The following is a 44,602-nucleotide window of genomic DNA, read 5'->3' on the forward strand; positions in this document are numbered from 1 at the left end:
CCGTATGAGGGGAAACTCTCACGTACGGTTCTTAGGGGAGGGGCTGGCAGTAATGCCATCCTCTTACCCGATCAGACCCTTGAGAATAAGCAGAAGTTCATTTCTCAGATTATGACGAGCAAATCTCCCATGCGCTCCTGCGATGATATTGATGAACAGGCTCTGTCTTACGCAGAAATCAAGGCTCTGTGTGCAGGCGACCCTCGCATCCGGGAAAAGATGGACTTGGACGTGCAGGTGGCAAAATTGAAAGTTCTGCGCGGTGACTTCCAGAATCAGAAATATCGTCTGGAGGATAAGCTGCTCAAAACTTTCCCGGAGGAGATCCAGAAACAGAAAACCCGCATTGCTGCTTTACAACAGGATTCACAGATTGCAGCAACACACCCGCAGGACAAAGAAAACTTCTGCGGCATGACCATCAAGGGCATGGTGTACGATGACAAAAAGGCTGCAGGCGAACGGCTGCTGCTGGCTCGGCAGGAGATGCCCAATGCTGATATGATGCTGCTGGGCACCTACCGTGGCTTTGAACTGAACATTCGATTCGACAGCTTCAAGAATGAGCATCAGGCTGTACTTCGGGCAGAGCTGAGTTACCCGGTGTCGCTGGGCGATGATGCACGCGGCAATATCACTCGTCTGGACAATGCCATCGACAATTTCGCTGACCGTATTGCAGATGCCGAAAATGCTCTGCAAAACCTTGAGCAGCAGAAGCAGGCTGCAGAGATCGAAGTGGCAAAGCCGTTTGCACAGGAGGAAGAACTGGCCGAAAAGTCTGCCCGCCTTGCTGAATTGAACGCCTTGTTGAACATCGACCGTGACCGCAGTTCCTCGCAAGACGCTCCCAAGGAAACCGAGAAAACCGAATCACCTGCGCCTCGTCCGTCTGTGCTGGCTGCACTGGAGGAAAAAGTCAATCAGTCAGAGCCTGTCAAACCGTTCCGCAGCTACTATGACAAGGACGGTGATGCCCGGTGAGGGAAAAGCGGGATGAAATCATTATCCTGAGAACCACAAAGGCGGAGAAGAACCGCATTTATGAAAAGATGCTTGGCATGGGCATCCGCAGCCTGAGTGCCTATATCCGAAAGATGGCACTGGACGGTTACTGCCTGCACCTCGACCTGAAGGAGCTGCGCCGCATGGCGTATCTGCTTCAAATGTGCAGCAACAACCTCAACCAGTACGCCAAACGTGCCAACGAGTGCGGCAAAGTCTACGCCGCTGACATGGAGGACTTGCGGCAGAGGCTGGATGAGCTGATCGACATTGGCAGAAAAATTCTCGCTCGGCTGGCAGAACTCTAAAATTTTCCCCGCAGATGGAGGGCTGCGGGGGTACATAAGGGGTGACATCCTTGCAAAGCAATCGTTGACACCTTTATAATAGGGACGAAAGGCAGGTGCTGGATATGAGGTTCGTTTTTAAGATGATCGTTTTCCCGTTTTGGCTGCTTACGGCTTTCCTTGCGCTGATGCTGAAATGGACGCTGAACCTGTCAGCGTTCGTGCTGGCGTTGCCCATGCTGTATATCTTCGGCTGCGGTCTTTATACGCTGTACTGCCGGGAGTGGCTGCAATTTTTGATCTTGCTGGTGGCAGAGTTTGGCTGCTTTGTGTTGATCTTCATGGGCGCTTTGATCGCAGATGCAGCAGAGCGTTTTAGTGGCTGGGTTGCCGGATTGTGAGGGATGCTATGGAAAACCAGAAATTGGAGGCTTGTTATTCTGAGCACAGCAGCACGCTCTTTTTTGAAATGCTGGGTGAGGACGAAAACTATCAGCGGCTGAAAAACGCCAAAATAGCGGCTGAAAAAGCCCTGCGGGATACCATCAGCAAAGAAGCGTGGAAGCAATACCTCGCTTTGGATGAGATCTGCAACGAGTTGGAATGCGCCCGATATAAGGCGATGTATCTGGCGGGTGCTGCCGATTACGAAAAAATATCCAAATGATCTTGATGCCGCCGATGTGCGGCATTTTCTTTTTTTAGGGGGGTGATGGCACTGGCGGCAACACGGTTGATCCCTATGCGGAAAAACAAGGGCAAGTCCATCGGGGCGTGTCTGCACAATCACACCAGCTATATCCAGAACCCGGACAAGACCGAACAGGGTGAACTTGTCAGCAGCTATCAGTGCAGTCCCTTGACAGTAGACGAAGAATTTATGCTGACAAAGCGACTTTACGAACAGACCACCGGGCGCAGGCAAAAAAGCGATGTGATTGCCTATCAGGTACGGCAGTCTTTCAGGCCGGGAGAAGTGACACCCGAAGAAGCTAACAAGATTGGCTATGAATTTGCCGAGCGATTTTTGAAAGGAAAACACGCCTTTATCGTCGCCACCCATACTGACCGTGCGCATATCCACAATCATATTATTTATAATTCCACTGCGTTAGATGGTACACGGAAATTTCGGGATTTTTACTTTTCCGCGCTTGCTGTGCAACGGCTGAGCGACCTGATTTGCTTGGAACACCAGCTTTCCGTTATTCAGAAAAAGCCCTATCGGGAGCGGCAGAAACGCATCCTATACCCGCCCAAAGAAAGCAACCGTGACAAGCTCTGCACTGTGATCGACAACATTTTGTTGCACGATAAGCTCAAAGATTTTGCTGCATTTCTGGATGCGCTGGAACAGCAGGGCTATGAGGTGAAGCGTGGCAAGCATCCCTCGGTGAAAGGCAAAGGGCAGCGGCGATTTATCCGATTTCGCACATTGGGAGCCGGATACACCGAGGAAGAAATCAAAATGGTGTTGGATGGCAAGGCTGAACACCAGCCGCCCCCCAAACAGCCCTTGCCAGAAAAGAAGTTTGGCCTGCTGGTGGATATTCCCACGAAAATGGCCGAGAGCAAAACCAGTGGATATAAAAAATGGGCAACAAGGTTTAACCTGAAAGAAATGTCCAAGACACTGCTCTACTTGCAGGAAAAGAAAATTGACAGTGCGGACGAACTGCGGGAACGTGCAGCGGCGGCAACAGAACGGTATCACACGCTGGGCGATTCCATCAAAGCGGCAGAGAAGCGCATGGGAGAAATCGCTGTCCTGCGGGCGCACATAGTCAATTACGCAAAGACCCGCGATGCGTACGCCGCCTATCGCAAGGCCGGATACAGCAAAAAGTTTCTGGAAGCACACCGGGAAGAGATCGAACTGCACAAGGCTGCGAAAGCCGCCTTTGACGAAGCGGACTTAAAAAAGTTGCCCAAGGTAAAAGATTTGAACGTAGAATATTTCGAACTGCTCTCCCAAAAGAAAGCAGCGTATCCGGAGTATCGCAAAGCCAAAGAAGAAATGCAGGAACTGGTTCGCGCACAGAAAAATGTGGAACGGTTCTTTGCAGAAGAAAAGCAGACGCACGAAACAGAACAGGTGCGTTAATGCTGGACTGCCGGAGCTGACGATCGTGTCGGTTCCCGGCAGTCTTTTTTTGTCTTATAATCCCTATGGTGATGCACTGTTTCTTTCGATTGTGTATACGAGGAACGGCAACAGGTATTCTAAAGAGTGTAAACAACTCGATAGGATGAGGTTGCTCTATGAAAGAATTATTTGGACAGCGATTACGGGAACAGCGTTTGAAACATCATTTGACGTTGGAGCAAGTAGCAGAAAAAGCAGACCTTTCTGCCAACTATATCGGGATGGTGGAGCGCGGACTAAAGGAACCGGGGCTTGCAACCATTGTCAAAATCTTGAATGCCCTGAATATTTCAGCAGACGAACTTTTGTGCGATCTGGTTCCAAGTGCATCTCATGTGACCGATGATGAAATCAGCAAGCGGCTTGAAGGACTGACCCCTATGCAGAAGAAAGTGGCACTTGACCTTCTGGACACCTATATCACCAATCTGCCTTACCTCACCAAAGAAGAATAATCCTGCGGCAACTCTGGCGCACCAGCTTAATTTTGGCTGGTGCGCTTTTCTTTTGCAATTCTTTAGGCTATAATATTTCTTATAGGATGTATTCATTCCCAAAGAATTGATTTCGAGGTGAACAAGATGCGAGAACCGCGATACAGTATCCTTTCCGACATCAACGATGGAATCGACCGTGCCAAGCAAGGCAAGCTGGCTCTGTACTGGCAGCGGAACATTGAACACGAATACCGCTGCAAAAAAGTGACCCCGGCAGAGCAGCAAGCCTACACCGACTTGCAGGACATTCTTGCTGCCGTTCCGCAGTGGAGCGATGAGGAAGAACTGCGCTCCGGCATGGAGGGTATCGGTGGCCGCGTCTGGTTCTGTTACTTCTGGGAAGAACACGATTCGATGGTGCAGCTTACTGAAGATTGCAGCGGCAAGTTTACGGTTGCTTACGTTCTGGATTCGGATGTCACCCCAGAGGTGCGAAAGGCGGCTGCACTGCACGCACAACAGCAGCTTGCTGAATGTATGCAGGAGTGGGATGTTCCGCTTATGAAATCGGCTATTCCAGAAAAAGATAAATACGAATATTTAGATGAAGCGGCATCCCATCTGATGCAAGTCCTCACTGACCCGGAGAGCATCACCGGGTAAAAAGCGTTCCGCAGGAATGCGCAGCCTGCATCGGAACGGTGCAGAGTGAAAGGGTTTGGGGTGTCCCCAACAAGCATTTTGCAGCGCAAAATAGGCATTTGTATAGACGAATGCACTGCTTGCGTAAGCTATGCGTCCTTTCAGTCCGCAAATTAAAAGTTGAAGATATTGCAGGAACTGCAAACAAGAAAAAGAGTGGCAGCGTTTCGGTTTGAAATGCTGTCACTCTTTTTTGTTGTCTGTATCACAGATGAAATAGCCGTTTTATCTTGAAAGCAGCGTAAAGATTTATTATAATAAGATAAATAGTTGTTGTTTATTTTGCAAAGGAGCTGTGAAGAATGAATCGAAACTGCCGTCGCAAAACGGAAAAGGTCTATGTGAAAGTGACTTCTGATTTTGACGCAACCGGCTATATGCAGCCCCGGCAGATCACATGGGGCGATGGTCGGACGTATCCCATCGAACAGGTGCGGGACTTTCGCCCTGCAAATACCATTGCCGATATGCCCGGCGACTGTTATACTGTAATGATAAAGGGGCAGGAGCGGTGCTTATTTTTCGAGCGTTCCGACCCACGGTTTCCTTCCCGGTTCGGCAGATGGTTCGTGGAGGTGGAAACCAAATAACACAAAGGAGGGCTGAAGTATGGCAGCGCAGCGCACCTATCTGGCAATCGACCTGAAAAGTTTCTATGCCTCGGTGGAGTGTGTAGACCGCCATCTCGACCCCCTGACCACCAATCTGGTGGTGGCGGACGCCTCCCGCACCGAAAAGACCATTTGCCTTGCGGTGTCGCCCTCCTTAAAAGCCTACAAGATACCCGGCAGAGCGCGGCTGTTTGAAGCCGTCCAGCGTGTCCGGGAGGTCAACGCCCAGCGGCTGCAGACTGCCATCCGGCAGAATAAGGCAGTCCGGGGAGAGGACGGCAAGTACCACTTTGCCAGCACCTCTTTCGATGCCAACGCCCTGAACACAGACCCTGCACTGGGCTTGAGTTACATTGTTGCGCCGCCCCGGATGCAGCGGTATCTGGATGTGTCCACCCAAATCTACAAGACCTACCTCAAATATGTGTCCCCTGCAGATATCTACCCCTACTCCATCGACGAGGTTTTCATTGATGTGACGGGCTATCTGCCCTATTATCACATGAGCGCCCATGATCTTGCCATGACCATGGTGCGGGAGGTGCTGTACAACACCGGCATCACGGCAACGGCAGGCATCGGTACCAACCTCTACCTTGCAAAGCTGGCGATGGACATCGTAGCAAAGCACATTCCAGCGGACAAGGACGGCGTGCGCATTGCAGAGCTGGACGAGCAGTCCTATCGGTATCTGCTGTGGAACCACAGACCCCTGACGGATTTCTGGATGACCGGTCCCGGAACCGTCAAGCGGCTGGAAGCTCATGGCATCTACACCATGGGGGACTTGGCACGGTTTTCCATCCACGGAGAAGATCGTTTGTATGAGGTCTTTGGCGTAGACGCAGAAATCCTTATTGACCACGCATGGGGCTATGAACCCTGCGGTATGGAGCAGATCAAAAGCTACAAGCCCAGCACCAACAGTATCAGCGAGGGGCAGGTGCTGACCTGCCCATACCCCAACGATAAGGCAAAGCTCATCGTCCGGGAGATGGCGGAGATTCTGATGTTCCGGCTCACGGAAAAGAAACTGGTGACGGAATCCATCACCTTGGAGATAGGCTACGACCGGGAGAACGTGGACAAGGGCGGCTATCGTGGTCTGACCCAGACCGACCGCTACGGCAGAATCATCCCCAAAGCGGCGCACGGCACTATCCGGTTTGATGCCCCTACCAATCTGGGCAGCACCCTCATCAACGAAAGCGCAAAGCTGTTTGAGCGCATCACCGACCCGGCGCTGACCGTGCGGCGCATCACCCTTAACGCCAACAAGGTCACGCCGGACGAGGGCATCTATCAGGTGGACTTTTTCACCGACACCAAGAAGCTGGAAAAGGAGAAAAAACTCCAGCAAGCCATGCTGGGCATCAAGAACAAGTACGGCAAAAACGCCGTGCTGAAAGCCAGCAGCTACGAGGAAGGTGCCACCATGCGCCAGCGCAATGCGCAGATCGGCGGGCACAGCGCAGGAGGTTCGGATGGAAAACTACAAAAATAGCAAGATCGGACAAGAGACTGCCCAAAAGTATGGGGATATCATAGAGATGGAACGCCCCCAGACTGAAGAATCCCTTCGCAAGCATCCCCGCATGACCTTGCAGAACCGGGCGAAGATCTTCTCTCCCTTTGCAGCACTGCGAGGTTATGATGAGCAGCTTGCCGCAGAAAAGCAGCGCACCGAGCGTGTGCCCAAGCGCATTCTGACCGAGGAAGAAATGTCCGCTCTGTCCGATCGGCTGATGCAGGTCACCAAGGGCATGACCATTACGGTGCGGTACTTCAAGGAAGACACCGCCCACCCGGAGGTTCCAGCAGTGGGTAACTACATCACACTGACCGGAAAAGCAGACCGCATCGACCCGGTGTTCCGCACCTTGCAAGTGGGCGACACCGTGGTGCCCTTTGAAGATCTGGTGGAAATCAGCGGGGAGGGCATCATGGAGATCGACCAATATCTCGGTATTACAGAGGATTAAGCACAAAAAAGGCCACCAGTCGAAAAAACGGCTGGTGGTCTTGCTTACTTATGATGTATCGTCGGTAACTGCTTGACTTTGTTTCCGACTTTTTTGCGTTCCAGTGAGAACACCATATCTGGAGTACGTTCAAAAAATCCTATATCACGCCGCCAGCTTGTGCCGCATTTGCAGTGGAACAGACCAATGAACTGCTGTTTCATCTTGCGCCCGCAGTTTGGGCAGATATGTTTGCTGGCTCCCATAGCCCCTCCGTTTAATATCGAAATTCAGCTTGCAAGAAAGCTGATTCAAATTAAAACGTGCAAAGCCGCTTAACTGGCGTCAGCGGGAATCTTTTTTCCACGCCTGCCATGGTGCACATTTGCGTGCCGGGCAGTTCCAGAGAAGCGTGTGCACAGGAAACTGCCATTTTAAGCAGCTGATCTCCTTGGGTGTGCTGTTCGGCAATCGCATAGGCAAAGCCGGACACCATGGAATCGCCCGCACCCTGAACGCCTTTTACATCGACAGAAACAGGTTCCGAATACCATGCGGCTTCCGGTGTGACGAGCAGTGCGCCCTTTTCACCCAGAGAGACTGCACCGTAGGCGATGTTATGCTCCATGAGGATCTGACGATAGCTTGCGCAGAACTCCTGCGTTACACTGGGGTGAACGCCAAAGGTGGCGTAGTATTCTTCTTCATTGGGTTTGATCAGAACAGGAGATGCCTCCATTCCATTCAGAAGCAGCGGCCCCGATGCGTCCAAAATAAAGGGCACATCATATTCCTGTGCACTTTTGCCCAGTTCATAGTAGAAATCGTCAGGAAAGCCCGGAGGCACACTGCCGCCAAGGATCAGCACCGATGTTGTGGGCAGAACATTTTTGACAGCGCGAATAACATCCAAGGCGGTTTCACAATCAAGCGGGGTGCCTTTTTCGTTGAACTCTGTCATGCAGCCCGTAGATGTTTCAAACAGCTTGATGTTGATACGGACATTTCCGGGGACGGGGATAAGTTCTGCATCCATATCTTTTTGCTTGAAGAAATTGGCCGCTTCTCCATCCGAATGGCTCAGACAGACGCTTTTGACCGGCATTCCAAGCTGGGTAAGTGCCAGCGAAACATTGATGCCCTTGCCGGAAAAGTCGCATATCGTTTTTTGAATGCGATGGCTATGACCAAGGTTGACCGAATCCACCTGAATCGTGCGGTCAATGCAGGGGTTCGCAGTAACAGTTGTAAAGTGCATGGGTTCTCTTACCTCCTATCCGGGGAGCGTTGTTTCAGCATCCCGGAAACTGGATATGTTTATTCTTTTTCACCGGAAGGAATGTCGGCGTACAATTCGATCTTGCCGCAGGAAGGACAGAATGCCGCCTTTATCTTTTTCTGGTCACTGCCCTTTTTGATCGTGATCATGTTAAAGAGTAAATAGTTTTCGACCTTGATCTTGTAATCCATGACCATTTCAGCATGACAAATGGGACAGTTCATAAAACACCTACTTCCTGACATTTTGATACACCTAGTCTAGCATACAAAACGAACGCTGTCTATTGGCGGAACGAAAACGGCTATCATGAGAAAAATAATAAAGGACGCTCTTAAAATCCCGATAGAAAAACAAGATTTTTTACAGATGATATGTTATAATAAAAGAAATACAGCACCTGCTGAACGGACGGAAAGGACACCACGATTATGGAAGAAAACAAGAAACCGGAAACTACCTCGCATCAGGATTCGGCACCCGTGGATTACAGCCACTACATGGGAACGCTGAACCGCATCTACCGCCGCAACAATAACCCCAAAAAGAAGCGGTTGGGGGACGGTATCACCTCTTTGAAACAAGAGCAGAAGCCCACGGCACCTGCCAAACCGGAAAACGGAAAGAAAGACCACAGCTTCCTGATCACGCTTGCTGTGTCAATCGCCATTATCCTGATCCTGTGGGTCATCAAAATGTTCTGAATACTATAAAAACTGCCCGGAACGACCTTCTCCTATCGTTCCGGGCAGTTTTAGCAGGAGGAATCTGCTACCGTGGATGTCAAATCAGGTGAGACGATCAAACGTTCTCATTCAGGAATGCAGCAATTTCTTCTGCGGCGACGGTCTCATCCTCACCCTCAACCGTGACGGTGATGGTTTCGCCCTGCTTGATGCCAAGTCCCATGACTGCCATCAGCTTGCGCATATCACAGGTCTTGCCATCTTTTTCAATGGTGACCTTGCTGGCATACTTCTTTGCCAGCTTGACCAGCAGACCGGCGGGGCGGGCGTGGACACCAAGTTCGTCCTTGATGGTATAAGTAAACTGTTTCATGGGTTCTCCTTCATTTCCTTCTTCTTTGGTGTGCAAAAAGGGCAGATCAGACGGCGCTCTCGTAGTCCAGCATGAACTGCACAATGCCGTCCATAGCCAGCTCACGCGGGTCGAGCTTCAGCTGACCCTCACGGATCTTGGCATAGCTGATGGGCATATACTGGTGCAGCATATTCATGGGGATGGGGTACTCGCGCAGGTTGTCGAACAGTTTGTTCATGGCTGCAACGACTTCCGGCTGACCGATGTAGTAGCGGGCACGGTCGGAGTAGCTGTACTTGCGGCACTGTGCCAGATGCTTTTCGTCACCGTGGTAGTGCTTTTCCCAGTTTGCAGGGGAAGCCAGCATGACCTGATCCAGTGTTTCGATGAAGTTGGCGCGCTTTTCTTCCGGCACCAGTTCCTTTTCCATCATGCTCAGAGAGAACAGAGCCTCGCGCAGACCAAAGGTCAGAGCAGGACCGACCTTCAGGATAGCAATGCCGTCGGTGACCATGTTGTACAGGTCGGTTGCGGTCTGGTAGTCGGTAGAGTGACCCTCGAAGCAGATGTCGGGGAACTCCTTCAGAGCGGCGCACAGGTCAACGGCTGCGGCAGGGTTGTAGTCGAACACCTGCTCATCGCCAAATTCCACACCGGGCTGGACAACAACTGCGATAACGTCCTTCATGCCCTCGCCAACGCCTTCCTCAGTCCAGATGCGCTGATAGGTGGAAACGGTATCACGGAATGCTTCGGGCTTAGTGACAGCCAGCGTATCCTCTGCCTCGGTTGCACCACCGGGGATGGGCACTTCGCTGCCGATAACGAACACCGGGCGCATTGCATCCGGCTTCTCAGCTTTCAGTTCCTCGTAGCCCTTCATAGCAGCCTTGTACAGCTTTGCGCCACGGCGAGCGATCACCTCGGTCTGGAGCAGACCTTCCGGGTCGTCCGCAACCTTCATGCTGGTGTCCAGATGGATCTTGGTAAAGCCGGCGCGTGCATACTGGTAAACCAGCTCCACAGAGTTTTCCATTGCTTCGGACTCCGGCAGCTTCTGCCAAGTCAGGGGTCCGAGGTGGTCGCCTGCAAGGATCATCATGTTTTCGGGCAGACCGATGTCGCTTGCCATTTTCAGGACCATCTGATAGAAATCAGCGGGCTTCATGCCGGTGTAGCCGCCAAACTGGTTGACCTGATTGGCAGTTGCCTCGATCAGAACAGGGATGTTGCGCTCCTTTGCACGGCGCAGGGCGATCTCGATTACCAGTTCGTTGGCACTGCAATAAGAGGGGATGCCGCAGCGAATGCCCTCACGGCGCTTATCCATCATTTCCTGAAGGGGATGTTTCATTTCTATTCTCCTTTTTATTGAATCAAGATCTTACAGCTTTGCCTGACCCTTGCAATAGGTCTGGAGCACATCGTAGTTGTCCTCCAGCACCACAAGGTCGGCATCCTTGCCCACCTGAATGGAACCCTTGCGGTCATCCAGATGCAGGCAGCGCGCCGGGTTGATGGTGCAGGCGTTCAGCGCATAGTTGAACGGTACCATTGCATCCTCGACAAGGATCTTCAAACCCTTGTTGATGTTCAGGGTAGAGCCAGCCAGACCGCCGGTAGAGGTCAGGTGTGCGCTGCCGTCCGGGTAGATCACGATCTCGTTGCCGCCGAAGATGTACTTGCTGCCCACGGGGGTGCCCTTTGCCATCAGCGCATCGGAGATCATGATAGAATAGTCGGGACCCTTGCTCATAAAGTAGTTGTTCAGAGCAGCCGGGGTGGAATGGCAGCCGTCGCAGATGATCTCACCGTACATGGTGCGGATGCGGTATGCTGCACCCACCAGACCGTTTGCGCGGTGGTTGAAGGGTGTCATACCATTATAGACATGGGTCATGGAGCGTGCGCCATTGGCGTAAGCCATGACTGCCTGCTCGTAGGTGGCAGCACTGTGACCGATGCTGACAACGATACCCTGCGAAGTCAGGTAGCGGGTCAGTTCAAAGTTATCGTCCTGTTCGGTAGCCAGCGTAACATAGCGGATATGGCCGTGTGCGGCTTCCTGATAGTGCTTGAACTGCTCTACGCTGGGCTTTGCAATGAACTGCTCCGGCTGTGCGCCCTTGTACTTCATGTCCAGATAAGGACCCTCGAAGTGGATGCCAAGGATCTCGGCACCGTCGTAGCCGCCCTCCATGACACGGGCAACGTTGGCAACGGCATTGGTCAGGACCTCAACGCTCTGGGTGATGGTGGTAGCCAGAAAGCTGGTCACGCCCTCCGAAACGATATGTTCTGCCCAGTAACGCAGACCTTCCTCGTTTGCATCGTTGGTGTCAAACTCATAGGCACCGTGGCAGTGGATGTCCATAAAGCCGGGGACGATACGCTTGTCACCGTAATCGTCATCTACATCCTTTGTCCCATAGGGGAAAATGCCAACGATCTTACCCTCTTTGACCTCGATGGCAGCAGGCACAAACTGATCTGCGATCCATACTTTTTTACTTTGAATTATCATCTGAATTGTCCTCCTTCCGAGTGAATTACCCTTGTGCCATTATACCGCATACTTTCGGAAAAATATTTACAATTTTCAATCGACTTGTTACTTGTTTCGGCAAACTTAGCCAAAAACAGCCCGGTCGGCAGAGCAAACAGGGGCTCGGTTTGTCTTTTTCAAACAAAAAGTTATGGCTTTCAGTTACCCCCTTGTTTTCTGCTAGGGGGGTGTGATATAACAGGAAGGAAGGGATAGTGCGCTTTGGTAAGCCCTGTCTATGATTCGGATAAATACCAACCGATTAGGAGGTAGAAAACCATGAGCATTTTTAATTTGACTGATGAGAAGATGAAGGAAACTTCTTCCACTTTTACTGCACATGAGATCTATCAGCAGCCTGCAACTTGGCGCAAGACCTGTGCACAGCTGGCTGCCTGCAAGGATGAGCTGCAGGCTTTTATCGATCAGGTCGTCAAGCAGGATGACTTCGACATCGTTCTGGTCGGCGCAGGCACCAGCGAGTTCGTTGGCAACTCCCTGTTCCAGGCTCTGAACCCCAAGTACAACTACAAGGTCAAGTCCTACGCTTCCACCGATATCGTTCCCTCCCCGGAGAATTTCCTGTCCCGCACCAAGCCCACCCTGCTGGTGAACTTTGGTCGTTCCGGCAACTCTCCTGAGTCTCTGGGCAACGTGGAGGCAGCAGAGGTCGTCTGCCAGAACCTGTACCACCTGTTCGTGACCTGCAACCACGAGGGTACTCTGTCCAAGATGGCTGCAAGCCGCAAGAACTGCTTCGCTATCAACCTGACCCCGGAGACCCATGACCAGTCCTTCGCCATGACCTCCAGCTACAGCAATATGTATCTGGCAACCTATCTGGCACTGAATCTGGACAAGCTGGATGAGATCACTGCCGAGGTCGAGAAGCTGGCCGTTGCAGGTCAGCACTTCCTCGATGACCAGTTCGGTGAAGTCCAGAAGATCGTGGACGAGTTCGATTACAACCGTATCGTTTATCTGGGCAACATCGGCCTGAAGGGCGTTGCACAGGAGTCTGCACTGAAGACTCTGGAGCTGACTGCCGGCAAGGTCGCTACCATGTACGATTCCGAGCTGGGCTTCCGTCACGGTCCCAAGTCCATCATTGACGATAACACCCTGACCATCGCTTATCTGAGCGACGATGAGTACCGCCGCCGCTATGAGCTGGATCTGGTCAAGGAGATGGCACATCAGCGCAAGGGCAACAAGATCGTCGTTGTTTACAACCACGATTGCGAAGGCATTGAGGAGCTGGCAGATTACCCCATCCAGATCAAGATCGGTCAGGACATGGAGAACGTTCTGCTGGGTCTGGACTTCATCCTGTTTGCTCAGACCATCGCTCTGATGAAGTCTCTGTCTCTGGGCATTACCCCGGACAACCCCTGCCCCACTGGTGAGGTGAACCGTGTTGTCAAGGGTGTCACCCTGTATCCGTACGCGCTGAAGTAATTAAAAAATCAGGAGGGCAACGAACATGATCGGTTTGGTAGTTACCGGCCACGGCCATTTTGCTGATGGCATCCACACTTCCGCTCAGATGATCGCTGGCGAGAACGAGTATGTCCGCTACATCAACTTTGAAGAGGGTATGACCCCGGAGCAGCTGGCGCAGAAGTTCAACGCCGCATTCGATGAGTTCCGCACCTGCGATGGTGTCGTGGTTCTGTCCGATCTGCCGGGTGGCTCTCCTTTCAAGACGGCAGTTGAGTGCAAGTACGCACGGCCCGATCAGAAGATCGAGGTCATTTCCGGCACGAATCTGCCGATGATCGTTACTGCGGTTACGATGCTGGATATGGAAGATGATCCCCGCGCTCTTGCAGAAGAACTGGTTGACACCGGCAAGGATTGTATGGTAATCTTTGAGTTACAGGCTCCTGCCGAAGAAGCCGAATCTGATGAAAGCGACGGAATCTAAACAATGATCAATTGGGAAGTAATTATTTGGACCTGCATTACGCTGGCAGTCATTATGGGCGTGATCGGTCTCATCCTGTATGCGATCTCTGCCAAGAATATGCGCAATAAACGCAAGCAACTTGGCGAGGTCCATACGGACATGAAGGTCGGTTCCCGCATTATGTTTGCCGGTGGCATCTACGGCAAGATCGTAAGCATGGAGGATGAAGATACCCTCCGTGTGGAAGTTGCACCGAAGATCGTTATTACTATTTCCCGTTATGCCGTCCAGAGCATCGTAAAATGACTGCTTTGGTATTTTAATAGCGTTGATCTTGTGTGCCTTCCCTTCATTCGCACACAAGACTTCCATAAATATCTTCATTTGCCAAGAGACCCTCTATCCCATGCGTAAAAAGACAGGCAGTGAGTGCTGCGCGGCCTCCTGCCTGTCTTTTTACATTCTTAACAAGTCATCCAAGACCTCTTCTTTCCATGACAGAACCCCCACAGCGGTTTGCCATACCGCTGCGGGGGTTCTGTCTTTAAGTGAAAAAGAATTAGAGCCGATGCTCCGAAGAGCACCGGCTCCAATCCTTAAGGAAGAATGTCTTATATGGGTAAGACGGATGAATACAAAATTATGCCTTGCCGTTGCTGCCGCAAACAAGGATCTTGCTCATGACGTACTCCTTGACCTGCTCACGACCAACTGCGCTGTACTTCTTCGGGTCAAATGCTTCGGGATCGCCTGCAAGGTATTCTTTCAGACCCTTGCTGAATGCGATGCGGAGATCGGTGGCGTAGTTCACCTTGCACATACCGCGGGCAACGCACTCACGGACGGCATCATCCGGGACACCGGAGGTGCCATGCAGCACCAGAGGAACAGAAACGACCTTGCGGATCTCGCTCAGGCGGTCGATGTCCAGCTTCGGGGTTCCCTTGTAAACGCCGTGTGCGGTGCCGATAGCAACAGCCAGAGAATCCACACCAGTGCGCTCTACGAACTCAGCAGCTTCGGAAGGAACGGTGTAGCCATTGCCATTGCCGCCATCCAGATCATCTTCCTTGCCGCCGACCTTGCCCAGCTCAGCTTCCACAGGGATGCCGGCTGCATGGCAGGCACGAACAACTTCCTTGGTGATCTCGATGTTCTCCTCGAAAACATGGTGAGAACCATCGATCATCACAGAGGTGTAGCCTGCACGGAATGCTTTCATAGCCAGCTCGTAGCTGCTGCCGTGGTCAAGGTGCATCACAACAGGAACGGTAGCCTCGGAAGCGGCAGCTGCGACCATGGCATGGAACATAGCCGGAGAAGCGTACTTCAGAGTACCCGGAGTGGTCTGGACGATAACGGGTGCACGCAGTTCCTCTGCAGCAGCGATGATGGCCTGAACCATCTCCATGTTCTCTGCATTGAATGCGCCGATTGCGTAATGGTTCTTCTGAGCATCAAGCATCAGTTCTTTGGTAGTGACTAAAGCCATAATTACCCTCCTGAAACATTTACCTTCGTATCATTTACTCTGCCTTGTAAGAGCCGATTGTTCGTAACGGCAGATAGGATATACAAACATCCACCATTATTATAGATAGTCGTTACTAATTTATCAAGAGTAAAAAACGGTGAAAGATTTGTATTTTACGGTTAGAAGTCGAGGTGGGCGTCTTTCCGGGCGGCTTCCAGTACGGCTACCGCCGATCTCATTGCACGAATGCGCCGCTCTTTGACGGTATCCTGCGGAACAATCAGGAAGTTCGAGATGCCAAGAACTTCAAACCACCAAGGCGTATCGGAGATTTCACTGATGTAGGGTTCTTTTCCCTTCCGGGTGACAACAAGTTTCTGGCAGTTGTTGCTGCCCGGCTCAATCAGGATGCTGCCCTCGGTGCCAATGATCTGGGCACTGTTGTGCGCAGAGCTATCTTTTGCAGCCGTACACTGACAGACAAAATTCGGGTATTCCAGAATCAGGATGCCGCTGGTGTCGATGCCGTTGGCGTGGCGGTTCGGGTAATAGTGGACGGCTTTCGGGTCGCCAAAAAGCCCTACCACAAAATAGATGTTATAAATATTGAGGTCCATCAAGGCTCCGCCGCAGTATGCGGGGTCGAACACAGGGGGAGTCTGCCCATTCATAAAGGCATCGTACCGGCTGGAATACTGGCAGAAGGTGCAGGATACCGTCTTGATGTCACCGATCTCCTTTGCAAACAACTTTGCCAGACCATAGTTCGGGTGGTCGATGGTCGTAATAGCCTCCAGCAGGTGCAAATGGCGCTCTTCCGCAAGGCCGAGCAGTTCATCCAGCTGTGCCAAGGTGGGGACGATGGGCTTTTCGCAGAGAACGTGCTTTCCGGCAAGTAGTGCGGCCTTGGCCTGCTCAAAGTGCAGGCTGTTGGGAGTGGCGATATACACCAGTTCCACCTCCGAGTCCGCGAGCATTTCATCGTATTCGGTATAGACCTTGGAAATGGGAATATGAAACTCATGGGCCATTGCAATCCCAGTGTCTGCGTTGCGAGAATACACGGCAACAACAGGCATTGTTGTAGGACGCGCAAACTCCTTTGCCATCGTGTGGGCGATAGAGCCTGTTCCAACCATTCCAATATTCATAGAGGGATTCCTTTCACTTTTTGTTTTGAAGATTCTGCTTTACAAACTCACTGGGCGACATATGATACTTCATATTAAAGGACTTGGAAAAATAGTGGATGGAGGTGTAGCCCAGCCGCAGGGAAATCTCACTGATGGTATAGCGGTTTTCCAGCAGCATCTGACAGCTTCTCTCCAGCTTTTTATCATTGATGTACTTTTTCGGGGACTGGTCGATGGAATTCTTGAACATCAGCTGCAACGCCGTCCGCGACAGCGAAAAGTGTTCGCAGATTTCCGGGATCGTCAGAGGAAGGTAGATGTTTTCATCAATATAGGCAATGATCCGGTCAAACAGTTCATCCATTGCACTCTTGTGCACGGAATTGCTGGACTGGTTCATAGGGGAAGCATAGGTTCCCTGCAGCAGCCGGATGATGATCTCAGTCAACAGACAGAGCATCAGACTGTTCATATAAGGAATGCCGGTTGTGCTTTCCCGGACGAACGCTTTTATTAAGGAGTTGATCTTCTGGTCATAGTGGAACACCCGGTTGATCAGAGCATCGTACCAGACCTCCTGTTCCACAGGGGTCAGATTGCGCATATCGAACAGCACCGTCATATAGGATGCGTTGTGGCTGTCATCCGTATACTGGGTGTGGAACTGACCGGGACCGTAGATCATCAGTTCCTTGTCTTTCAGCTGGTACAGCGTTCCGTCCACCTCAGTTTCGAGTTCGCCCTCGTCTACATACGTCAACTCAAAAAAGTTATGCTGCTCACCCTTAAAGCAGTAATTCGGGGTGCGGATTCTATAATAATACCCCAAGATCTTCTGCATTTCAATACGGGGCAGAACCGCAAGGAACTCATACTGGGAAGGGAAATCGGTAACATGGAGAGAATAGTTGCTCTCGGCATACAGCTCGAATTCCAGTTTTTGTGTGGTAGAAACCACCGCAAAATAGACATTGGGCTTGATGTGAATCAGCCGGTTCATGGCAAACTCTTGTACATCTGCGGCATCTGCCGTATGGGAGACCAGCAAAACACCGATGCCGTCATGTACCTCTATATAGGTATCACAGTTAAAACAATAGAACTGTGATACATAGCGGCGGGTGATGGCGGTCTGATGCTGGTGAATCAGGTCAGGGTGCGTGAGCCTGATGGGTTCGTGGTAGGTCTGGCCGTACTCCAGAAAGCTGTCGTTGGAAGTTTCGCGTTGCATATCCAGAATCCTCCTTCTCTCAAACTTGTACTGAGTATAACATTTTTTGTTCAATATTACCAGCTTTTTCTGACGAGTTTTGGAAGTTTGTAATGAGAAGCCACGAAAATAACCGATTTTTAGAAACACTTTGTTAAAAAATATAAAGACATTTGTTCAAATATCGCCTATAATGTAGTTACTCTGAATTGGAAACTCAGACAAAAAATTTCAAGGAGGAATGAAAAAAATGCCGAACATTGTTCTAACTCGAATCGACAATCGTCTGGTTCATGGACAGGTTGCTACGCAGTGGTGCGGCGCAATCGGCGCAAACCTGATTCTGGTCGCAAATGACGAGGTGGCTGGCAACAGCCTGCGTCAGGGCCTGATGAACATGGCTGCTCCTTCATACGCAGCTATGCGCTACTGGACCATCCAGAAGACGATCGACACCATCCACAAGGCAAGTGCAAAGCAGCTGATCTTCATCGTTTGCGAGAATCCGCAGGATGTCGTGAAGCTGGTGGAGGGTGGCGTTCCCATCAAGAAGGTCAACATCGGTAATATGCACATGGCTGACGGTAAGCGTCAGGTGGCAGGTTCCGTTGCAGTTGACGATTCCGATGTGGCTGCTTTCAAGCGGCTGCAGGAACTCGGTGTGGAACTGGAGATTCGTCGTGTTCCTACCGAACATGCGGAAAGCACCGACAAGCTGTTCAAGTAAACAGACGGCTGCTCTCCTAAATACTTGAAAAGGAGTACTTATTATGGGCTTTAGTGCACTTCAGATCATTCTGGTCTTTGTGTGGGTCTTTATCGTGGCCATCGACCAGTTTGATTTCTTGGAATCCCTGTACCAGCCTATCGTTTCCGGTGCTGTCATCGGTGCGATCTTGGGCGATCTTCCCACCGGTCTGATCGTTGGCGGTACTTACCAGCTGATGACCATCGGTAACATGCCTGTTGGCGGCGCTCAGCCGCCAAACGCAGTCATCGGCGGCGTCATGGCTACCGTGTTTGCGATCTCTTCTCATCTGGATACCACCGCTGCTGTCGGTCTGGCAGTTCCCTTTGCTCTGATCGGCCAGTACATGGTCACCTTCCTGTTCACCCTCATGTCCCCCATGATGTCCAAGGCTGACCAGCTGGCAGCAAAGGGCGACACTAAGGGCATTGTCCGTCTGAACTATCTGGCAATGGCTCTTCTGGGCCTGCTGTTCGCCATCGTCTGCACCCTCGGTATGCTGGGCGGCTCTGCAATGGGTACTACCCTGAGCAACTTGGCCGCCAAGTATGCATGGGTCATGGCTGGTCTGGGCGCTGCCGGTGGTATGATGCGTTTCGTCGGTTTCGCAACCCTGCTGCGTATCATGCTGTCTAACGAGTTCTGGGGCATCTACTTTGCTGGTTTTGCTCTGGCAACCATCATCGGCTACATCCCCGAACTGTCCGGCTCTGCTCTGCTGCTGATCGCATTTGTGGGCATTGCTATTGCTCTGTACGACTACCAGACTCGCGTTGCTATCAAGCAGGCTGCTGGTTCTGGTTTTGCTGCGAATGGAGGCGACGACGAAGATGGCATCTAATGCAACTCATTACAACAATCTGACTCCCGCGAAGCCTTTGGATAAGGCTACGCTGAATAAGATGGTGTTCCGTTCCCTGAACCTGCAGGCATCTTTCAACTACGAGCGTATGCAGGCTGCCGGCTGGCTGTACTGCATCCTGCCCGGTCTGGAAAAGATCCACGGCGATAACAAGGAAGATCTGAAGCTCTCCATGGAGCATAACCTTGAGTTCTTCAATACTCACCCCTTCCTCGTTACCTTCGTTATGGGCATCATCCTCTCTCTGGAACAGCAGAAGGCTGACATCGAAACCATTCGTGCCGTGCGTGTTGCTGCTATGGGTCCTCTGGGCGGTATCGGCGACGCAATCTTCTGGTTCACTCTGGTTCCTATCACCGCAGGTATCACATCGAACATGGCAATAAACGGATCGCTTGCTGGTCCTATCATGTTCCTGCTGATCTTCAACATCGTGCAGTTTGCTTGCCGCTTCTTCCTGATGTACTGGTCTTATAATCTGGGTACTAAGGCAATCGACATCCTGACTGCTAACGCTAAGGAGTTCACTCGTGCCGCTTCCATGCTGGGCGTGTTCATCGTTGGTGCTCTGACCTCCAACTACGGCGGCACCACCGTTGCTACCGTTATCGAGAACGGCGACAGCCCCATCGTTATCCAGAGCATTCTGGATGGCGTTCTGCCCAAGCTGATTCCTCTGGCTCTGACCCTCGGCCTGTTCTTCCTGATGAAGAAGAAGAACTGGAAGCCCGTTACCTGCATCGCTCTGCTGCTGGTGATCGGTCTGGTCGGCGCATTCTTTGGTATCTTCGCTTAATTCAAAGCTGGAGCTACAATGCACGCTGTACTTCTTGATTTTAATGGGACGATGTTCTTTGATACCCGCTTCCACATGGAGGCGTGGTCAGAGATCTATCATGAATTGCATCCCGAAGATCCGAATCCCCTTGACCCTAAGTTGATCTGCGGACCGTGTAATGAGTCGATCATTCAGAACATGGCACCGTGGCTCAATGCCGATGAGCGAAAGCAATGTTCGGAGCGGAAAGAGGAATTGTATCGCAGGATGTGCAGGAGAAATCCTGACAGTTTACACCTCGTAGCAGGTGCTGAGAAGTTGATGCAAGGCTTGCATGAGCGCGGCATCCCTTTTATTCTGGCAAGTGCTTCTATCAAGGCAAACGTTGACTTTTACTTCGACAGCTTCCCTATTGGGAAATGGTTGAAGAAAGAAGATGTTGTCTACGACGATGGAACCTATGCGAATAAAGGCGAAATGCACTTGGAAGCTGCCAGACGACTGAACGTTCCGTTCGCGGAATGTATGGTTATCGAGGATAGTGTGGCTGCCATCACTCTGGCAAAACGAAATGGCGTAGGTCAGATCGTTGCCATCGGTGAAAAAGCAGACGGGTCGGATTTGATCCGGCTTGGTGCAGAGCATTACATCCACGACTTTACAGAATTTGATTACGCATGGTTGGAAAACTGAAATTCGTCCAGTGAGTTTCCATTTCCACAGTTGATAAAAGACGGCTTCGGTTATACGGAGCCGTCTTTTTTCGTTAAAAAACAGGTGAGGACAGTTTTATGGAGCGCTTAGCAAACTATCAGCAGATGGTCGATCCCACTATGGTATGGGGGGCAATCAAAAGTAACGATGCGGTCAGAATGGATGTATCGTTCACTTGGAAAAAGGAAGAATGGCTGATCCCTGCAGTCTTTCCGATTCCGGGCGGATTGGTAGTGGATGTGGCTCGTAAGCTGCCATATTATCACCTGAAGAACCGCCTGACGATCTATGAAAAGCACAGGAATGCCGGGTTCCATTCGCCGCTGGAACGGCTGATGATGGATCAATACGATCCTTTTCATTTTCATCCTATGGGACATCTTTTGACAGGAAACGACTGTATTGATGAATGGCGTTCGGAACGGTTCATCTGGAATCCGCTCCGAATGTCTCCCATTGCCTCAAAGGAACATTACTCGGCCAGAAAGCTGGTAGAACACTACGGATTCGATCTGAATACCGGGTGGGTCATCTTCCGGCTGTATTTCAAAAGTGAGCTTTTGTCAGTTCACGATCAGGAACTGACGCTGATGCTGGAAGCACCGGATGAACCTGTGCCGGGGCCGATCTTGAAGATCGAAGAAGCCGGGCAACATATCGTGTTTCAGAATCCGCTTACTAAAAAAGCGGAAATGATCACGGTCACTGTGCTGGAAAACGGTGTGATCGAACACCCTTTCAAAAAGCAGGGACCAGTCAAGTACCCCGCCAATTATGTGATCCTTCATTATCGCTTTCACCCGGAGAAAAAGGAACAACAATATTGTCTTATGGACACTTGGCTGACCGATGAACCGATCGAATTGGAACCGAGCGTAGAATCGGAGCAGCCGCACCCCGAAGAAGCGCAGCTCCATGACCCTCGGTTTTCCAAGGTGACCTTGCAGGACTATGTGGCGGAGAATAAAAATCATGCGGCATATTCCTCCCTGACGCATTATCCAAGACTTTCGACGGAATGGCAATTTGTGGCAATCCGCAAGGAAAGAAAGAATGTCCGTGTAAAGCTGAAAAGGGACTGGACAGAACAGAGATATTGTGTTAGGGTAAACAAAGAGCATTCGACAGTGTTTGCAGATGAGGACGCGCTGCGTCTTATCTGATTGTAAAAGGAGAAGTTTTATGAATTCATCAACATTACTTGTCATCCTTGCTGTTGTGGTCGTGTGTGCCGTTGTTTTTGTGCTTTTTTCCCGCTCCGGAAAAAACAAAGCGGCTGAGAAAAAGGCTGACCCTGCCGAAGCAAACAAATATGCACTGGTTGCACAGGACATTCTGAAAGGCATCGGCGGCAAAGACAACGTAGTATCTGCCAGCTACTGCACTACCCGCCTGCGCTTTGTGGTCAAGAACTACAATCAGGTCAATGAGCAGGCCGTAAAAGCGGCAGGCGCATCAGGCATCATCCGTCCGGGGAAAAACGCCTGTCAGGTCATTGTCGGCACGAAGGTCAAATCCGTTTATGATGAACTGGACAAGCTGCTGAAGTAAAGGAAAGGGTCTGTTGCACAAGGATAAAACCGGTGCAACAGACCCTTTTTTATTCGTGTCGCAATTTTTTCATTGTATCAAACGTATCTGAATTAAAGTGGCATATCATCTGCCTTTTCACACATCCTTGCCGTTTTCAGACAGGAGGTTGCTTTTATGAAAGTATCTGCCGATTATCGTATGCTTGCTCTCGATGCACTGCGCGGAAAATGGAAAACTGCAGTTCTGACAGGCATTGCCGCCAGTGCGCTCGGTGCTACCATTGTGAGCAGTTCCAACAGTATCGTATCCAATTCCGATCAGGCAAAGGACATCCATTTTGAACTGTTCTCCCAGCCTAACGGCGGTCGGCTGCTTGCTGTTCTGCTTGCCGGCATTGTTCTGTGGGCAATCCTCCAACTGATCGTGGGCGGTGCAGTTCAACTGGGATATGCACGTTTTAATCTGAACCTTGTAGATAGAAAGGATGCGGCTGTCTCGGACTTGTTCTCTCAGAAAGACCGTCTGTGGGATGGCTTCTGCATGAAATTCCTGCAGGGTCTGTACATCGCCCTCTGGTCGCTGCTGTTGGTGATTCCGGGAATCGTGAAATCACACAGCTATGCGATGACACCTTACATCATGTCCGAGCATCCTTCGCTGACCGCAAATGAAGCAATCACAGAATCCCGGCGAATCATGGACGGCAACAAATGGCGGCTGTTCTGTTTGGATTTCAGCTTCATTGGCTGGGAGCTGCTCTGTTCGCTGCCACTGTATGCCGGGGGCTTTCTGGTTCTCAAATATTTCACCGGTTCCGAAGCTATGGCGCTTTCTCTTGTTCTTCTTCTGACAATTCCATTGAGCATTGGCTTCTTCTTCGTGCGCCCCTATGAGGAAGCTGCATGGGCCACTTTCTACCGCGATATTACCGCAGCACCTACCGAACCGGATGAAGCATCTTGACTTTTATACTATTTCTCAGGCGTGACTGGATTTTTTGAGGTAATCTGCGTATGGAGAAGAAACCTGACCGTTCCGAAATAATTACAATGACCCTCTTGTTTGCTTTAACGCTGGTGCTTACGGTATTAAAAGTGACGAGAACGTTTTCACTGCCTTGGTTGTGGGTGCTGGGTCCGCTTTGGATTGGCACACGTCGGTACCGTGATTAGGGCTGCTTGCGCTGGGAGATTTCTCCCAGCGTTTTTTTTATTACTCGGAGATGCTAAGATGTCAGGATGAAACGCCAACTCCCGAACTCCGTACTTTTTATACGGTGAAAAGGATTATAATTATTTGCGTAGTACGGTATAATAAGCAAAAGTTTATTGTACGAAAGCGAGGAGTGGCGGTGGATAACATTCTGAACACTATAACCGCCTACCGTGAAGAACGCAAATGGTCGCTATACGATTTAGCGACTCACGCCGAGCTGAAAACTTCCACCATTTCTACATGGTACAATAACAATGCAATCCCGACCATTCCTTCGCTTGTAAAGATCTGCGATGCCTTTCAGATCACGCTTTCCGAGTTTTTTGCAAAGGCAGAGGGAAGTGAGTCTGTCCCGGTGGCACTTACGCCCCAGCAGATGCAGATCATTGAGAAGTGGTCGATACTTCGCCCTGACCAGCAGGAAGCTGTTTTGAATTTGCTGAATACGATTCCTTGATTCTACATGGATAGCAATAGAGTTGCGGCTCTTTTACTATTGTGAAGGATGTTCTGTACGTCCTTCATACTCCGCCCGCCTTGCCATCATCGACAAAGAAAGGACGAAGAAACATGAAAAGGAGATTGATTGAGTACCAACCGAGCCCCGGCAACCAGAACTTGGTTCGCCGCCGACTGCATCCCTGCACTCCGACCTTGTGGCGCAGCTTGCGACTGCGTTGTTCTGTGGTCGGAGGGCTGGCTTATGTACTTTGATTCTTACATCACAGGAAAACGCATCCAGCAGCTGCGCAAAACCAAAGGCTTAACGCAAGAGCAATTTGCCGTAAAGCTGAATATCAGTGACCGCCATTTGGGAAAGATCGAACGAGGGGAAGGCACTGCTTCTATAGATTTGTTGGTAGAAGTAGCCATTTCACTGAACACCACTCTGGACTTTTTGATTCTTGGCGTATTGGACACTCCACGGGAAAGGGAGCTTAATGCACAGATCAAAAAGCAGCACCAGAAAATCCAGATCTTCAAAAATAAGCTGAGTAATCTTATTGACGAGCTGGATACATCTGCATCTGTATAACCACCATAAAGAAGTCGAGAAGCGATTCTCGGCTTCTTTTTTTTTGTACCATTTTTTCTGACGCATCTACGAAAAACCGGAACTGGTAGTTCCGATTTTCGAGAAAAATCCGCTCAAAAAAGTTGCAAAACCGGAACTACCAGTTCCTTAAAAAGACAGTGTTTCTACGATAAACTATTGTCACAGCAAGGGCAACACCCCAGACGGGGAGAAGCCCAAAGCTGTAAAGCGTACCTTGAAAACTGAATATCATTCCCTCGGACAAAATAATGAAACTTCCGTAACTCGCGGCCCGGTCATAACGAAGACGGGGTGGCTGAAGAAGCCAATGTGGAGTGTGGGTGCAAGTCCCCACTTACCGAGGTGCATTCCAAATCCAACGGGGGTCGAGGACAAATAGGTTGGAAATAACTTAAAGCAAAACTTCAAGCCCACCACCGGGGATTCTTTTGAACCTTGGCGGCGGGCTTTTTCCATACCGAACACTCACCCATACGAAACGGAGGAAATGATTATGAGCCGTAATTTTACTCACCAGCCCGATGAATCGACCCTGACCACCCTCTGCCCCCGCTGCCTGACCGCCTTTCGGAACGCCCGTGGCATCCGTGTCCGCCGTGCAGACCCCTATCAGCTCACCAAGGAGCCTTGCACCTACTGCCAGACCAACTTTGGCTACGACTACTACATCCAGCCCACCAGCCCGAAAGCCACCTATTTTAAGAAAGGACGGTTCGATGATGAATCTGAATGCGCTTAAAGTTGACCCTGAATTTCAGGGCAAGATCCCACCACTGACCTTTGAGGAGCTGAACCAGCTGGAAGCCAACATCCTGCGGGATGGACGCATCATCAATCCCATCATCGTGTGGGAGGGGCTGATCGTGGACGGACACAACCGTTTCATCATCGCCAAGAAGCACCCGGAAATCCCGTACACTGTCCATGAAACGGAGTTTGCAAACCGCTATGAAGCCATCATCTGGATTTGCAAGAATCAGCTGGGGCGGCGCAATCTCACCCCGGAACAGAAGAAGTACCTTATCGGGAAACAGTATGAAGCTGAAAAATGTTCCAACGGTGGTGATCGAAAAAGTGCTGTTGCAAAATCAGGTTGCCAAATTGGCAACCTGATTCCCACTTCAAAAACCTGTCAAAAAGTCGCCAAAGAGAACGGTGTGGGCATGAGAACAGTTTTTCGTGCTGAAGAATTTGCCAAAGGTGTAGATGCTGCCGAAGAAGCCGTTCCCGGCACACGACAGAAAGTGCTTTCCGGCGAGGTCAAGCCGACCGCCGCCGAGATCGCATCCGTTGCCCGCGCACCTCCTGAAGAACGTCCGGCACTGGTGGCTGAAATCTGCAAACCCAAAGACCAGAAGAAAGCCGCAGCTGTCGAAACAACATCGTCCCCAGCAGCCAAACCGCTTTCCGATTCCAGTACATCCGAGGAAGAATGCACGGACGAAGAACTGGTTCACACTCCGGCTCCGCAGGAGCAGACTTTTCCACAAAGAGTGAATGAATCGTTGAAAATCGACCGTCAGCAGATTCTTGAAATCGCAAACAGCCGCTATGTACCCAAACGACTTGCCGATGGGACTGCGATGCTTTGCGAGGTATCGGGAGCCGCCAACAGTATGATGCGCCGCTGGGAAAGTGTTTTCCGGGAATATCCCGATATTCTGTCCGATGCAGAGAACCGTGCATCCGTAGAGCGAACAATTCAGAAGCTGAGAGATTACCTGAAAAATCTGGAAGATAAAATGGAGGAACTGCTATGAAAAAAATGAACTGCGTCAGCACTATGCCTGAGATCATGCCCGAAATCACCGATGAAGCCATCATCGAAGCCCTTTTCGCGCAGCGGCCTTACGAAGAAAAGGTCATCAACAGTGCCTTTCTCGAAATCCCTGCGGAATATCAGCGCAAGCTGAACATCCCCAATGTCGAAAAGATGTCGGCGGAGTTCACCGAACTGATTGCCAACCCGCCCAAGGTCAGCTACCGGGACGGTCACTACTTCGTCTTTGACGGTCAGCATACCATCGTGACCCGTCGGGCGATGAACGGCGGGCAGGATCTTCCGATCATCTGCAAGGTGTATGAGGGACTGACAGAGGAAGAAGAAGCCATGCTGTTTTCCCGGCAGACGGGCGTTTCCACGCCGCTGACCGCTGGCGCAGAGCTGCGCGCCGCTTTGGTGGGCAAAGACCCGGAATCTCTCGCATTCGTGAAAGCCACCGAAAGCACCGGTCTGCAGATCGGTCTGGACAGCTACCGTGCCCCGTGGAAGATCATCTGCATCCGCACGGCTTTCAAGGAATACAAAGCCTACGGCGCAGACCTCTACAAAGAAGCCCTGACCATGCTGGCAAAGGGCTGGGAGGGTGACCCCGATTCCCTCCGCTCCGGCATCCTGCAGGGCATGGTTCGCTTTGTGGCTCTGTATCAGGGCGAGTATGACCCGGAGCGTCTGGTCAAGCGGCTGCACACTGTTCATCCCATGACGTTGGTAAACGACGAGAAATCTCTGAGCGGCACGGTCAGCTACAAATATATGATGCTGATCCTGCGCACCTACAACGGTGCCAGCCGCCGCTTCAATCTTCTCATCAAGCAGTGACATTCTTGCCTTTCTAGGCATACTCCTTTTTCTAGCAAGAGCCGCCCGGTTTTGACAGGCGGCTCTTGCTACATATAGAAGAATAGGAGGTCTGATCGCTATCATACCAAAAGACTGGAAATACCTCAGAGGGGACATTTACTATGCAGACATGGAGCCGCACATCGGCTCCGAGCAGGGTGGCACCCGCCCTGTGGTGGTTCTGCAAAACGACGTAGGAAACCGCTATGCGCCTACCCTTATCGTGGCGACAGTGACTTCCCGCACCGAGAAAAAGAAATACCAGCCCACACACGTTCTGATAGCCCACAATACAGCCTTTGAGAAGCCGTCTGTGGTTCAGCTGGAACAGATCTTCACGATAGACAAAAGCCGCATACAGCGCTTCTTAGGACAGACTACACGACATGAAATGCGCAGGATCGAAGAAGCCCTGATGAACAGTTTGGAAATCAATGAATGGGACAGGAGGAATGCCGATGAATGAAAAAGTGATGGTATCGCCGGAGATCCAAACCGAAGCGGTTGTTCTGCCGCAGATCGTCAGCATCAAGCAGGCAAGTCAGCGTATGGGCTTGCCTGAATATTACATCCGCCGCCTTTGCCGGGAAGTGCCGGGCATGGCGTTCCAGTCAGGCATCAAGTGGTACATCAACCTTGGCAAGATGGCTGACTACTTCAACGGTGGAACGACAACTTTGTGATTTGTCAAGGATGCGGGCGTAAACTGCGACATCCTAAAAATTAACCGCCCGAACTGCTATACTCATCGTGACAGAGATAACCACCACACAGAAAGGACGGTAAATATATGGCATCGTTTGAATTGCGAGAACCCAAAAAGAAGCCTCGTTATTATAAACTCATCGCAAATGTTCTGGTGAACGGCAAAATTGAACGCCGTTATGGTCGGTTCGATTTTGACCCCACCGAACTGAAAAACGCTCGTGCGCGCAACGCCGCTGCGAAAGCTGCCGCTGCCGAATTTGAACGGCTGGAACAGGAAAAGGCAGACAAGGAAGCCAGCAATGCAGGAAAGACCTTTGCAGTAGTGGCGCAGGAGTACATAGCTTCAAACCGTTCTCGTATGGCACCTTCAGTTCGTCTGAAGGGCGACTATGATAGCAACAGGAATAAAGAGAACACGAGTTTGAAAAAGGAAAAATATCTTCAGCGCATCCAGTGTTATCCGGAGTTTTCTGAAAAGCCGATTGCGTTGATTACAAAAAAGGATTGTGATTCGATGATTCGCTTCATTGAGGACAGTGACGCACGAGTTTACAAACGTGCAGTTTTGAAACCAGAAGCTAAAGAGTTCAAAACGGTGTCCTGCCCTAAAATTGCGAAGGAATGCACCATCCGAGAGGAAACCATTGAGCGAATCTTCCGTGGCGAAACGGTATCTTTGGATTCGGCACAACAGGTGGCAACGGCTTTAGGTAAGACCGTTGAACAGATGTTTGAAGTAGAGATTGATCGCCGTCCCATGACGAAAAAGACGATGCGAGAGTACAATCTGTTCATTCGGTCAGTTCTGAACTACGCCAATGATAACTATGGAACATCACTTCAAATGCCAATGATAAAGGCATCTGGTCGAAAAGGAAAATCGGTGGATTGCTTACATAGTGATGAGGTAGAAGCTCTGCAAGCTGCCTTACAAGAATGTTCTATGCTGGAAAAAGCAATCGTTTTGTGCTTGCTGAACACAGGTGTCCGCCGTGGTGAATTGGCAGGACTTACATGGAAAGACGTAAACTTCCGCGAGGGAACGATCCATGTGTCAAAATCCCTGCTGGTCTTTCCGAACTATGGCTATCAGCTTACCACAACGAAGGAAAGCAATATCCGTGATGTGGATGTTGCGCCGGAGTTCATGGATTTCCTGAAGGACTATTATGCACAGTGGAAAGCCCAGAAGAAGCTGATGGGTGCAAGCTGGCAGAAGAATTTGGAGAAGAAAGGCTCCAAATACGCACAGTCCCTTTTGGATTTGCGTGGGAACGACTTCGTGATCTGCAACGACTATGGTTTTCCTATCAACCCGGATAGCTATGGCGCATTGGTACGCCGTGTTGGAAAAAAGGCGGGCATTGAAAAAATTCATCCGCATATGTTCCGGCACACCTTCGTCAGCATTCTGTTGTCCAATCCCAATATCGGCGTGGCGACAGTAGCCGCAGAAGCCGGACACGCACAGCCCAGTACTACCCTTGCAATTTACACGCAGGTCTATGATAGGCGGCGTGATGAGATTCGGAAACAGATGAGCAGAGAACTGTACAAGTGAGATTGCTCCATCAGGCAAAAGAAAAAGCACGAGACGCAAAATCTCGTGCTTTTTTGGTGGGCCATGAGGGATTCGAACCCCCACTGGAGCGGTTATGAGCCGCCGGCTTTAACCGTTAAGCTAATGGCCCTTATGACGTTGTTTCAAAGATCTGTAAAGTGGCTTTCGTACCCAGAAAATACCCAAGTCCGATTTTTAAGCCACTAGCAAACCAAAAAACAACGGAAAAACGCTGTTTGGAAAAGGTGGAAACGGTAAGGTCTGGCGGTTATGAGCCGCCAGCTCTGACCAACTGAGCTACTAGCCCGCATATTCTGCGCTGCGGCACTTACAAGTATACCAAAAACAGCGCAAAATGAAAAGCATTTACACAAAACTTTATTTGGTGCGATGGGCATCCAGCTTCTGCTGCATAAAACGATCAAGCATTTCCTGCGGGAACAGTGGCTCCTTGTAGCCAAAGGCTTCGCGGATGAAGATCAGGGTCACTACGGTCTGACGACCGGGGTCCAGCCGAAGGGTATACAGGGTGTCCAGCGGCTGCTGGGTGGGCTGGTGCAGGGTGAGATGCAGCAGAAAGCCGCCGTCCTTTTCCCGGCGGCACTCGTACACGAACTCGTCGGCGTCCCTGTGCTCGTCCAGCCGGTCGAAGCACTCGTCCAGCGGCAGGTCGGTGCGGAACTCCGAAAGGCCGGCGGGGCCGTACTGGCTGCGGCGGGTATTCTCGCGCCGGGACAAAAGAAAAACGATCACGCCAAGTACGGCGGCAAGCAGGACAATGGAAACTGCGGCGTTCATGAAGATCCTCCTGAAGAGTTTTTCTTATTGTAACACAACCCGCATACTTTTGTGCTATAATATTTTTAATTCTTTGAAAATTTTGTCAGGAGCCTGCGCACTGCTGCAGGCGGGAGGAACACAATGAAGCTCAAATTTACACGCAAGACCTGGTACTTTTTCCTGCTGGCGGCAGCGGCAATGTCCATGCTGGGCGGCTTTGCCGTGCTGGGCGGCATGGATTTTTCGGGGCTGGAACTGATCGTGTTCTGCATCACCGGCATTGCAGTGCTGTTTTTGGCCGCACAGAAGGGTGCGCCCGCCAAGGATAAGCGCAGCTACACGCTGGTGTTCGTGCTGCTGATGCTCAGCAAGCTGGCTGCAGGCGGCTGGGCGGGCGACCTGTGCTCGGCACTGGTGTGGCCGGGCCTGCTTGCCATCGAGTACGGCCACGGCAGGCCCATCCAGCGCCCGCTGCAGCTGGTGTGCATCTCGGAAGCGCTGCGGCTTTTATTCTGGCTGCTGACGAAGTATGCGGGCATGAGCGCCCTTGCCTTCTGGACGAACATCATGTTCGTGCTGCTGGCCTGCGCCCGGGGCTGGGCAGCGCTTGTGCTGTATAAGACCCAGGAGGAAACGCTGTGACTCAGCGGCGCAAGTCCAAAAAAACGGAAGCGGAACCGCGCCGTGTGAACCGGCGCACCTTTCTGGCGGGGGCCGGTGCTGCTGTCTGTGTGGGTGCGGGGCTGTGGCTGCGCAGAAAAAAGTTTTCCAAATGGGACAAAACGAAAGCAGAAAAACAGCCTGTTGAGAACCCTGCCCTGCCTGCAGGCGAGTGGCGGGCCGTATGGGTGAGCTATCTGGAATGGGCAGCAATGGATTTTTCCTCGGCGGATGCCTTCCGCGCCGGGTGCGTGCAAATGCTGGAAAACTGCGCGGGCCTTGGGCTGAACACAGTGCTTGCGCAGGTGCGGCCCTTCGGGGATGCACTTTACAAAAGCCAGCTGTTCCCGTGGAGCCACCTGTGCACCGGCGTGCAGGGGCAGGACCCCGGTTTTGACCCGCTGGACATCCTTTTGCAGGAGGCCCACGGGCGCGGCCTTTCGGTGGAAGCGTGGCTGAATCCCTACCGGCTGCGGTCCTCTGCAGCCATGCCGCCGAATCTGGCAGAGAACAACCTTGCCAACACCCACCCGGAATGGGTGTGTGCAGTGGGCGACGGGCTGTATCTGAACCCGGCCGAGCCTGCAGCGGCGGACTATGTGGTGCAGGGCGTGGCCGAGCTTTTGCAGAACTACGCGGTGGACGGCATCCACTTTGACGATTATTTTTACCCTACGACCGAAGAAAGCATCGATGCGGCGCAGTTTGCGGCCAGCGGTGCGGCAGACCTTGCAGCATGGCGGCGGCAGAACGTGACCGCTCTGGTCAAGAAGGTGCACGACACGGTGAAGACTGCAGACCCGACGCTGCGCTTTGGCATCAGTCCGCAGGGGAATCCCGACAACGACCTCAACAGCCAGTACAGCGATGTGACGGCGTGGCTGGCCGCAGGCGGGGAAGAACAGGTGGTGGATTATCTCTGCCCGCAGATCTACTGGGGCTATGGCTACACGCTGCAGAGCGGCAGCACCCGCTTTGCCTTTGAGAACATCGTGCCCGCGTGGCTGGCGTACCCGCGCGCAGAGGGCATGGCCCTGTACTTCGGGCTGGGCGCGTACCGCGTGGGCACCGGTGACGGCGGCGCGAACCCGGATAGCGTGAGCGGCTGGAGCACCGGCGATGTGCTGGCCCGGCAGGTGCAGGACCTGCGCAGCCAGAACGCGGGTGGCTGGGCGCTGTACCGGTACGGCAGTCTGTTTGGTACAGGTGCACCGGAGCAGGCCGCTGCCGAGTGTGCTGCCCTGCGGGCGGTCACTGGCAAAGAAACGTAAAATCAGGCGGCAAACCGCACAAAAAGAAAAGCCCCGGCGGGGCTTTTCTTGCAGTACGGCACAGGACAAATGTCTTGTACAGCGCCGGAAAATGCGGTATACTATATCTGTATCTGCTCTGTACAAGAACAGGGCGGAGGGATGAAAAACAAAGAGAAGCGCATTGCTTCGTGAGGAAACGTATGAAGATGAAAAAAAGGATCGTTGTGCTGCTGATGGCGCTGGTGCTTGCAGTGGGCCTGATCGGCTGCAAGGACACCCTGAAGAGCATCGTGCACAAGGCATCGGGCACTTCAGACGAAGTGCAGGAAGAGGACACTACCCGCTGGGCCGACCAGACCAGTGATCCGCTGATCATTCAGGGCATTGCAGACTCCTCGGCCAAGTTTGCCACGGCCACGGCGGATGGCTGCCTGTATGCAGTGTTCAACGGCATCTGGAGCCGCCAGACCAGCTACTTTACCGTGCCCTCCGGCACGCTGAGTATTATGGGCTGCGGCACGGCTGAGGGCACCCAGCGGTTCAAGGTGGCCGTGTGGAAAAAGGTGGACGGCGGCGCAGAGTATGTGACCGACAGCACCTATTATATCCATACCGACGGCACCGACTACCGCTGCACCATCTCCGGGCTGGACCCGGCGGCGCAGTACCGTGTGACCATCTCCTATGACTCCAGCAAGTACTACCTGTACGGCCTGCTGAAGGTGGAGGGCATTGGCTGATGAACACACAAACCAAGAACTCTCTGCTTTTGCTGCTGTGCTCCCTTATTTGGGGCACAGCCTTTGTGGCCCAGAGCGCCGGTTCCGGCATGGGAGCCTACAGCTTTCTGGCCGGGCGCAGCTGGCTGGCTGTACTGGTGCTGATCCCCACGGTGATGGTGTTTGATGCCATCCGCCGCAAAAGCGGCACCGATGCAAAGCCCAAAACTGCTGCCGAGAAGAAAAAGCTGCTGGCGGCAGGCTTTGTGTGCGGCACCCTTCTGTTTGCTGCTTCCGCTGCACAGCAGATCGGCATTACCATCAATCCGTCCACGGCAAAGGCTGGCTTCCTGACCGCCATGTACGTGGTGCTGGTGCCGGTGTTCGGCCTGTTTCTGGGCCGCAAGGGCAGCGCGCAGCTGTGGGTGAGCATGGTGGTAGCCGTGCTGGGCCTGTACCTGCTGTGCATGAAAAACGGCTTTGGCAGCATCGAGTCCAGCGACTGGCTCCTGCTGAGCTGTGCGGTGCTGTTCAGCTTCCAGATCATTGCGGTGGACCACTTTTCCCCGCAGGTGGACGGCGTGCGGCTGAGCCTTGCCGAGTTTCTGGTGGTGTCGGTGGAAAGCACCGCTGCGGCTCTGCTGTTCGAGACACCTTCCGCAGCGCAGTTCGCGGAGAATGCGCTGCCGATCCTCTACTGCGGCATCATGTCCAGCGGCGTGGCCTACACCCTGCAGATCCTGGGCCAGCGGGACCTGAACCCTGCTATTGCCAGCCTGATCATGTGTCTGGAAAGCGTGTTCAGTGCGCTGGGCGGCTGGATGCTGCTGCACCAGAGCCTTTCCGCGCGGGAAGTCTTTGGCTGCGTGCTGATCTTTGCTGCCGTGGTGCTGGCCCAGCTGCCGCTGGAAATGCTGCACCGGGCAAAAAAGACTACCTGACCTCATGGCGGGCAGAAAGCAGGAGACACAGCTGCGCACGGCAGGCGGCATCCAATACGAGCTGACCCGCAAACGGGTCAAGAACCTGAACATCCGTGTGCGGGAGGATGGCACCGTGGCGGTGAGCATCCCCCTGCGGACGAGCGCAGAAGCGGCAGACCGTTTTGTGGCCGCACGCGCCGACTGGGTGCAGCAGGCCCGGGAACGTGCCATGCGGCGCGCAGCGCAGGAAGCGCGGCCTCTGCCGGATAAGGAAACAGCGCTGGCCTATTTTACGGCCATGAGCGATAAGGTCTACCCGGCCTTTGCCGGAGTGCTGGGCGGGCACAAGCCCGTCATCAAGGTGCGCAGCATGACCAGCCGGTGGGGCGTGTGCTTTATGGCAAAGCGGCAGATCACCTTTGCACTGCAGCTGTATCATATGCCCCCGGCGGCGCAGATCTATGTGGTAGTGCATGAGTACTGCCACTTTTTGCAGCCCAACCACAGCCCGGCGTTCTGGGCCGAGGTGGCAAAGCTGCTGCCGGACTGGAAAGCCCGGCGGGCGCTTTTAAAGTGACTAAATAGTGGGAAAGCGGATGCGGGCGGTCACAGACCGGCCCGCATCCGAATTGTAAAACAGGAGGGAAGTTCCCTTGGAAAACGAAAAAAAGTCCGGCGATAAATATTCAAAGCTTGCCGGCAACACATTGATCTTTGCAATTTCCAGCTTTTCGTCAAAGCTGCTCACCCTGATCGTCCAGCCGTTCCTTACCTATGCAATGGCGGAGATCTCCGATCTGGGCCTTTCCAAGATCCTGAGCCAGTACGCGAACCTGCTCATCCCGTTCGTGTCCATGGGCATGTCCAACGCCATCATCCGCTTTGGTCTGGACAAGGGCAACAGCGAAAAACAGGTGTTCACCAACGGCCTGCTGACCATTCTGGGCGGCTTTGGCATTCTGGTGCTGTGCTGGCCCATTGCGCAGTTCCTGCCCGATATGGCACAGTACGGCCTGCTCATTTACATCTATGTGCTCATGAGCTGCCTGCGCACCCTGTGCACCCAGTTCGTGCGCAGCCGCCAGTGGAACAAGCTGGTGGCCGTGGACGGCGTGCTGTGCACCGTGGCCACCATGGCTTTCTACGTGCTGTATCTGGTGGGCTTCAAGTGGGGTGCCAACGGCTACCTGCTGGCCATCATCAGCGGCGACCTTTCCAGTGTGCTGTTCCTGATGTTCACCGGCAAGCTGTGGAACTATGTGGAGCTGAAGGGCATCAACAAGGATCTGTGGAAGCAGATGCTGCGCTTTTCGCTGCCCATGATCCCGGCACAGATCAGCTTCTGGATCATCAACGCATCCGACCTGTTCTTTGTGCGTGAGATGTGCAACGGTCTGGACGGCCGCGACGGCAATGCATGGAGCGGCCTGCTTTCCACCGGCTATTTCCTGCCCACCATCCTTACTACGCTGGGCCTGATCTTCTACGATGCATGGCAGCTCTCCGCTGTGACCGAGGAAGAGGGCCGCGCAAAGTTCTTTACCAAAATTTTCCGCACCTATTCCAGTGTGCTGTTCTGCTGCGCAGCCGGTATCATCTGGCTGTGCCGCCCGGTGATGCACGTGATGAAGTCCAACTACTACTATGCATGGCACTTTGTGCCCTTCCTTGTGCTGGCTTCCACCTGCAGCTGCTTCAACCAGTTCATGAACAGCGTGTATGTGGTGAATAAAAAGTCCGCCCGCAGCATGATCACCATGATGGCGGGTGCTGTGAGCAACTGCATCATGAACTACTTCTTCATCAAGTGGTGGGGGCCTGTGGGCGCTACCTATGCGTCCTTCCTTGGCCTTGCGCTGGTGTTCACCCTGCGCGCCATCGATGCCCACCGCATGATCGGGATGCAGGTACATCCGGGCCGCGTGCTGGTGAATGCGGCTGCGCTGGTGATCGAAGCCTTTGTGCTGCTGGCCGAAACGCCGCTCTATGGCCTGTGGACCGGCATCATCACGGCGCTGATCATCCTGTACAACTTTGCCGGTGTGTGGGCCATGGCCCGTGTCCTGCTGCCCAAGCTTCTGGGCCGCCGCGGCAAGGCACTGGTAAATGTGATCGACGGCTGGATCGCACCCAAGAAAGCATAACAGCATAACTGAAAATAAACGCAGAAAGTCCCCGGAACGCTGGTTCCGGGGACTTTTTCAGCAATCGGGAAAACTTTCAGTGCCGGGCATTTTTGCCGGTCAGGCTGGCAAAAGTGCCGCCAGCCATTAGGGCAAAAAGTACCGCCATTCCTCAGAATGACGGTAAAACGGATGCGGCAGATCAGGCAAGATGCTTTTCCAGCCAGCTGCCGATATCTTCAAACACTTCCTGATGGTTCGTTTCCACCAGCAGTTCATGCCGGGCACCGGGGTACAGCTTGCACTCAATGTTCTGCACACCGGCGTCTTTCAGGCTCTGGATGGCACGCTGCACGCCCTTGCCCTGTTCGCCCACCGGGTCGGCATCGCCAGCCAAGAACAGCAGCGGCAGGTCTTTGGGCATTTTTGCAAGGAACGCCGGGTCGTGCAGGCGCAGGATGCCGCTGAACATGCTGTAGTAGGCGTTCAGCGTAAAGGTAAAGGTGCAGCGTTCGTCGGCCAGATATTTGTCCACCTCGGCCTGATCGCGGTTGAGCCAGTCGTGGGTGGTGCGGCCCTCCAGCCCTTTGTTGTAGCCCATAAAGGACATGTTGGCCACGAACTTGCTGCGGTACTGCCAGCCGTGGAAAGCGGCCAGCACCCGGCAGAGGGTTTTGGCAAACTGCACCAGTGCCTTGGGCTGGAAGCCGGTGCCCATGATGATGGCTCCGTCCAGCTCATGGCCGTATTCGCATAAATACTGCCGGGCATAGAACGAACCCATGCTGTGCCCCAGCAGAAAATAAGGCACGCCCGGGTACAGCTCTTTGGTGCGCACGGTCATGGCGTGCAGGTCGGCCAGAACGGCGCGGTTGCCGTCCGGCTCGGCAAAGTAGCCGTAGTCCGCTTTGGTGCGGATGGAGCCGCCGTGGCCCAAATGGTCGTGGCCGGTAACAAGAATGCCCCGCCCGGCCAGATATTCCGCCAGTGGCTTGTAGCGGTCAATAAATTCCACCATGCCGTGGGACAGCTGCAGAACCGCCTTTACTTCACCCTCCGGCACACAGCGGAAGGCATGCAAAGTCCGCCCCGGCACAGTGGACGGGACGGTGAAATCGATCATCTGGCTCATAGCAGAGCCTCCTTTTTGTGTGTTTTACAGTGCACCGATCTTGCGGCGGCAGGCCGGGCAGATGCAGTAGCCCGCAAACTGCACCGAAGACTCATCCACCTCGCCACAGAAATCGCAGCTGCCGGCGGGCCGATGCTTTTTGAGCACGATGGAGTCGCCATCCACAAAGATCTCCAGCTTGGTGTCAGTGTCCAGATGCATACTGGTGCGCAGCTCCTTGGGCAGAACGATGCGGCCCAGCGCATCGATGCCGCGGACAATTCCGGTACTTTTCATAGTATTCCATTCTCCTTTATCCTTTTCCTGTGATAGCCAGTCTGTGACACAATAGGAAAATTGTTCCAGTGGCGCTATGCTCAGTATACAAAAAATAACAGGGTTCGTCAATGATTGCATGACATTTCGACAAAAAACAACCTTTTATGCAACTTCTTCCGGCTTGTTCTCCACACGGGCGCAGGTGCGTCCCTCGGGACGGATCTCTCCAGCGGCAGTCAGTGCGATCTTGGTCAGCGTGGGGCCTGCCAGCTCATACACCAGCACCGAGAACAGCACCACGTTGCGCACCATGTGGCCGTCCGAGAGCTGGGCGGCTGTGGCAGCCATGCCAAGTGCCACACCGGCCTGCGGCAGCAGGGTGATGCCGAGGTACTTCTGGATATCATCACTGCAGCGGGCCCGCGATCAGCGAAAGGGAAGAACGAAAAGGGAAAACGCAGCGCAGCCAGAAAAAACGCATATACGTCCAATATACTATCCGCCCAGACAAAAAGCAACCGGAATATGGAGCCCCGGCAAAGAGCTCCGGACGGGCAAATAAAAGAAACTCCTTCCGTTATCGCTGCGCGATGCCACCTCCCTCTTTGAGGGAGCTGGCACGGCGTAAGACGTGACGGAAGGAGTAAATTTCAAAGAATCAGTTGAACTTGAAGACCTTGCGCAGCTGGCGGTAGACGCCCAGAGTGAGCTTGTCGCCGCCGGGGAACTTCAGGTCGGTCAGACCGCCCAGATTGTAGCGCACGGCGCGGTAAACGCCGGTGCTTACGTGATCCTTGAGGTACTGCCACAGCCCGGTGCGCTTGGCCTTTGCCTCGTCGCTGCCGTCCAGCAGCAGGAAGATGTCGCTCACGGCCATCATCACGGACAGATAGTGCACCATGTAGGCGTGCAGACGTTTCTGATCCTTCAGCTCATCCAGATCCTGACAGTCGATCATGTGCCGGGTGACCCGCAGCTGCTGATCCACCCGCTTGACCATGATACTCTCGTTCACGCTCTGGTCGGCACGGCCAATGAAGTAGCGGTACAGATCCAGATCCATGTAGTACATGCTCTTGACATAGGGCAGGGGCTGGTAGACAAAAATGTTGTCCACATAGAAGGTGTGCTTGGGCAGCACCATGCCGCACTTGCGCAGCACCTCGGTGCGGTACATCACCGAGTGCATCAGGATGTTCTGGTCCGGGCGGAAGTGGCCCACATGGGTCCAGTTGAACAGGCGGTTCTGCGGGAACACGTTGGTGTAGCGCACGGTCAGGGTGGTGTTGTCCTCCACATGCTCATACACGTAGTTGCAGATCATCATGTCAGGCGCGGTGCCGCGGGCCACCAGAGTGGTCAGGCGGGCCAGAACCTTTTTGAGGGCGTCGGTGTCCAGCCAGTCGTCGCTGTCCACTACCTTATAGTACAGGCCGGTGGCGTTGCGGATGCCCTGATTCACACCCTCGCCGTGGCCGCCGTTTTCCTGATGGATGGCCTTGACGATGGTGGGATATTTGGCGGCGTACTCGTCGCAGATGGCGGGGGTATCGTCCTTCACGGAACCGTCGTCCACAAGGATGATCTCGGCCTGCTCTCCGGCAGAAAGCAGGGTCTCGACGCAATGGCGCATATATGCCGCCGAGTTGTAGCACGGAACGGCAAAGGTGATGAGTTTCTGCTGCATAAGATGATTGCTCCTTTTTCTATCAACAGTCGGCGCACAAAAAAACGCCGGACATGGAGTTATGTGCTCCTATTATATCATTTTCGCGCCTGAAAAGCTATCATTTGCAAAAAAATTACCTTTGACATTTCGTGCTTTTTGCCAAAAAAACGGCTCTGCACCTGCGCAAAAGCCCGGCTTTTGTGGTATACTGATATGGTTTTGAAGATATTGCGCAGAAAAAAACCTATTCTATGATACGGAGGGACCCATGGAAAACCCGCACTCGATCTTAAAAAAGGTATTCGGCTACGACAGTTTCCGCCCCGGGCAGGAGGAGATCGTCAGCCGCCTGCTTGCCGGGCAGGATGTACTGGCGGTGATGCCCACCGGTGCGGGCAAATCCATCTGCTATCAGGTGCCGGCGCTGCTGCTGCCGGGCATCACCATCGTGGTGTCGCCGCTGGTCAGCCTGATGAAGGATCAGGTGGGGGCACTGGTGCAGGCCGGTGTGGCGGCGGCGTTTCTGAACAACAGCCTGAACGATAACCAGAAGGCCCTGATGCTGCGCCGCGCCCGGGAAGGCTGGTACAAGATCATCTATGTGGCACCGGAACGGCTGGAGATGCCGGGCTTCCAGCGGTTTGCACAGGAGCGGACCATCAGCATGGTGACGGTGGACGAGGCCCACTGCATCAGCCAGTGGGGACAGGACTTCCGACCCAGCTACCTGCGTATCAAAGCCTTTGTGGACAGCCTGCCCAGCCGTCCGGTGGTGGGCGCATTCACGGCCACGGCCACCGCCCATGTGCGGGACGACATCCGGGAACAGCTGGCCTTGCAGAAGCCCTACGAGGTGACCACCAGCTTTGACCGGCCCAACCTCTATTTTGAGACCCGGCGCGCCCTGCCCAGCCAGAAGCCGAAGGAGCTGCTGGATCTTGTGCTGAAAGAGGGTGACAACGCGGGCATCGTCTACTGCAGCACCACAAAGCAGGTGGATGAGACTGCCCGCCTGCTGCAGAGCCGCGGTATCCGGGCTGCGGCCTACCATGCCAAGCTGGACGCGGATACCCGGCGGAAGAATCAGGACGATTTCCTCTACGACCGGGTGCAAATCATGGTAGCCACCAATGCCTTCGGCATGGGCATCGACAAGCCCAACGTGCGGTTCGTGATCCACTACAATATGCCCAAGGATGTGGAAAGTTATTATCAGGAAGCAGGCCGTGCAGGCCGCGATGGTCAGCCCGCCCGGTGCACGCTGCTCTATTCCGGCACCGATGTGCGCACCATCCGCTTCTTTATTGAAAAGGAGATGGAGGCAGACAACGGTCTGCCCGCCGATGTGAAAGCCGAAGCTGCCCGCAAGGCCGAGGAGCGGCTCAAGTACATGACATTTTATTCCACCACGCAGGACTGTCTGCGGGGATTTCTGCTGCATTACTTCGGCGAAGCTGAACCAAAGAAATGCGGCAACTGCTCCTGCTGTCTGGCCGCAGAGCAGGAAGCGCAGCTGCAGGTGGAGTATTCCCGGCGGCGCGCGGCGGATAATGCCCGCCGCCTGACCGAGAAGCCGCGCCGCACAAAGGCGGTGGCAGGCGAGCTGAGCGAGTTTGACGAAAAGCTGCTGAATGCCCTCTATGCTCAGCGCAAGCGGCTGGCCGGAAAGCAGAATATCCCGGCCTTTATGGTGTTCAGCGATGCCACCCTGCGGGAAATGGTGGAAAAGAAGCCGCTGAGCACCGATGAACTGCTGAATATCAGCGGTGTGGGCGAGAAGAAAGCCGTCCGCTACGGCAATGCCTTCCTGCGCATCATCGAGGATGCCGTGGGCAGCAGAGAGTAAAACAAAAAAAGAAAGCGTCCGGTTTTCCACACGTTCCGTTCAGGAAGTGGAAAACCGGACGCTCTTTTCTGTTATGTTTATTTTTCCATAGTATGGGTGGCGAATACCTTTTCGTCCTCCCACCACACGGGCTCCCCGGCGGCAAGGGTCTTTTTCACATCCAGAAGACGCTGGTTGCTGCTGCCGCGGAACCGCAGGGAGATATCGTGCTTTGCCTGCACGAACTCGCCGTCCACCAGCACATCCAGCAGGCTCAGCAGCTCGTCGGTGGCTTCACACCGGGCAAGACTTGGCTCTTTGCCGGTCAGCTGTTCCCAGGTGTAGCCGGAATAGCACCATACCGTTTTGTTCGGGTACAAGGCCTTGAAGTTGCGCACGAAGGGCAGCAGCTCCCGCTGATTTTCCGGCTCCATGGGTTCGCCGCCCAGCAGAGAAAGACCCGCGATATAGTCCGGCTGGCAGGATGCAAACACTTCGTTGCGGGTGGGTTTGTCGAAGGGCTGGCCATAGTCAAAGTCCCACGCCACGGCGTTGAAGCACCCTGGGCAGTGGTGGCGGCAGCCGGACACGAACACGCTGGTGCGCACCCCCGGGCCGTTGGCAATGTCATAGTATTTGATGGTTGCGTAGTTCATAATATGATTCCTGTACTTTACAAAGAAATGGAAGCCTGCCGTTGCGGCCCTTCCGGTGAAAATACGTTTGGAGCGGCCCGCAGGCCGCTCCAAACGTGAAATAGAAAAAATTTTCCGCTGTTATGCCCAGAACGAAGTGGAGGGCATTTGAATCGTAATTACAGATGCAGCACGCGGTCCTTGATCTCCTGCGTGCGGCCCTGATTCCAGAACTGGGTGCCGATATAGCCACAGGTGCGGCGGGCAACATTCAGCTTGTTCTGGTCGCGGTTGCCGCACTTGGGGCACTCCCACACCAGCTTGCCGTCATCCTCCACGATCTTGATCTCGCCGTCATAACCGCAGACCTGACAGTAATCGGATTTGGTGTTCAACTCCGCATACATGATGTTGTCATAGATGAACTGCAGCACACTTATGACGGCTTCCAAATTGTCCTGCATGTTGGGCACTTCCACATAGCTGATGGCACCGCCCGGAGACAGGCGCTGGAAGTCGGATTCAAACTTCAGCTTGGTGAAGGCATCGATCTGCTCCGACACATGCACATGATAGCTGTTGGTGATATAGTTCTTGTCGGTAATGCCGGGCACGATGCCAAAGCGCTTCTGCAGGCACTTGGCGAACTTGTAGGTGGTGGATTCCAGCGGGGTGCCGTAGAGGGAGTAGTCGATGTTCTCGGCCTTTTTCCATGCGTTGCACTTGTCGTTCATGTGCTGCATCACGCTCAGAGCAAAGGGCTTGGCACCGGCATCGGTATGGCTCTTGCCGGTCATATACTTCACGCACTCATACAGGCCGGCATAGCCCAGACTGATGGTGGAGTAGCCGCCGAACAGCAGCTTGTCGATCTTTTCGCCCTTCTTCAGGCGGGCCAGCGCACCATACTGCCACAGGATGGGTGCGGCATCGCTGGGAGTGCCCAGCAGCCGCTTGTGCCGTGCCTGCAGTGCGCGGTGGCACAGGGCCAGACGCTCGTCGAAGATCTTCCAGAACTTCTCAAAGTTGCCCTTGGAGGAGAGTGCCACATCCACCAGATTGATGGTGACAACGCCCTGATTGAACCGGCCGTAGTACTTGGGCTTGCCGGTCTCGGGGTCCACATAGGGGGTCAGGAAGCTGCGGCAGCCCATGCAGGTGTAGCAGTGGCCTTCGCCGTTTTTGTCTACCTTGAGCTCCAGCATCTTCTTTTCGGAGATATAGTCGGGCACCATGCGTTTTGCGGTACACTTGGCGGCCAGTTCGGTCAGGTAGTAATAAGGAGTGCCGGGGCGGATGTTGTCCTCTTCCAGCACATAGATCAGCTTGGGGAAGGCGGGGGTGATCCACACACCGGCCTCGTTCTTCACGCCCTGATAGCGCTGGCGGATGGTCTCCTCAATGATGATGGCAAGGTCTGCCTTCTCCTGCGGATTGCGCGCCTCGCCCAGATACATGAACACGGTGATAAAGGGGGCCTGACCATTGGTGGTCATCAGCGTGACCACCTGATACTGGATGGTCTGCACACCGCGGTTGATCTCGCTGCGCAGGCGGCGCTCCACGATCTCCTTCTTGCGCTCGGCAGAAACGTCCAGACCGGCCATTTCCACTTCTACCTCAGCGGCGATCTTCTTGCGGGAGACATCCACAAAGGGGGCGAGGTGGGTCAGGCTGATGCTCTGACCGCCGTACTGGTTGGATGCCACCTGTGCAATGATCTGGGTGGCGATGTTGCAGGCGGTGGAGAAGCTGTGAGGCTTTTCAATATAGGTGCCGGAAATGACGGTGCCGTTCTGCAGCATGTCCTCCAGATTCACCAGATCGCAGTTGTGCATGTGCTGGGCAAAGTAGTCGGAATCGTGGAAGTGGATCAGGCCCTCCTGATGGGCCTTGACGATCTCCGGGTCCAGCAGCAGACGGGCGGTCAGATCTTTGGAGATCTCACCGGCCATATAGTCGCGCTGTACGCTGTTCACGGTGGGGTTCTTGTTGGCGTTCTCCTGCTTGACCTCTTCGTTCTGGCACTCGATCAGGCTCAGGATGCGCTCATCGGTGGTGTTGGTCTGGCGCTTCAGGCTCTGCACATAGCGGTAGGTGATGTAGTGCCGGGCCACATCATGTGCCTTGATGTCCATGAGCTGGTTCTCCACCATATCCTGCACTTCTTCCACGCTGACGGCGCGGTTCAGCGCCTGACACTGGTCGGTAACAGCAGCGGCGATCTGGGTGATCTGGTCCTTTGTCAGACGGCTCTGACCGCTCACAGAATCGCTGGCCTTAGTAACAGCGGTGATGATCTTGGTGATATCAAAGGGGACCTCTGCACCGTTGCGTTTGATGATCTTCATCGGCTCTCCTCCTTAACAAATAAAGCACAGTGTGAACGGGTACCTCTTACAATAAGAGATACCCGTTTTGCGCACACGATATCCAACAAACTGAATGTAGCTCTATTCTATCACTATCTAGTGGCAAGTCAAGGAAAATACCACTACATTTTGCGTTTTGGAGTTTTAGCCAAAATTCATGGATAATTTTCAGGATAAAATCTGAGCCAAGACCTCTTGACAACGCACACCTGTTTCCGAGGTGTAATATCGCAAAATATTATACGGCGAAAGCTTTATAATACATTATATAAGCAAAGAGAAAAGGCATTTGTGCCAAGCTGCACCAAAGCAGCTGCGGCGCATATACCTCACGGTCAGATGCCGTTTCCGGTCGTGCGCAAAAAAGAATGGAAAAAATCTGTCAAAAAGTGTTGACAAGGAGGCGGGGGTGTGGTATTATACTTGAGCGCCAAGCGCTGAGGCAAAAGAATGACTTCCGAAGTCTCAGCAGGAAGCCCTTGAAAAGAACCAATAGACGCTGAAAACACCAGTTGACACTGAGATGTTTGAAGCGTTTCAAGTTCAGAAAGCTCAAAAGCTTCTAAAAAATAAGGCTTGACAAAAAACCACTTCGGTGGTACAATAAACAGGTCGTCAGCCGCAAGGCTGAGGCGCACAGGACCTTGAAAATTGAACAATATCGAAAAACTTGTAAGGAACCTTTTAAGTGTTTGGAAAAACACTAAAAACAAT

Annotated in this window: 53 protein-coding genes and 1 tRNA gene; 36 read left to right on the plus strand and 18 right to left on the minus strand. The window is 53.0% G+C overall.

Features of this window, described 5'->3' with window-relative positions:
- The first annotated feature begins 111 nt into the window (after positions 1 to 111).
- From GKG36_RS13555 to GKG36_RS13600, 10 genes are all read left to right on the plus strand, one after another.
- Positions 112 to 984, plus strand: a complete 873-nt coding sequence (locus GKG36_RS13555) for a hypothetical protein (RefSeq protein WP_243145090.1) — start codon at positions 112 to 114, stop codon at positions 982 to 984.
- Positions 981 to 1,313, plus strand: a complete 333-nt coding sequence (locus GKG36_RS13560; protein WP_173012983.1) for a plasmid mobilization relaxosome protein MobC — start codon at positions 981 to 983, stop codon at positions 1,311 to 1,313. Before GKG36_RS13555 ends, GKG36_RS13560 begins: the two co-directional genes overlap by 4 nt.
- A 104-nt stretch (positions 1,314 to 1,417) precedes the next feature.
- Complete coding sequence (locus tag GKG36_RS13565; RefSeq protein WP_117527093.1) at positions 1,418 to 1,693, plus strand: hypothetical protein; 276 nt, start codon at positions 1,418 to 1,420, stop codon at positions 1,691 to 1,693.
- An 8-nt stretch (positions 1,694 to 1,701) separates the two neighbouring features.
- The gene (locus GKG36_RS13570) at positions 1,702 to 1,959 is read left to right on the plus strand and encodes a hypothetical protein (protein WP_154261191.1); all 258 of its coding nucleotides are present in this window, start codon (positions 1,702 to 1,704) and stop codon (positions 1,957 to 1,959) included.
- A 51-nt stretch (positions 1,960 to 2,010) separates the two neighbouring features.
- Positions 2,011 to 3,396, plus strand: a complete 1,386-nt coding sequence (locus GKG36_RS13575) for a relaxase/mobilization nuclease domain-containing protein (RefSeq protein ID WP_154261221.1) — start codon at positions 2,011 to 2,013, stop codon at positions 3,394 to 3,396.
- Between the two features lie 158 nt (positions 3,397 to 3,554).
- A complete protein-coding gene (locus tag GKG36_RS13580; RefSeq protein WP_055186009.1) occupies positions 3,555 to 3,893 on the plus strand; it encodes a helix-turn-helix transcriptional regulator in 339 nt (112 codons plus the stop codon).
- 126 nt (positions 3,894 to 4,019) lie between these two features.
- Entirely contained in the window at positions 4,020 to 4,538 is a 519-nt protein-coding gene (locus tag GKG36_RS13585; RefSeq protein WP_055186008.1) for a hypothetical protein, read from the plus strand.
- Between the two features lie 341 nt (positions 4,539 to 4,879).
- Positions 4,880 to 5,167, plus strand: a complete 288-nt coding sequence (locus GKG36_RS13590) for a hypothetical protein (RefSeq protein WP_055186007.1) — start codon at positions 4,880 to 4,882, stop codon at positions 5,165 to 5,167.
- A 19-nt stretch (positions 5,168 to 5,186) separates the two neighbouring features.
- On the plus strand, positions 5,187 to 6,692 hold the full coding sequence (locus GKG36_RS13595) for a DNA methylase (protein ID WP_055186006.1): 1,506 nt from the start codon (positions 5,187 to 5,189) through the stop codon (positions 6,690 to 6,692).
- Positions 6,673 to 7,170 (plus strand): hypothetical protein, encoded by a 498-nt coding sequence (locus tag GKG36_RS13600; protein WP_055186005.1) that lies wholly within the window; start codon positions 6,673 to 6,675, stop codon positions 7,168 to 7,170. Before GKG36_RS13595 ends, GKG36_RS13600 begins: the two co-directional genes overlap by 20 nt.
- A gap of 44 nt (positions 7,171 to 7,214) precedes the next feature.
- Here GKG36_RS13600 and GKG36_RS13605 read toward each other — a convergent pair whose 3' ends face one another.
- The 3 genes from GKG36_RS13605 to GKG36_RS13615 are packed head-to-tail and all read right to left on the minus strand — an operon-like array spanning position 7,215 to position 8,652.
- Positions 7,215 to 7,415 (minus strand): hypothetical protein, encoded by a 201-nt coding sequence (locus GKG36_RS13605; protein WP_081028443.1) that lies wholly within the window; start codon positions 7,413 to 7,415, stop codon positions 7,215 to 7,217.
- Positions 7,416 to 7,465: 50 nt separating this feature from the next.
- A complete protein-coding gene (locus GKG36_RS13610) occupies positions 7,466 to 8,407 on the minus strand; it encodes a hexose kinase (protein ID WP_055186004.1) in 942 nt (313 codons plus the stop codon).
- A gap of 59 nt (positions 8,408 to 8,466) precedes the next feature.
- Complete coding sequence (locus tag GKG36_RS13615) at positions 8,467 to 8,652, minus strand: hypothetical protein (protein ID WP_097780760.1); 186 nt, start codon at positions 8,650 to 8,652, stop codon at positions 8,467 to 8,469.
- A gap of 207 nt (positions 8,653 to 8,859) precedes the next feature.
- Between GKG36_RS13615 and GKG36_RS13620 the strand changes: the two genes are divergently transcribed.
- Positions 8,860 to 9,132, plus strand: a complete 273-nt coding sequence (locus tag GKG36_RS13620; protein ID WP_097780761.1) for a hypothetical protein — start codon at positions 8,860 to 8,862, stop codon at positions 9,130 to 9,132.
- A gap of 97 nt (positions 9,133 to 9,229) precedes the next feature.
- Here GKG36_RS13620 and GKG36_RS13625 read toward each other — a convergent pair whose 3' ends face one another.
- From GKG36_RS13625 to nagA, 3 genes are read right to left on the minus strand one after another with little or no spacing between them, the layout of a single operon-like run.
- Complete coding sequence (locus tag GKG36_RS13625; protein ID WP_113992322.1) at positions 9,230 to 9,487, minus strand: HPr family phosphocarrier protein; 258 nt, start codon at positions 9,485 to 9,487, stop codon at positions 9,230 to 9,232.
- A 46-nt stretch (positions 9,488 to 9,533) separates the two neighbouring features.
- Positions 9,534 to 10,823 (minus strand): class II D-tagatose-bisphosphate aldolase, non-catalytic subunit, encoded by a 1,290-nt coding sequence (locus tag GKG36_RS13630; protein ID WP_154261193.1) that lies wholly within the window; start codon positions 10,821 to 10,823, stop codon positions 9,534 to 9,536.
- A 30-nt stretch (positions 10,824 to 10,853) separates the two neighbouring features.
- Positions 10,854 to 11,993, minus strand: a complete 1,140-nt coding sequence (gene nagA, locus GKG36_RS13635) for an N-acetylglucosamine-6-phosphate deacetylase (protein WP_154261195.1) — start codon at positions 11,991 to 11,993, stop codon at positions 10,854 to 10,856.
- Between the two features lie 300 nt (positions 11,994 to 12,293).
- Here nagA and GKG36_RS13640 point away from each other — a divergent pair, with 300 nt between their 5' ends.
- From GKG36_RS13640 to yajC, 3 genes are read left to right on the plus strand one after another with little or no spacing between them, the layout of a single operon-like run.
- Positions 12,294 to 13,472 carry an SIS domain-containing protein gene (locus GKG36_RS13640; RefSeq protein ID WP_154261197.1) on the plus strand — a complete coding sequence of 393 codons (1,179 nt, stop codon included), beginning with the start codon at positions 12,294 to 12,296 and terminating at the stop codon, positions 13,470 to 13,472.
- 25 nt (positions 13,473 to 13,497) lie between these two features.
- A complete protein-coding gene (locus GKG36_RS13645; protein ID WP_113992325.1) occupies positions 13,498 to 13,941 on the plus strand; it encodes a PTS sugar transporter subunit IIA in 444 nt (147 codons plus the stop codon).
- A 3-nt stretch (positions 13,942 to 13,944) separates the two neighbouring features.
- Complete coding sequence (yajC, locus tag GKG36_RS13650) at positions 13,945 to 14,229, plus strand: preprotein translocase subunit YajC (protein WP_154261199.1); 285 nt, start codon at positions 13,945 to 13,947, stop codon at positions 14,227 to 14,229.
- Positions 14,230 to 14,563: 334 nt separating this feature from the next.
- On the opposite strand, the gene fba is transcribed toward yajC, so the two are convergent.
- From fba to GKG36_RS13665, 3 genes are all read right to left on the minus strand, one after another.
- The gene (gene fba, locus GKG36_RS13655; RefSeq protein ID WP_055185995.1) at positions 14,564 to 15,415 is read right to left on the minus strand and encodes a class II fructose-1,6-bisphosphate aldolase; all 852 of its coding nucleotides are present in this window, start codon (positions 15,413 to 15,415) and stop codon (positions 14,564 to 14,566) included.
- A 161-nt stretch (positions 15,416 to 15,576) separates the two neighbouring features.
- Positions 15,577 to 16,548 carry a Gfo/Idh/MocA family oxidoreductase gene (locus GKG36_RS13660; RefSeq protein ID WP_154261201.1) on the minus strand — a complete coding sequence of 324 codons (972 nt, stop codon included), beginning with the start codon at positions 16,546 to 16,548 and terminating at the stop codon, positions 15,577 to 15,579.
- Between the two features lie 13 nt (positions 16,549 to 16,561).
- Positions 16,562 to 17,761, minus strand: coding sequence for an AraC family transcriptional regulator (locus GKG36_RS13665; RefSeq protein WP_154261203.1), 1,200 nt, complete (start codon positions 17,759 to 17,761; stop codon positions 16,562 to 16,564).
- Between the two features lie 229 nt (positions 17,762 to 17,990).
- Between GKG36_RS13665 and agaV the strand changes: the two genes are divergently transcribed.
- The 15 genes from agaV (at position 17,991) to GKG36_RS13740 (ending at position 29,539) form a co-directional block, all read left to right on the plus strand.
- On the plus strand, positions 17,991 to 18,467 hold the full coding sequence (gene agaV / locus GKG36_RS13670; protein WP_113992329.1) for a PTS N-acetylgalactosamine transporter subunit IIB: 477 nt from the start codon (positions 17,991 to 17,993) through the stop codon (positions 18,465 to 18,467).
- A gap of 43 nt (positions 18,468 to 18,510) precedes the next feature.
- On the plus strand, positions 18,511 to 19,329 hold the full coding sequence (locus GKG36_RS13675) for a PTS sugar transporter subunit IIC (protein WP_055185991.1): 819 nt from the start codon (positions 18,511 to 18,513) through the stop codon (positions 19,327 to 19,329).
- Positions 19,319 to 20,146 carry a PTS system mannose/fructose/sorbose family transporter subunit IID gene (locus tag GKG36_RS13680; protein ID WP_055185990.1) on the plus strand — a complete coding sequence of 276 codons (828 nt, stop codon included), beginning with the start codon at positions 19,319 to 19,321 and terminating at the stop codon, positions 20,144 to 20,146. The genes GKG36_RS13675 and GKG36_RS13680 overlap by 11 nt, the downstream gene beginning before the upstream one ends.
- A gap of 18 nt (positions 20,147 to 20,164) precedes the next feature.
- Positions 20,165 to 20,821: an HAD family phosphatase gene (locus GKG36_RS13685; protein ID WP_097780767.1), complete on the plus strand. Its 657-nt coding sequence runs from the start codon at positions 20,165 to 20,167 to the stop codon at positions 20,819 to 20,821.
- Between the two features lie 98 nt (positions 20,822 to 20,919).
- Entirely contained in the window at positions 20,920 to 22,005 is a 1,086-nt protein-coding gene (locus GKG36_RS13690; RefSeq protein ID WP_097780768.1) for a hypothetical protein, read from the plus strand.
- 19 nt (positions 22,006 to 22,024) lie between these two features.
- Positions 22,025 to 22,393 (plus strand): PTS transporter subunit EIIB, encoded by a 369-nt coding sequence (locus GKG36_RS13695; protein ID WP_242959973.1) that lies wholly within the window; start codon positions 22,025 to 22,027, stop codon positions 22,391 to 22,393.
- 156 nt (positions 22,394 to 22,549) lie between these two features.
- The gene (locus GKG36_RS13700; protein ID WP_154261205.1) at positions 22,550 to 23,338 is read left to right on the plus strand and encodes a DUF975 family protein; all 789 of its coding nucleotides are present in this window, start codon (positions 22,550 to 22,552) and stop codon (positions 23,336 to 23,338) included.
- Between the two features lie 388 nt (positions 23,339 to 23,726).
- Positions 23,727 to 24,047: a helix-turn-helix transcriptional regulator gene (locus GKG36_RS13705; RefSeq protein WP_070102044.1), complete on the plus strand. Its 321-nt coding sequence runs from the start codon at positions 23,727 to 23,729 to the stop codon at positions 24,045 to 24,047.
- A gap of 246 nt (positions 24,048 to 24,293) precedes the next feature.
- Entirely contained in the window at positions 24,294 to 24,626 is a 333-nt protein-coding gene (locus GKG36_RS13710; protein ID WP_055185984.1) for a helix-turn-helix transcriptional regulator, read from the plus strand.
- 514 nt (positions 24,627 to 25,140) lie between these two features.
- Entirely contained in the window at positions 25,141 to 25,386 is a 246-nt protein-coding gene (locus GKG36_RS13715) for a hypothetical protein (RefSeq protein WP_055185983.1), read from the plus strand.
- A 124-nt stretch (positions 25,387 to 25,510) separates the two neighbouring features.
- Positions 25,511 to 26,407 (plus strand): hypothetical protein, encoded by an 897-nt coding sequence (locus GKG36_RS13720; RefSeq protein WP_173012984.1) that lies wholly within the window; start codon positions 25,511 to 25,513, stop codon positions 26,405 to 26,407.
- Complete coding sequence (locus tag GKG36_RS13725) at positions 26,404 to 27,249, plus strand: DUF6551 family protein (RefSeq protein ID WP_154261209.1); 846 nt, start codon at positions 26,404 to 26,406, stop codon at positions 27,247 to 27,249. Before GKG36_RS13720 ends, GKG36_RS13725 begins: the two co-directional genes overlap by 4 nt.
- Positions 27,250 to 27,349: 100 nt before the next feature.
- Positions 27,350 to 27,736, plus strand: coding sequence for a type II toxin-antitoxin system PemK/MazF family toxin (locus GKG36_RS13730; protein WP_055185981.1), 387 nt, complete (start codon positions 27,350 to 27,352; stop codon positions 27,734 to 27,736).
- Positions 27,729 to 27,953 (plus strand): hypothetical protein, encoded by a 225-nt coding sequence (locus GKG36_RS13735; protein ID WP_055185980.1) that lies wholly within the window; start codon positions 27,729 to 27,731, stop codon positions 27,951 to 27,953. The genes GKG36_RS13730 and GKG36_RS13735 overlap by 8 nt, the downstream gene beginning before the upstream one ends.
- 107 nt (positions 27,954 to 28,060) lie before the next feature.
- Complete coding sequence (locus tag GKG36_RS13740) at positions 28,061 to 29,539, plus strand: site-specific integrase (protein ID WP_055185979.1); 1,479 nt, start codon at positions 28,061 to 28,063, stop codon at positions 29,537 to 29,539.
- 54 nt (positions 29,540 to 29,593) lie between these two features.
- Here GKG36_RS13740 and GKG36_RS13745 read toward each other — a convergent pair.
- Positions 29,594 to 29,669: transfer RNA gene (locus GKG36_RS13745), tRNA-Ile, on the minus strand.
- 248 nt (positions 29,670 to 29,917) lie between these two features.
- Positions 29,918 to 30,337 carry a hypothetical protein gene (locus GKG36_RS13750; RefSeq protein ID WP_044953353.1) on the minus strand — a complete coding sequence of 140 codons (420 nt, stop codon included), beginning with the start codon at positions 30,335 to 30,337 and terminating at the stop codon, positions 29,918 to 29,920.
- A 123-nt stretch (positions 30,338 to 30,460) separates the two neighbouring features.
- On the opposite strand from GKG36_RS13750, the gene GKG36_RS13755 reads away from it, so the two are divergent.
- The 6 genes from GKG36_RS13755 (at position 30,461) to GKG36_RS13780 (ending at position 36,018) form a co-directional block, all read left to right on the plus strand.
- Positions 30,461 to 30,961 (plus strand): hypothetical protein, encoded by a 501-nt coding sequence (locus tag GKG36_RS13755; RefSeq protein WP_005938897.1) that lies wholly within the window; start codon positions 30,461 to 30,463, stop codon positions 30,959 to 30,961.
- Positions 30,958 to 32,250, plus strand: coding sequence for a family 10 glycosylhydrolase (locus tag GKG36_RS13760; RefSeq protein ID WP_173012985.1), 1,293 nt, complete (start codon positions 30,958 to 30,960; stop codon positions 32,248 to 32,250). The genes GKG36_RS13755 and GKG36_RS13760 overlap by 4 nt, the downstream gene beginning before the upstream one ends.
- A gap of 188 nt (positions 32,251 to 32,438) precedes the next feature.
- Positions 32,439 to 32,972, plus strand: coding sequence for a hypothetical protein (locus GKG36_RS13765; RefSeq protein ID WP_143405573.1), 534 nt, complete (start codon positions 32,439 to 32,441; stop codon positions 32,970 to 32,972).
- Positions 32,972 to 33,892, plus strand: coding sequence for a DMT family transporter (locus GKG36_RS13770; RefSeq protein ID WP_154261211.1), 921 nt, complete (start codon positions 32,972 to 32,974; stop codon positions 33,890 to 33,892). Before GKG36_RS13765 ends, GKG36_RS13770 begins: the two co-directional genes overlap by 1 nt.
- Before the next feature lie 4 nt (positions 33,893 to 33,896).
- Positions 33,897 to 34,451, plus strand: a complete 555-nt coding sequence (locus GKG36_RS13775; RefSeq protein ID WP_097780774.1) for a YgjP-like metallopeptidase domain-containing protein — start codon at positions 33,897 to 33,899, stop codon at positions 34,449 to 34,451.
- A gap of 76 nt (positions 34,452 to 34,527) precedes the next feature.
- On the plus strand, positions 34,528 to 36,018 hold the full coding sequence (locus GKG36_RS13780) for a lipopolysaccharide biosynthesis protein (RefSeq protein ID WP_154261213.1): 1,491 nt from the start codon (positions 34,528 to 34,530) through the stop codon (positions 36,016 to 36,018).
- A gap of 181 nt (positions 36,019 to 36,199) precedes the next feature.
- Here GKG36_RS13780 and GKG36_RS13785 read toward each other — a convergent pair whose 3' ends face one another.
- The 4 genes from GKG36_RS13785 to GKG36_RS13800 all read right to left on the minus strand — a co-directional run bounded on the left by GKG36_RS13785 (position 36,200) and on the right by GKG36_RS13800 (position 39,074).
- Positions 36,200 to 37,129: an alpha/beta fold hydrolase gene (locus GKG36_RS13785; protein WP_097780776.1), complete on the minus strand. Its 930-nt coding sequence runs from the start codon at positions 37,127 to 37,129 to the stop codon at positions 36,200 to 36,202.
- Between the two features lie 24 nt (positions 37,130 to 37,153).
- Positions 37,154 to 37,405 carry an AbrB/MazE/SpoVT family DNA-binding domain-containing protein gene (locus tag GKG36_RS13790; protein ID WP_005938917.1) on the minus strand — a complete coding sequence of 84 codons (252 nt, stop codon included), beginning with the start codon at positions 37,403 to 37,405 and terminating at the stop codon, positions 37,154 to 37,156.
- 144 nt (positions 37,406 to 37,549) lie between these two features.
- Positions 37,550 to 37,747: a hypothetical protein gene (locus tag GKG36_RS13795; RefSeq protein WP_243139120.1), complete on the minus strand. Its 198-nt coding sequence runs from the start codon at positions 37,745 to 37,747 to the stop codon at positions 37,550 to 37,552.
- 298 nt (positions 37,748 to 38,045) lie between these two features.
- Positions 38,046 to 39,074 (minus strand): glycosyltransferase family 2 protein, encoded by a 1,029-nt coding sequence (locus GKG36_RS13800; RefSeq protein ID WP_154261215.1) that lies wholly within the window; start codon positions 39,072 to 39,074, stop codon positions 38,046 to 38,048.
- A gap of 250 nt (positions 39,075 to 39,324) precedes the next feature.
- Between GKG36_RS13800 and GKG36_RS13805 the strand changes: the two genes are divergently transcribed.
- Positions 39,325 to 40,902 (plus strand): RecQ family ATP-dependent DNA helicase, encoded by a 1,578-nt coding sequence (locus GKG36_RS13805; protein WP_154261217.1) that lies wholly within the window; start codon positions 39,325 to 39,327, stop codon positions 40,900 to 40,902.
- A gap of 77 nt (positions 40,903 to 40,979) precedes the next feature.
- On the opposite strand, the gene nrdG is transcribed toward GKG36_RS13805, so the two are convergent.
- The 3 genes from nrdG to GKG36_RS14635 all read right to left on the minus strand — a co-directional run.
- Positions 40,980 to 41,537 (minus strand): anaerobic ribonucleoside-triphosphate reductase activating protein, encoded by a 558-nt coding sequence (gene nrdG, locus GKG36_RS13810; RefSeq protein WP_118528346.1) that lies wholly within the window; start codon positions 41,535 to 41,537, stop codon positions 40,980 to 40,982.
- Between the two features lie 158 nt (positions 41,538 to 41,695).
- A complete protein-coding gene (gene nrdD, locus GKG36_RS13815; protein WP_005938935.1) occupies positions 41,696 to 43,867 on the minus strand; it encodes an anaerobic ribonucleoside-triphosphate reductase in 2,172 nt (723 codons plus the stop codon).
- A gap of 356 nt (positions 43,868 to 44,223) precedes the next feature.
- Positions 44,224 to 44,602, minus strand: a 379-nt coding sequence (locus GKG36_RS14635) for a hypothetical protein (protein ID WP_173012986.1), incomplete at its 5' end; no start/stop codon positions are given.

It is taken from the genome of Faecalibacterium sp. BIOML-A1 (assembly GCF_009679715.1).
GTDB lineage: Bacteria > Bacillota > Clostridia > Oscillospirales > Ruminococcaceae > Faecalibacterium > Faecalibacterium taiwanense.

Coding starts and splice junctions, on each gene's coding strand:
- GKG36_RS13555 (WP_243145090.1), top strand. CDS start 112: ATGACGAGCAAATCTCCCATGCGCTCCTGCGATGATATTGATGAACAG.
- GKG36_RS13565 (WP_117527093.1), top strand. CDS start 1,418: ATGAGGTTCGTTTTTAAGATGATCGTTTTCCCGTTTTGGCTGCTTACG.
- GKG36_RS13570 (WP_154261191.1), top strand. CDS start 1,702: ATGGAAAACCAGAAATTGGAGGCTTGTTATTCTGAGCACAGCAGCACG.
- GKG36_RS13580 (WP_055186009.1), top strand. CDS start 3,555: ATGAAAGAATTATTTGGACAGCGATTACGGGAACAGCGTTTGAAACAT.
- GKG36_RS13585 (WP_055186008.1), top strand. CDS start 4,020: ATGCGAGAACCGCGATACAGTATCCTTTCCGACATCAACGATGGAATC.
- GKG36_RS13590 (WP_055186007.1), top strand. CDS start 4,880: ATGAATCGAAACTGCCGTCGCAAAACGGAAAAGGTCTATGTGAAAGTG.
- GKG36_RS13595 (WP_055186006.1), top strand. CDS start 5,187: ATGGCAGCGCAGCGCACCTATCTGGCAATCGACCTGAAAAGTTTCTAT.
- GKG36_RS13600 (WP_055186005.1), top strand. CDS start 6,673: ATGGAAAACTACAAAAATAGCAAGATCGGACAAGAGACTGCCCAAAAG.
- GKG36_RS13605 (WP_081028443.1), bottom strand. CDS start 7,415: ATGGGAGCCAGCAAACATATCTGCCCAAACTGCGGGCGCAAGATGAAA.
- GKG36_RS13610 (WP_055186004.1), bottom strand. CDS start 8,407: ATGCACTTTACAACTGTTACTGCGAACCCCTGCATTGACCGCACGATT.
- GKG36_RS13615 (WP_097780760.1), bottom strand. CDS start 8,652: ATGAACTGTCCCATTTGTCATGCTGAAATGGTCATGGATTACAAGATC.
- GKG36_RS13620 (WP_097780761.1), top strand. CDS start 8,860: ATGGAAGAAAACAAGAAACCGGAAACTACCTCGCATCAGGATTCGGCA.
- GKG36_RS13625 (WP_113992322.1), bottom strand. CDS start 9,487: ATGAAACAGTTTACTTATACCATCAAGGACGAACTTGGTGTCCACGCC.
- GKG36_RS13630 (WP_154261193.1), bottom strand. CDS start 10,823: ATGAAACATCCCCTTCAGGAAATGATGGATAAGCGCCGTGAGGGCATT.
- nagA (WP_154261195.1), bottom strand. CDS start 11,993: ATGATAATTCAAAGTAAAAAAGTATGGATCGCAGATCAGTTTGTGCCT.
- GKG36_RS13640 (WP_154261197.1), top strand. CDS start 12,294: ATGAGCATTTTTAATTTGACTGATGAGAAGATGAAGGAAACTTCTTCC.
- GKG36_RS13645 (WP_113992325.1), top strand. CDS start 13,498: ATGATCGGTTTGGTAGTTACCGGCCACGGCCATTTTGCTGATGGCATC.
- yajC (WP_154261199.1), top strand. CDS start 13,945: ATGATCAATTGGGAAGTAATTATTTGGACCTGCATTACGCTGGCAGTC.
- fba (WP_055185995.1), bottom strand. CDS start 15,415: ATGGCTTTAGTCACTACCAAAGAACTGATGCTTGATGCTCAGAAGAAC.
- GKG36_RS13660 (WP_154261201.1), bottom strand. CDS start 16,548: ATGAATATTGGAATGGTTGGAACAGGCTCTATCGCCCACACGATGGCA.
- GKG36_RS13665 (WP_154261203.1), bottom strand. CDS start 17,761: ATGCAACGCGAAACTTCCAACGACAGCTTTCTGGAGTACGGCCAGACC.
- agaV (WP_113992329.1), top strand. CDS start 17,991: ATGCCGAACATTGTTCTAACTCGAATCGACAATCGTCTGGTTCATGGA.
- GKG36_RS13675 (WP_055185991.1), top strand. CDS start 18,511: ATGGGCTTTAGTGCACTTCAGATCATTCTGGTCTTTGTGTGGGTCTTT.
- GKG36_RS13680 (WP_055185990.1), top strand. CDS start 19,319: ATGGCATCTAATGCAACTCATTACAACAATCTGACTCCCGCGAAGCCT.
- GKG36_RS13685 (WP_097780767.1), top strand. CDS start 20,165: ATGCACGCTGTACTTCTTGATTTTAATGGGACGATGTTCTTTGATACC.
- GKG36_RS13690 (WP_097780768.1), top strand. CDS start 20,920: ATGGAGCGCTTAGCAAACTATCAGCAGATGGTCGATCCCACTATGGTA.
- GKG36_RS13695 (WP_242959973.1), top strand. CDS start 22,025: ATGAATTCATCAACATTACTTGTCATCCTTGCTGTTGTGGTCGTGTGT.
- GKG36_RS13700 (WP_154261205.1), top strand. CDS start 22,550: ATGAAAGTATCTGCCGATTATCGTATGCTTGCTCTCGATGCACTGCGC.
- GKG36_RS13710 (WP_055185984.1), top strand. CDS start 24,294: ATGTACTTTGATTCTTACATCACAGGAAAACGCATCCAGCAGCTGCGC.
- GKG36_RS13715 (WP_055185983.1), top strand. CDS start 25,141: ATGAGCCGTAATTTTACTCACCAGCCCGATGAATCGACCCTGACCACC.
- GKG36_RS13725 (WP_154261209.1), top strand. CDS start 26,404: ATGAAAAAAATGAACTGCGTCAGCACTATGCCTGAGATCATGCCCGAA.
- GKG36_RS13735 (WP_055185980.1), top strand. CDS start 27,729: ATGAATGAAAAAGTGATGGTATCGCCGGAGATCCAAACCGAAGCGGTT.
- GKG36_RS13740 (WP_055185979.1), top strand. CDS start 28,061: ATGGCATCGTTTGAATTGCGAGAACCCAAAAAGAAGCCTCGTTATTAT.
- GKG36_RS13750 (WP_044953353.1), bottom strand. CDS start 30,337: ATGAACGCCGCAGTTTCCATTGTCCTGCTTGCCGCCGTACTTGGCGTG.
- GKG36_RS13755 (WP_005938897.1), top strand. CDS start 30,461: ATGAAGCTCAAATTTACACGCAAGACCTGGTACTTTTTCCTGCTGGCG.
- GKG36_RS13765 (WP_143405573.1), top strand. CDS start 32,439: ATGAAAAAAAGGATCGTTGTGCTGCTGATGGCGCTGGTGCTTGCAGTG.
- GKG36_RS13770 (WP_154261211.1), top strand. CDS start 32,972: ATGAACACACAAACCAAGAACTCTCTGCTTTTGCTGCTGTGCTCCCTT.
- GKG36_RS13775 (WP_097780774.1), top strand. CDS start 33,897: ATGGCGGGCAGAAAGCAGGAGACACAGCTGCGCACGGCAGGCGGCATC.
- GKG36_RS13785 (WP_097780776.1), bottom strand. CDS start 37,129: ATGAGCCAGATGATCGATTTCACCGTCCCGTCCACTGTGCCGGGGCGG.
- GKG36_RS13790 (WP_005938917.1), bottom strand. CDS start 37,405: ATGAAAAGTACCGGAATTGTCCGCGGCATCGATGCGCTGGGCCGCATC.
- GKG36_RS13800 (WP_154261215.1), bottom strand. CDS start 39,074: ATGCAGCAGAAACTCATCACCTTTGCCGTTCCGTGCTACAACTCGGCG.
- GKG36_RS13805 (WP_154261217.1), top strand. CDS start 39,325: ATGGAAAACCCGCACTCGATCTTAAAAAAGGTATTCGGCTACGACAGT.
- nrdG (WP_118528346.1), bottom strand. CDS start 41,537: ATGAACTACGCAACCATCAAATACTATGACATTGCCAACGGCCCGGGG.
- nrdD (WP_005938935.1), bottom strand. CDS start 43,867: ATGAAGATCATCAAACGCAACGGTGCAGAGGTCCCCTTTGATATCACC.